This window comes from Streptococcus sp. ELY_125, assembly GCF_058314535.1.
This window is the reverse complement of sequence record NZ_JBZFUM010000019.1, coordinates 1-45,719: the sequence shown is the minus strand read 5'-3', so window position 1 is coordinate 45,719 and position 45,719 is coordinate 1. Positions and strand designations below refer to the sequence as shown.

General features: G+C 41.5%; 35 protein-coding genes and 1 pseudogene. 10 read left to right on the top strand and 26 right to left on the bottom strand.

What is annotated here, in order from left to right; translation table 11 throughout:
- A pseudogene (locus AC4HAL_RS08265) lies at positions 1 to 115 on the top strand (IS982 family transposase); the annotation flags it as partial.
- 192 nt (positions 116 to 307) lie between these two features.
- On the opposite strand, the gene AC4HAL_RS08260 reads toward AC4HAL_RS08265, so the two are convergent.
- Positions 308 to 1,120, bottom strand: coding sequence for a Cof-type HAD-IIB family hydrolase (locus AC4HAL_RS08260; RefSeq protein ID WP_491093770.1), 813 nt, complete (start codon positions 1,118 to 1,120; stop codon positions 308 to 310).
- 348 nt (positions 1,121 to 1,468) lie between these two features.
- The gene (locus AC4HAL_RS08255) at positions 1,469 to 2,128 is read right to left on the bottom strand and encodes a Crp/Fnr family transcriptional regulator (RefSeq protein WP_491093769.1); all 660 of its coding nucleotides are present in this window, start codon (positions 2,126 to 2,128) and stop codon (positions 1,469 to 1,471) included.
- Between the two features lie 88 nt (positions 2,129 to 2,216).
- Here AC4HAL_RS08255 and AC4HAL_RS08250 point away from each other — a divergent pair, with 88 nt between their 5' ends.
- The gene (locus AC4HAL_RS08250; RefSeq protein ID WP_491093768.1) at positions 2,217 to 4,064 is read left to right on the top strand and encodes a subtype A tannase; all 1,848 of its coding nucleotides are present in this window, start codon (positions 2,217 to 2,219) and stop codon (positions 4,062 to 4,064) included.
- Positions 4,065 to 4,124: 60 nt separating this feature from the next.
- Here AC4HAL_RS08250 and AC4HAL_RS08245 read toward each other — a convergent pair whose 3' ends face one another.
- From AC4HAL_RS08245 to AC4HAL_RS08230, 4 genes are all read right to left on the bottom strand, one after another.
- Positions 4,125 to 4,544: an acyl-CoA thioesterase gene (locus tag AC4HAL_RS08245; protein WP_491093767.1), complete on the bottom strand. Its 420-nt coding sequence runs from the start codon at positions 4,542 to 4,544 to the stop codon at positions 4,125 to 4,127.
- A gap of 31 nt (positions 4,545 to 4,575) precedes the next feature.
- On the bottom strand, positions 4,576 to 6,918 hold the full coding sequence (locus AC4HAL_RS08240; RefSeq protein WP_491093766.1) for an endonuclease MutS2: 2,343 nt from the start codon (positions 6,916 to 6,918) through the stop codon (positions 4,576 to 4,578).
- A 326-nt stretch (positions 6,919 to 7,244) separates the two neighbouring features.
- Complete coding sequence (locus AC4HAL_RS08235; protein WP_491093765.1) at positions 7,245 to 7,763, bottom strand: CvpA family protein; 519 nt, start codon at positions 7,761 to 7,763, stop codon at positions 7,245 to 7,247.
- Positions 7,760 to 8,077 (bottom strand): hypothetical protein, encoded by a 318-nt coding sequence (locus AC4HAL_RS08230; protein WP_491093764.1) that lies wholly within the window; start codon positions 8,075 to 8,077, stop codon positions 7,760 to 7,762. Before AC4HAL_RS08230 ends, AC4HAL_RS08235 begins: the two co-directional genes overlap by 4 nt.
- Before the next feature lie 191 nt (positions 8,078 to 8,268).
- On the opposite strand from AC4HAL_RS08230, the gene rnhC reads away from it, so the two are divergent.
- The 4 genes from rnhC (at position 8,269) to AC4HAL_RS08210 (ending at position 12,879) form a co-directional block, all read left to right on the top strand.
- Positions 8,269 to 9,177, top strand: a complete 909-nt coding sequence (gene rnhC, locus AC4HAL_RS08225; RefSeq protein ID WP_491093763.1) for a ribonuclease HIII — start codon at positions 8,269 to 8,271, stop codon at positions 9,175 to 9,177.
- Between the two features lie 8 nt (positions 9,178 to 9,185).
- A complete protein-coding gene (gene lepB / locus AC4HAL_RS08220) occupies positions 9,186 to 9,827 on the top strand; it encodes a signal peptidase I (protein WP_491093762.1) in 642 nt (213 codons plus the stop codon).
- 107 nt (positions 9,828 to 9,934) lie between these two features.
- On the top strand, positions 9,935 to 12,388 hold the full coding sequence (gene recD2, locus AC4HAL_RS08215) for an SF1B family DNA helicase RecD2 (RefSeq protein WP_491093761.1): 2,454 nt from the start codon (positions 9,935 to 9,937) through the stop codon (positions 12,386 to 12,388).
- A 26-nt stretch (positions 12,389 to 12,414) separates the two neighbouring features.
- The gene (locus AC4HAL_RS08210) at positions 12,415 to 12,879 is read left to right on the top strand and encodes a hypothetical protein (protein ID WP_447451863.1); all 465 of its coding nucleotides are present in this window, start codon (positions 12,415 to 12,417) and stop codon (positions 12,877 to 12,879) included.
- Positions 12,880 to 13,081: 202 nt separating this feature from the next.
- On the opposite strand, the gene dinB is transcribed toward AC4HAL_RS08210, so the two are convergent.
- Entirely contained in the window at positions 13,082 to 14,179 is a 1,098-nt protein-coding gene (dinB, locus tag AC4HAL_RS08205) for a DNA polymerase IV (protein ID WP_491093760.1), read from the bottom strand.
- Between the two features lie 223 nt (positions 14,180 to 14,402).
- Here dinB and pflB point away from each other — a divergent pair, with 223 nt between their 5' ends.
- Positions 14,403 to 16,736, top strand: a complete 2,334-nt coding sequence (pflB, locus tag AC4HAL_RS08200; protein WP_491093759.1) for a formate C-acetyltransferase — start codon at positions 14,403 to 14,405, stop codon at positions 16,734 to 16,736.
- Positions 16,737 to 16,798: 62 nt separating this feature from the next.
- Here pflB and AC4HAL_RS08195 read toward each other — a convergent pair whose 3' ends face one another.
- Both AC4HAL_RS08195 and AC4HAL_RS08190 read right to left on the bottom strand, forming a co-directional pair.
- Complete coding sequence (locus AC4HAL_RS08195; protein ID WP_491093758.1) at positions 16,799 to 17,725, bottom strand: serine hydrolase domain-containing protein; 927 nt, start codon at positions 17,723 to 17,725, stop codon at positions 16,799 to 16,801.
- On the bottom strand, positions 17,722 to 18,474 hold the full coding sequence (locus AC4HAL_RS08190) for a CppA N-terminal domain-containing protein (protein WP_491093757.1): 753 nt from the start codon (positions 18,472 to 18,474) through the stop codon (positions 17,722 to 17,724). Before AC4HAL_RS08190 ends, AC4HAL_RS08195 begins: the two co-directional genes overlap by 4 nt.
- 255 nt (positions 18,475 to 18,729) lie before the next feature.
- Here AC4HAL_RS08190 and AC4HAL_RS08185 point away from each other — a divergent pair, with 255 nt between their 5' ends.
- A complete protein-coding gene (locus tag AC4HAL_RS08185; RefSeq protein WP_447451858.1) occupies positions 18,730 to 19,611 on the top strand; it encodes a TSUP family transporter in 882 nt (293 codons plus the stop codon).
- A gap of 248 nt (positions 19,612 to 19,859) precedes the next feature.
- On the opposite strand, the gene gla is transcribed toward AC4HAL_RS08185, so the two are convergent.
- Complete coding sequence (gene gla / locus AC4HAL_RS08180; protein ID WP_447451857.1) at positions 19,860 to 20,741, bottom strand: aquaglyceroporin Gla; 882 nt, start codon at positions 20,739 to 20,741, stop codon at positions 19,860 to 19,862.
- A gap of 122 nt (positions 20,742 to 20,863) precedes the next feature.
- Here gla and AC4HAL_RS08175 point away from each other — a divergent pair, with 122 nt between their 5' ends.
- Both AC4HAL_RS08175 and AC4HAL_RS08170 read left to right on the top strand, forming a co-directional pair.
- On the top strand, positions 20,864 to 23,140 hold the full coding sequence (locus AC4HAL_RS08175) for a Xaa-Pro dipeptidyl-peptidase (RefSeq protein ID WP_491093756.1): 2,277 nt from the start codon (positions 20,864 to 20,866) through the stop codon (positions 23,138 to 23,140).
- A 122-nt stretch (positions 23,141 to 23,262) separates the two neighbouring features.
- A complete protein-coding gene (locus AC4HAL_RS08170; protein WP_491093755.1) occupies positions 23,263 to 24,213 on the top strand; it encodes an IS30 family transposase in 951 nt (316 codons plus the stop codon).
- Between the two features lie 487 nt (positions 24,214 to 24,700).
- Here AC4HAL_RS08170 and AC4HAL_RS08165 read toward each other — a convergent pair whose 3' ends face one another.
- The 16 genes from AC4HAL_RS08165 to AC4HAL_RS08090 form a co-directional block, all read right to left on the bottom strand.
- Positions 24,701 to 25,393 (bottom strand): LexA family transcriptional regulator, encoded by a 693-nt coding sequence (locus AC4HAL_RS08165; protein ID WP_447451855.1) that lies wholly within the window; start codon positions 25,391 to 25,393, stop codon positions 24,701 to 24,703.
- A gap of 544 nt (positions 25,394 to 25,937) precedes the next feature.
- Complete coding sequence (gene nadE / locus AC4HAL_RS08160) at positions 25,938 to 26,759, bottom strand: NAD(+) synthase (RefSeq protein WP_491093754.1); 822 nt, start codon at positions 26,757 to 26,759, stop codon at positions 25,938 to 25,940.
- Positions 26,760 to 26,769: 10 nt separating this feature from the next.
- A complete protein-coding gene (locus tag AC4HAL_RS08155) occupies positions 26,770 to 28,227 on the bottom strand; it encodes a nicotinate phosphoribosyltransferase (protein WP_491093753.1) in 1,458 nt (485 codons plus the stop codon).
- 98 nt (positions 28,228 to 28,325) lie between these two features.
- The gene (gene trxB, locus AC4HAL_RS08150) at positions 28,326 to 29,240 is read right to left on the bottom strand and encodes a thioredoxin-disulfide reductase (RefSeq protein ID WP_491093752.1); all 915 of its coding nucleotides are present in this window, start codon (positions 29,238 to 29,240) and stop codon (positions 28,326 to 28,328) included.
- A 63-nt stretch (positions 29,241 to 29,303) separates the two neighbouring features.
- Positions 29,304 to 29,531, bottom strand: coding sequence for a DUF4059 family protein (locus AC4HAL_RS08145; RefSeq protein ID WP_447451851.1), 228 nt, complete (start codon positions 29,529 to 29,531; stop codon positions 29,304 to 29,306).
- A gap of 164 nt (positions 29,532 to 29,695) precedes the next feature.
- The gene (locus AC4HAL_RS08140; RefSeq protein ID WP_447451850.1) at positions 29,696 to 30,439 is read right to left on the bottom strand and encodes an amino acid ABC transporter ATP-binding protein; all 744 of its coding nucleotides are present in this window, start codon (positions 30,437 to 30,439) and stop codon (positions 29,696 to 29,698) included.
- Positions 30,439 to 31,368, bottom strand: a complete 930-nt coding sequence (locus AC4HAL_RS08135) for an amino acid ABC transporter permease (RefSeq protein ID WP_491093751.1) — start codon at positions 31,366 to 31,368, stop codon at positions 30,439 to 30,441. The genes AC4HAL_RS08140 and AC4HAL_RS08135 overlap by 1 nt, the downstream gene beginning before the upstream one ends.
- Positions 31,369 to 31,976: 608 nt before the next feature.
- Positions 31,977 to 32,807 (bottom strand): transporter substrate-binding domain-containing protein, encoded by an 831-nt coding sequence (locus tag AC4HAL_RS08130; protein WP_491093750.1) that lies wholly within the window; start codon positions 32,805 to 32,807, stop codon positions 31,977 to 31,979.
- Positions 32,808 to 32,944: 137 nt separating this feature from the next.
- Positions 32,945 to 34,288, bottom strand: coding sequence for a DEAD/DEAH box helicase (locus tag AC4HAL_RS08125; RefSeq protein ID WP_491093749.1), 1,344 nt, complete (start codon positions 34,286 to 34,288; stop codon positions 32,945 to 32,947).
- Positions 34,289 to 34,912: 624 nt separating this feature from the next.
- Positions 34,913 to 37,669, bottom strand: coding sequence for a GBS Bsp-like repeat-containing protein (locus AC4HAL_RS08120; RefSeq protein ID WP_491093748.1), 2,757 nt, complete (start codon positions 37,667 to 37,669; stop codon positions 34,913 to 34,915).
- Between the two features lie 287 nt (positions 37,670 to 37,956).
- A complete protein-coding gene (mraY, locus tag AC4HAL_RS08115; protein WP_491093747.1) occupies positions 37,957 to 38,970 on the bottom strand; it encodes a phospho-N-acetylmuramoyl-pentapeptide-transferase in 1,014 nt (337 codons plus the stop codon).
- Between the two features lies 1 nt (position 38,971).
- Complete coding sequence (gene pbp2x / locus AC4HAL_RS08110) at positions 38,972 to 41,230, bottom strand: penicillin-binding protein PBP2X (RefSeq protein ID WP_491093746.1); 2,259 nt, start codon at positions 41,228 to 41,230, stop codon at positions 38,972 to 38,974.
- Between the two features lie 3 nt (positions 41,231 to 41,233).
- Entirely contained in the window at positions 41,234 to 41,569 is a 336-nt protein-coding gene (ftsL, locus tag AC4HAL_RS08105) for a cell division protein FtsL (protein ID WP_447451844.1), read from the bottom strand.
- A 10-nt stretch (positions 41,570 to 41,579) separates the two neighbouring features.
- Positions 41,580 to 42,530 carry a 16S rRNA (cytosine(1402)-N(4))-methyltransferase RsmH gene (rsmH, locus tag AC4HAL_RS08100; RefSeq protein WP_491093745.1) on the bottom strand — a complete coding sequence of 317 codons (951 nt, stop codon included), beginning with the start codon at positions 42,528 to 42,530 and terminating at the stop codon, positions 41,580 to 41,582.
- A gap of 260 nt (positions 42,531 to 42,790) precedes the next feature.
- Complete coding sequence (locus AC4HAL_RS08095) at positions 42,791 to 44,389, bottom strand: hypothetical protein (RefSeq protein ID WP_491093744.1); 1,599 nt, start codon at positions 44,387 to 44,389, stop codon at positions 42,791 to 42,793.
- A gap of 2 nt (positions 44,390 to 44,391) precedes the next feature.
- Entirely contained in the window at positions 44,392 to 45,126 is a 735-nt protein-coding gene (locus AC4HAL_RS08090) for an ABC transporter ATP-binding protein (RefSeq protein ID WP_491093743.1), read from the bottom strand.
- Positions 45,127 to 45,719: the final 593 nt, after the last annotated feature.

Sequence of the window (45,719 nt, the reverse complement as noted above, 5' to 3'; positions counted from 1 at the left end):
TTCAGTTTTATGTTCTGAGTTTGATATCGAAAGACCATTGGTGAGAAGCTTAAAAGGTCTAGAACTATGGTTAGAGCAGGCAATCTTTACCTATAACTTAAGATTTTTTAACTAGCACCACGGGTATATATATATATATATATGATTTGTCAATAGATTACAAAAGTATTTCATTTTAATTTCTTCGTCTAAAATAAAAAGCCTTAAAAATAACTCATACATTCAAGACTTCATATCTTATTTAATCGAATTTAGGTCACAACTATCGCAAATAAAGATTTTCGTTAAGCCAGAGCTTCTTTATATCTTAGTTCAACACATACTCATAAATAGCCTTCGCTACACCTGCATTATCATTGCTTTCTGTCTCATAACGGCAGCGAGCCTTAATCGTATCCGGAGCATTCCCCATTGCCACGCTATGACCGGCAAATTCCAACATTTCCATGTCGTTAGCTGCATCTCCTAAGGCCATAATCTCATTTGTTTGAATATTTAATTGCTGAGCCAGGGCCTTGAGGGCTGAGGCCTTAGTCGTCTCAGGGGGCATGACTTCATAAATATAAGACTGACTTCTCACTGTTGAAAAACGTTGACTGAGTTTATGCTCAACCCGAGATTCAAAACTATTTAAAGCTTCTTCCTCACCCATGTACATCGCTTGAAAGACAATCTGCCCGCTAGCAGCGACATCATCGAGACTAGCCGCCTGCGCTGTATCAAAGACCAGACCCGCATCGTAGGCAACTAAAGCAGGGACACGTTCAGCAACTGCATAGTAGGTCGCTTCGGCTGTCAAAGTTAAATCAATACCCGGTTCATCTTGGCAAAGTTCTTGCAGATAAGCCATTTCTCCAAAATCCAAACTAGCATAATCAACCAGATCCCAATTTTTAGTATTGTAAATGGTAGAACCATTATTTAAAATGACATATTCATCATCAGCCAAATCCAATTCCTTAAGATAGGGTAAAATACCAGAACGGGGTCGGCCTGTGCAAAGAACGATCTTGACCCCTATCGCTGTTGCTTTTTGAATGGCTATAACATTTTCTTTTGGCACTTCTTTTTTACTATTTAGTAGCGTCCCATCAAGGTCTATTGCGATTAATTTAATCATATATTTTTTCCATTTCTAAGCCTATACAATCGACTTACTATGATACTTAACAAAGTGCATTCTAGCGGGCTAATTCTCGCTTGTACGTAAGCGCTTTCCTATATTATATCGAATAATGCCAAGAATTCCAAATCTCTCATTCACTCAAGAAAGTATTAAGATAAGCGATTGCTTTTAATGTAGAAAGGCGACAAAACAGGGTTAGTTTTTCTGAAACACTAAATAGATTACGCTCTTGAGTTCTTGAATTAAACGACAGCATAGTTTTAACAGCCAGTGTCGTTATCGATGTTACGGCAGCTACACCATATATTTGAACTATCTTCATTTCTAGTATGGCAAAAGTATTTAATCTCCCTCACCTATCATTGATTGAAGGGTTTGAAAATCTTTGATCACTAGAGTTTTTCCCTGCCTATCTATAATCTTTCTTGATTTCAACTCTTGAAATAAACGTGCTACACTGGCTTCGTGAATATCTAGATAGGTACTGATTTCGGAATAAGTAAAAAAAGAATCCAGTTGTCTCTGACCATCTGTACCTTCTTTGCTATACTCCACCAAAAAATAGGATAATCGTACTAAAGCTTCATTTTCACTCATATGGCGTGATTTATCCATAGCTAAAATATAATCACGTAAAACGACCTTTAGTATTTCTTCCAAAAAATCTGTCTGAGTCAGTTCCTCAAGAATTTTATCAGCAGAAATTTCATATACAATACAGTCTGTCAAGGCTAAAATGTCAACTGTATGTTTTGGTGAGTACGCAAGGTAGTGATGATTTAAAAAAGGAACAATATTGATAAAATCCCCAGCTGTAAAATATTTGTAGGTTAACCGCTTTCCTTCTGCACTGCTTGAGGTGAGCCCTGCGACACCATCATCCAGTAGATAGATTGTTTTCATGCCATTTTCAGAGCTTGGAGAGTCAATAGTCACTTGCTTTTTTATAACCTTTTTTTGACCTAACTTATAAAAATAGCTTACTTCACTCTTTTCCAACATGTTCACCTCCAACTTAGCCTATGTTATGGTCTGATTTTTCAAAGATTGCTATGATAATAGTCATCAATAAATGAAAGGATACTAGTCTATGAAATTATCACGAAAAGTCATCATTGCTGGGATAGCTTTGCTGCTACCCATCCTACTTCTAGTCGCTTATCTCAACCAAAAACCAGCGACCAAGACAACAAAATCTGCTACATCCAGTCTATCAACTGGAGAAGTTAGTACCACGCTTTCAAAAATAGATAATAGTAAATGGCACTACAATTCTGACGACAATGTTTATTATCAAACTGGTATTTCCTACGCTGCCAATCCAACAGATAGCAAGGAGCAAACGCTCTCCATCTTTGTCCCCGGTGATTACATGACAGCTAAAGATAATGGAGATGATACCTATACTGCCAAGCTGAATACCAAAAAGAAAGTCGGCAACTATACGGCTAAAACAGCACCCATTCTCATACCGATCAATACCCCTGGTTACTCAGCAATGAGTGCTCTAACTGACTATACTAGTCAAGCCAAAGACTATACCGACCAAGGAATGATTTATGTTTCTGCTGGACTCAGAGGTCGCGATAGCGGGGCACCAGCTGGTGTAACAGATGCCAAAGCGGCTATTCGCTACCTACGCTATAGTGCAAGCAAAATTGCCGGAAATACTGACAATATCTTTGCATTTGGTACATCTGGTGGCGGTGCACAGGCTTCTATTTTAGGATCGTCTGGTGATAGCAGCCTCTACGACGATTATCTCAAGAAAATTGGTGCTGTCACAGGCGTGTCAGATAGCGTCGCTGGAGTTATGGCCTGGGTTCCTATCACCAACTTAGATACCGCTAACGAAGCCTACGAATGGAATCTCGGATCTGCACGATCAGGACTCTCCGATACCGAACAGGCACTGTCTGACGGTCTAGCAGAAAAATATGCTCAATATATTAATAAATTAGGCCTAAAAGATGCTGATGGCAATACACTAACTCTTAAAAAATCCAATAACGGTATTTATCAAGCAGGTAGCTACTATGATTATATCAAATCAACTATTGAGGAGTCACTCAATACTTTCTTGAAAAACACTGAATTCCCATATGATGCTTCAAGTTCGTCTTCAAATATGGGAGGCGGAACACCACCGTCAGGTGAGGCACCATCTGGTCAAGCACCACCGTCGGGTGAAGCACCGAGCGACTCGGCAGCAAGTGATACTCCTGCGTCAACTAATGATCAAGCAGCAACCGCTAGTGACGATGTCGAGGCTCAACTTCAAGCCACAGATGGAGTTTCTAGAAATACTTCCACTAGTGGGTTGGATTTATCAGGGACCTATGATTCAGCAAAGGACTACATTGCGGCCTTAAATGCTGAGTCTAAGTGGGTTACTTATGATGAAAAAACAAAGACGGCGACCATCACTAGCGTTGAAGATTTCGTCAAATACCTAAAAAATCCATCTAAATCCGTCGGAGCTTTTGATGCCCTAGATGAATCGCAAGCTGAAAACACCCTATTTGGTACTGATGGATCAGCTACTCACTGGGATAGCACCATGACAAAACTACTGAAAGGCACTAAATATGAAACTTCATACAGTGAAGATATGGATACAACTGACAGCCTAGGAACCGACTTGACTACCCGTATCAATATGTACACACCACTTTATTACCTCTCAGACTACTATGATGGTACCAATAGCTCAAATCTTGCAAAATATTGGCGCATTCGTTCAGGTATTAATCAAGGAGATACCGCCTTATCAACCGAAGTTAACCTGGCTCTAGCTCTTGAGAACGCAGGAGTTAAAAATGTAGACTTTGCAACTGTATGGGGCCAAGGTCACACCAACGCAGAAATTTCGGGAGACTCTACTGAAAACTTTATCAATTGGGTCAATAAAAGTTTAGGATACGATTCTCAATCATAATCTTTTATCTAAAAAACAAGGATAGGTTACAAAAAGACCTATCCTTATATTTATTTTATCTTATAGTTTAACTGATGCTAGCATGTTCTGAACCTTTTTATAAAACTTTGGATAGACACGCTTGATGGCGACAAAACGACCGTCACCATCTAAGAAGGAATGCTCAGAATGAGCCTGACAGACAAGCTGTCCATTCTGATTAGTCATAGTGTAATCAAACCCTAGTTTAGCTCCCTTGAGCATGCTGACGCTAATATCAATAGCAATGTTATCTGCAAACGTTGATGTCGCCTTATAGCGACAATCTACTGCAGTGACCGGTGAAATAATACCATCGGCCTCCAACTTGTCATAAGGAAGGCCTACCTTTTCCAAGAAGTAGACACGCGCTTCCTCCATCCAACGAACATAGTTTGAGTGATGCGTAATCCCCATCCGGTCTGTCTCATAGTATTGAACCTTATGGATGTAACCTTGCATAGGTATGTCCTTTCTAATTTTGCCTCAACTATCAACTAAGATTAGCAATGGTACAGCCTGAGCCACCCGCATTTTGCGGTGCATAGCCAAAGCTCTTGACGTGACGGTGACTTCGTAAATATTTGGTCACACCTTCACGGATAACACCGGTACCTATGCCGTGAATGATGTCGACCTGAGCCATATTGTTGAGCAAAGCCTGATCGATAAAATCGTCCAGCTCCTGCATAGCCTCTTCATAGCGCTTACCACGAAGATCCAAACGGGCACGCGGACCAGTTCCAGTAGACCTTTTGACCACATTAACTTGTTTTTTCTTGCTGACCTTCTTATTTTCTTGATTTTTCACCAAATTAAACTCAGATTCTTTCAGAGTCATCTTGATCAAACCAACTTGAGCTTCCCAACGTCCATCCTTAAGCTGGCTGGTCAGCGTTCCTCGTTGACCATACGCTAACACAACAATATCATCACCAATCTTAGGGGCGCGTGCTGCTTTCTGTCGTTTAGCCTTGCGTAAAACCTTATTTTTAGAGAGATCTTCACCTGGTGTCAGTTTTTTAAGTTGTCCCTTAGCTTCAATCACTTCATGCGGCTTAAGCTGCGAACGTTCATTGAGATTTTTAAGAATTTGATCGCTTTCTGCTAAGGCCCTATCTACCATTTGGCGAACTTGTTCCTGTGCTTTTTCCAACTCCTTATCATAGGCGTGTGAAAATTCATTGTAAAGTTTTTTAACGGCCCGATTAAATTTGAGATTTTCCTGCTCAACTTCTCGGATATGATCCAGACGCTTGCGACTTTCAGCTGTTTGAGCCTCCAGCTGCTCAATGATGGCATTGGTATTGCTGTCTTGATTAGTCATTCGTTCAGCATCATCCACTATAATCTTAGCTAGGCCCAAGCGTCTGGCAATCTCAAAAGCATTGGAGCGCCCCGGAACGCCCTGCATAAAATGATAGGTCGGACTAAGACTGTCCACATCAAATTCCATACTGGCATTCTGAACATGAGCCGTTTCAATACCATAAGCCTTAAGTTCAGGATAATGAGTTGTTGCCATAGTCTTAATATTGCTGAGACGCAAATGCTCTAAGATAGCCATGGCCAGACTGGCACCTTCTTGGGGATCGGTTCCCGCTCCCAACTCATCGAGCAGAACTAGACTCTGCTTATCAGCCTGTCCCAAAATATCGACGATATGCCCCATGTGGCTGGAAAAGGTCGATAAACTCTGCTCAATTGATTGCTCATCACCAATATCAGCAAAGATTTCCTTAAAGATGCCGACCTTACTGCCCTTGTCGGCTAAGATAGGCAAACCAGACTGGGCCATCAACTGGGTCAGACCGAGTGTTTTCAGCATGATGGTCTTACCACCCGTATTAGGTCCCGTGATAAGAATAACTGTCAGATTTTCGGAAAAATGCAAGTCATTAGCAACAGGGGCAGTCAGCAAAGGATGGCGAACATTGAGCAAATGAACAGTCTTGTCCTCCGATAATTCCGGAAGACTAGCCTGATACTCTTGCATAAAAAGGTACTTCGCGCGAACAAAATCAAGATGACCAATCAGCCATGCATTATTGCGAAGCGCTTGCCTATGAGGACGAAGCAGCTGAGATAATTCATGCAAAATACGACGCAACTCATGACGCTCGTCCGCTCTAGCCTGAGTAATCTCTTCATTAACTTGAACAACAGCACGCGGTTCAATATACACCGTTCCTCCCGACGAAGAAATATCATGAACAACCCCCGCTATCCGGTTGCGGTAGGTATTACGAACAGGCAGCACACTTCTGCCATTGCGGCTGGCAATCAGATTTTCGGCTAGTAAATCAGCCTTGTTCTTGAGCATATCTTGTAGAATCTGACGTACTTGGCTCTCCCCTTGATGAATACGGCGACGGATTTTCTCTAAGTCAGAACTAGCAAAATTCTCGATAAATCCACTATCATTCACAGCTTGCAGACTCCCCTGCAACTTAGGAAAGATTTCTAGATTTTCAAAAAGCCGATGCAAAGCTCCTAGCTCGACATTCTCCAAATTTTCATAAAAACGAGCAAGCTCAGCAGAAACTTCTAAAAGACGCTTGATCGCAATGAGTTCATCAACATTAAGATCAGCATCCAACTCTAATCGACCCAGAGGTTCCGCTATAGTACCAACTGTTCCAACAGTAAAGCTATGCTCCTCTATAAAAAGCTGCTCCATATCGCGAATTTCAACGAAGGAGCGCTCAATCTTGCCGCGATTAGTTTCAGGAAGCAGCTGCTGCAACTCCTCTTGACCAGCCTGAGTTTGTAAATAGGGCTCAAATTGATTTTTAACCTTGGCAAATTCCAAAGCTTCTAAAATTTTCATGTTCATAGGGATATTATAACAGATTTATACCTAAATGAGCGGCCTCTAATATATCTTCCTATAGCCACTAAACCCTGTCACTCAAGCGCTTAGCTGTCACCGAGCAAAAAGAATAGTCTTAATCACACAGTAAATCAAAGTAAGCTTGCTTCATCAACCTTAATTCTCATTTTGGCACTCCACTAGATCTATTGTTGCAGCCTACTGTTCAAGTCACAGCTGCGACATTCAAACATTTTGGGGACATTAAGCACTGTGGGAAACTATTATCCTATACAAAGTTTGAGGCTGGAACACAAATGTTCCAGCCTCAGTCATTAATATATCTTGATTTAATTCAGCAAAAATTTCGGGAAAAGCACGACTAATACCTTAATCAGCCAGCTATCTGCTAGCATATTCTGTAGGCCTGTGATCGGAAGAGTAGCTAAAACAGTTAAAAAAGCCCCTAAGCTAAAGAGTGCCACAAAGACTGCTAATCCACCAGCAAGCAACTGCTGATAAGCTAACATTTCAAGACGGGGGCTGCTTACAACATGGGCAAAAATCCCAAAAAATCGCCAGATTAAGTAAACAGTGAGGTAGAGGAGAAGGAAAGCTACTCCAGCATAATAAAGCCGATTTAGACCAAAGATATTCTCTGAGGTGAAAAACTGCATCTCAGCTCCTTCTGTAGGATTAGCATAAGGGACCCAGAGATTAAGAATATCGGCAAGCTTATTTTTAAAAAGGAAAGCTACTACAATCGCGAATAAACTGCCGATAAAGTAAAAGACCTGCAAAAACAGACCTCGCCTGTAGCCAATATAAAACTGCCAAGCAAGAAGCAAGAGAACGATAAGCGAAATCATGCTTCGCCACCACTAGCTGCCTTGTTAGCTTTTCTGCCTTTAATCGCTGTCAGTTCCTTCTTACGAAGTTCCTCTAATTCTACCTCTTTTTTATCAAACTCAATCTCACGGCTGAGCTGGGTTGATAAAGAGTTGATAGCCATCAAAATAGCAACCGTTTCATCATCTGCAGAAGGGAGAGCCTCTTTGATAGCTTCATACTTCTCGTGCGCGACCCTCTCAACTTCCTCCATAAAGAGATTGTCCTTATCAGTCGTCAGCGTCAGCGGTTTCTGGCCAAACGTAAATTTATAGCGATTCTTTGTCTTTGTCATACTCGTACCTCTTTGCCTGCCATTATACCGTAAAATTCCCCTTTCGACAATCCTCACCTTCCACAAAAAGAAGAGGGATTAGCTTCACTGTTATAGGCATTCCCAATCTGGATTTACTCTGGCAAGCAGTCAATAAAATTTCTGTGCCTTCTTTCTGCCACGATAAAGTCTTTTATGATAGAATAGTTTTCATGAATACTCTCGTCATGAAAATGGGGCAGGGAAGAACTGAACAGCTACCGACAGAATTGGCTGCCTATCAGATTAGCAACAAAAACCCCTATGTCAGCTTTGTAGCTAAAGTGCAGGGAACGACCGTGCTTGTTTATACCTCTGGCAAGGTCGTTTTTCAAGGAAGAGAGGCTGAAATACTGGCCCAGCAGTTTGGTTTGTCAACTAGTACTGATAAGGGGGCAGCTGAGGTTGATCAGCAGAATTTGACCCTCATCGGCTCCGACGAAGTTGGCAATGGCTCCTATTTCGGTGGTCTCGCTGTTGTCGCTAGCTTTGTAACACCTAGCAAGCACCCTTTTTTAAAAGAATTGGGAGTAGCTGATTCCAAAGCTCTGACAGACCAAAAGATTCAGCAGATAGCCCCACTCCTCGAGGAAGCCATTCCCCACAAGTGCTTGCTGTTATCGCCGCAAAAATATAATGAGGTCGTTGGGCCAGGCAAGTCTTACAATGCTGTATCCGTCAAGGTAGCCTTACACAATCAAGCTATCTATCTCCTCCTTCAGGAAGTAGACAAACCGGATAAGATTGTAATTGATGCTTTCACGAATTATCAGAATTACCAAAAATACCTCAAGCAGGAGCGCAACCAATTTGACAATCCCTTAACTTTTGAAGAAAAAGCTGAAGGAAAATATCTGGCTGTGGCTGTTAGTTCTATTATTGCCCGCAACCTTTTCTTGGAGAACCTCAAGGTCCTAGGTCAAGAGTTGGGCTATCAGCTCCCCAGCGGTGCAGGAAGTAAGCCTGACAGAGTTGCCAGTCAAATTCTCGAAGCCTATGGCATGCAGGGACTGAACTACTGTGCTAAACTTCATTTTGCCAATACCAAAAAGGCACAAGCCTTATTAAAAAATAAAGGATAACTATTACCATGTCTGCAATTTCATCTAAACAAACCACTAAGACTTTTGACCCCCCTATTGTCACCTTTCTTAAAGAGTGGGGAGTTTTAATTTCTATCATTGTTTTACTTTTACTCAGTCGTATCTTCATCTGGAGTGTAGTGACTGTCGATGGCCACTCCATGGATCCTACTCTTGCCCAAAATCAGCGGCTTATCGTTCTCAAAACAGCTAAGATTGAGCGTTTTGATATTGTTGTTGCCAAGGAGACCGAAAAAGGTAAATCGAAACAGATTGTCAAGCGGGTTATCGGTATGCCTGGTGATACTATCACCTACAATAACGACGTTTTGACTGTCAATGGTAAGAAGGTCAATGAAGAATACCTCCAGTCTTATCAGAAGAAATTTGCCCAAGATAAGTTGCAATCGACTTACTCCTATGATACCTACTTTCAGCAGCTCGCTAGAGCGGCTAAATCTTTTACCGTTGATAGTCAAGGTAATGCTAATTTCACTGTTAAAGTTCCCAAAGGGCAATATTTCCTCCTTGGTGATGACCGTATTGTTTCCAAGGATAGCCGCCTAGTCGGAACCTTTGACAAGGATGCCGTCGTCGGGGAAGTCAAGTTACGTTTCTGGCCTTTAACCAAAGTAGGGGGCGTAGAATAGTCCTATAATAATTATGGAGAGACAGCAGAAGCCACTGGTTAGCATTTTGCCTTACTCTCTTTTTTATTAGCCCAATCAAGTTATAAACATCAAGGAAGCACCAGCTTATGAGTCACGTTTATTTTTCTGGAACTGTCGAACGTATTATCTTTGAAAATGCCAGTAATTTTTTTAAAATTCTTCTCCTTAATATCGAAGATACCAATCATCCCGACTACGAGGATAGCGATATCATCATCACTGGAACCATGGCTGACATCATGGAAGATGAAGACTATACCTTCTGGGGAGAAGTCATCCAGCACCCTAAATACGGGGAACAGCTCAAGGCCGATCGCTATGAACGCGCCCAACTGACTGCTGCTGGTCTTATCAAATATTTTGCCAGCGATAACTTCAAAGGGATTGGTAAAAAAATAGCCCAACGCATTGTTGAGGCTTATGGTGATGGCAATACGATCGATAAGATTTTAGCCAACCCTGATAAACTAAAGCAAATCTCTGGACTTTCAAAAGATAGTCGAAACAGCTTCCTCGCTAAGTTAAAAAATAATTATGGTACTGAGCAAGTTCTTTCCAAATTAGCGGAATACGGTCTCAGCAACCGCCAAGCTCTCGATATTTTTGATACCTATAAGGAAGAAACACTAGATATCCTTCAGGACAATCCCTATCAGTTGGTCGAGGACATTAGAGGGATCGGCTTCAAAATTGCGGACACTCTGGCAGAGCAGCTGGGGATCAAGAGTGATTCTCCCAAACGTTTCCGAGCAGCCTTAGTCCACGCTTTAACAGAACTCTCTATCGAACGCGGGGATACCTATGTAGAAGCCCGCGACTTGTTAGAGTATGCCATCAGCCTTTTGGAGAACGCCCGCCAAATCGAGCTTGATCCTACGCTAGTTGCTAACGAGCTGACGCATTTAATCACCGAAGATAAGGTACAAAATGTCGGTACCTATATTTTTGACAATAGCCTCTTCTATGCCGAAGAAGGGATTAAAAAGCATATTAGTCGTATTCTTGAGACACCGTTGGTGCAGACACCTAAAGCCGAAACGGTATTGACCATTCTCAAAGATATCGAAGAAGAGTTCAATCTCAGCTACGACAGTATCCAAAAAACAGCTATCCAAAAGGCTTTAGCCAGCAAAATTTTTCTTCTAACTGGAGGTCCGGGCACAGGTAAAACAACTGTTATCAACGGCATCATTAGGGCTTATGCTGAACTCTATAACATTGATTTAGATAAGGGTGATATTCCCATCATTTTAGCAGCGCCAACCGGACGAGCTAGCCGCCGAATGAACGAACTCACAGGATTGCCTGCCGCGACTATCCATCGCCACCTCGGCCTAACAACTGATGATAATGATTATCAAGCGCTTGATGACTATCTTGATTGCGACCTGATTATTATCGATGAATTTTCCATGGTTGATACCTGGCTCGCTAATCAGTTGCTTGCTAGCATCTCTTCCCATACGCAAGTTATCATTGTTGGTGACAGCGATCAGCTCCCATCAGTAGGTCCGGGACAGGTTCTGGCGGACTTCCTTAAAATAGAGCAGCTGCCACAAATTAGTCTGACTAAAATTTTTAGACAATCTGAAAATTCCACTATTGTCACCCTAGCCAGTCAGATTCGGCAAGGACAGCTCCCCAGTGATTTCACCGCCAAGAAAGCAGACCGCTCCTATTTTGAAGCACAAGCCAATCACATTCCTGCTATGGTAGAACAAATCGTTACCTCTGCGGTCAAAAACGGCATTGCTCCTTTCGAAATTCAGATTTTAGCCCCCATGTACCGCGGTCAGGCTGGGATTAACAACCTCAATACCCTGATGCAAAACCTTTTAAATCCTTTAACAGGCCAGAATGAATTTCGCTTCAACGACTTAAGCTTTCGCAAAGGAGACAAGGTTCTCCACCTCATTAATGATGCTCAACTCAATGTATTTAACGGAGATATTGGCTATATTACTGACCTTATCCCTGCTAAATACACTGAGAGCAAACAGGATGAAATCTATATGGACTTCGACGGTAGCGAAGTAGTCTATCCACGCAATGAATGGTCAAAGATAACCCTAGCCTACACCATGTCCATCCATAAATCACAGGGAAGTGAGTTTCAGGTCGTTATTTTACCTCTGACACGCCAGAGCGGCCGTATGCTCCAGCGCAACCTGCTCTATACAGCTATTACTCGTTCCAAGAGTAAACTTATCCTGCTGGGAGAAATAACAGCCTTTGATTATGCCGTGAAAAATCAAGGCAGTCAACGCCATACTTATCTGGTTGAGCGCTTCAAAGATCCAGAACAAGCCGAAGTTAAAAACCAGACAGCTGATTTGAAGACTGTTAATAGCAATGAGCGTACTCTAGCTGTTTCTGATGACGAAACAGCTAGTCAAACACAAAAAAAGTTGGACCGTCAGTCTGAGTCTGCCCTAAGTTATCGCCTTACAGACGATAACTTACTGACTATTGACCCTCTTATTGGCTTAGAAGAAGCTGACTTTGCTCATTTCTTTAAGTCCCATCAAGACCAAGTTTAATCCCCTGAACATATAGGAGTTATGCTATGATACCTATCCAAGATTTAAAAAAAATTTTTAAAAAATCAAACCGACCAGTTGCTGTCCTGCATCTTATCAATCTAGTGCTAAACAGTTTGACACTTTTAGCCTATATTCTTTTGATGTACTCCCTCCAAGCAGACCTCTATCCTAAAACTGGTTACCCTTCAGCTGCTGATGCCAGTAATGCCTTGCAAAATTTACCGGGTAATTTTACATTTAACACATTAGTAAATATTATTTTTAATGTTGTTATCATGGTTTTAGCCTTTCGAAATCAAGCCAAACTAAGGAAAAATCAAGGACTATCTGAATGGCCTTATCTACTAGGCTACACTCTCTTTGCTATCAATGTCCTATCCGACTGGATAACAGCGGGAATCACTATCAATCTCTTTTTACAAATTATCTACCTTCCTTTTTATGCTTCCTCCCGCAAGGCTGCCCGCCTTTTAAACAGTTCTTTATAGCTATCACTCACTCTCTTTCCTTGTATTTTTACCTTAATGATGAAATAAATGATAATCCTCCAGTCTGCCATTACCAATTCCTCTGACGACTTTAAAGATTGAAATGAACACACCAATTAAAACTAGGAATTAATACTTTTACTTATTCTAACTAAAACGAATGGATCTGGACAAACCAAGTTACCAGACCCATTCGTTTTTATTAAATATCCAGAGGAATATCTTCTCTATGATCTTCCAATCCTGCTACCGTAACACCCAAAAGCCGTACTCCCAAAGTTGTCCTGTCCTCTAGTTCATCAAAAATAGCGCAGGCTTCCTTTTCAATAGTATCACCATCATGGGTAGCTGACTCTAGGCTATGGCGCTTAGTCAGGGTCGAAAAATCCGAATATCTAACCTTTAGCACAATGATCCGCCCCTGTTTTTGATGCTGCTCTAGACTAGCCGCAACCCGTCTGACATTTTTTGCAATCTCTGCCCTAATATCCTCCTCGCTGTAAAGAAGTTTACCATAAGTACGTTCACTGCCAATAGACTTGCGCTCACGATTGGGCTTAACAGGACTGTTAGAAATTCCCCTTGCCTTGCGGTATAAGTCGTAACCAAAACGGCCAAAATAATCAATTAAAGTCATCTCAGGTACAGCCTGCAAATCGCCTCCCGTATAAATACCTAACTCATGTAGACGCTTGACCGACTGCTTACCGACACCGTGAAATTTTTCTATCGGTAAAGTGCTTAAGAAATCTTCTGCCTCCTCTGGTAAAATCAAAGTCAAACCGTGGGGTTTTTCAAAATCACTAGCTAGCTTGGCCAAAAATTTATTATAGGAGACGCCAGCTGAACAAGTTAAACGCAATTCATGCCAGATATCAAACTGAATCATTTTCGCAACTTTGACAGCTGATTTAAGTCCTTTCTTATTATCTGTAACATCCAGATAAGCCTCATCAATGGACATAGGTTCTACTAAATCCGTATAGCGTCTAAAAATCTCCCGAATACGAGTACCAATACTACGGTATTTCTGATAATTACCAGAAATAAAAATAGCATCTGGACAGCGTTCCAAGGCTTCTTTTGCATTCATAGCTGAATGAATTCCGTATTTTCTAGCTTCATAATTACAAGTAGAAACAACACCGCGCCCGCCAGTCTTTCTTGGATCGGCTCCAATAATAACCGGCTTTCCAACCAGCTCAGGATTATCGCGCTCCTCAACAGCAGCAAAAAAAGCGTCCATGTCAATATGGATAATTTTTCTGCTAGTATCGTTCAAGAGAGGAAAAATGAGCATACACAGGCCTTCTTTTATATTTTTGTTAGTTTATTATACAACATTTTCTGTGAGATTTCCAATCAAGCAATTTATAAGACAGTTAAAAGAATTTTAGAAACTGTATTATAAAAGAAACCCCTATTATCGGATTTTTTTCTTGTGAAAACGGTTACTCTGTGTTACTATTATACTGTAAATTGTAACAGATAAATCTGTTACTAGATTAGGAGAATTTTTTATCATGGCTACTGTCAAAACCAACACTGATGTCTTTGAAAAAGCTTGGGAAGGCTTCAAAGGTACCGACTGGAGAGAAAAAGCAAGTATTGCCCGCTTTGTGCAAGCAAACTATACCCCTTACGATGGTGACGAAAGCTTCTTGGCTGGTCCAACTGAACGGACCTTGCACATCAAAAAGCTCGTAGATGAAACTAAAGCTGGTTACGAAGCGCAAGGACGCTTCCCGATGGATACTCGCCCAACATCAATCGCTGATATCGATGCTGGTTATATCGACAAAGATCAAGAATTGATCTACGGTATTCAAAATGATGAGCTCTTCAAGCTTAACTTTATGCCAAAAGGCGGTATCCGCATGGCCGAAACCGCTTTGAAGGAACACGGATACGAACCAGATCCAGCTGTTCATGAAATCTTTACAAAACATGTGACAACTGTTAATGATGGTATCTTCCGTGCTTACACTTCAAATATTCGTCGTGCTCGTCACGCCCACACTGTAACTGGTTTGCCAGATGCATACTCACGCGGACGTATCATCGGTGTTTATGCTCGTCTTGCCCTTTATGGTGCTGACTACCTTATGCAGGAAAAAGTTAATGATTGGAATGCTTTAACAGAAATTGACGAAGAAACCATTCGTCTCCGTGAAGAAGTTAACCTGCAATATCAAGCTTTACAAGATGTTGTTAAATTAGGTGACCTTTATGGTCTTGATGTCCGCCGTCCTGCTTATGATACAAAAGAAGCTGTTCAATGGACTAATATTGCCTTCATGGCTGTCTGCCGTGTTATCAATGGTGCGGCTACTTCTCTTGGACGTGTTCCAATCGTTCTTGACATCTATGCTGAACGTGACTTGGCTCGCGGTACTTATACTGAAAGTGAAATCCAAGAATTTATTGACGATTTCGTTATGAAACTGCGTACGGTTAAATTTGCCCGCACTAAAGCATACGATGAACTGTATTCAGGTGACCCTACCTTTATCACTACTTCTATGGCTGGTATGGGAGCGGATGGCCGTCACCGTGTTACCAAGATGGATTATCGTTTCTTAAACACCTTGGATAATATTGGTAATTCACCAGAACCAAACCTGACTGTTCTTTGGACAGATAAATTGCCATACGCTTTCCGTCATTACTGCATGCATATGAGTCATAAGCACTCTTCTATCCAGTACGAAGGTGTGACAACAATGGCTAAAGACGGTTACGGTGAAATGAGCTGTATCTCATGCTGTGTATCACCGCTTGACCCTGAAAATGAAGAGCAACGCCACAACATCCAATACTTTGGTGCTCGTGTAAATGTTCTGAAAGCTCTCTTGACTGGTCTTAACGGTGGTTACGATGATGTTCATAAAGACTACAAGGTCTTCGATATCGAGCCTATCCGTGATGATGTCCTAGACTTTGATACTGTTAAGGAAAACTTTGAAAAATCATTAGATTGGTTGACTGATACTTATGTTGACGCCCTTAACATCATCCACTACATGACTGATAAGTACAACTATGAAGCTGTACAAATGGCCTTCTTGCCTACTCATCAACGTGCTAACATGGGATTCGGTATCTGTGGTTTTGCCAACACAGTTGATACGCTTTCAGCTATCAAGTATGCTACTGTTAAACCAATTCGTGATGAAGATGGCTACATCTACGATTACGAAACAACTGGTGATTACCCACGTTGGGGTGAAGACGATCCTCGTTCAAACGAACTAGCAGAATGGTTGATCGAAGCCTACACGACTCGTCTTCGCAGCCACAAGCTTTACAAGAATGCTGAAGCTACTGTATCACTTCTTACAATCACATCTAATGTTGCTTACTCTAAACAAACTGGTAACTCACCAGTCCACAAGGGTGTTTACCTCAACGAAGATGGCACTGTCAACCTATCTAAGTTGGAATTCTTCTCACCAGGTGCTAACCCTTCTAACAAGGCAAAGGGTGGTTGGTTGCAAAACCTTAACTCTCTTGCAAGCCTTGACTTTGGCTATGCAGCAGATGGTATCTCATTGACCACTCAAGTTTCTCCACGTGCTCTTGGTAAGACTCGTGATGAACAAGTAGATAATCTTGTTACTATCCTTGATGGTTACTTTGAAAATGGTGGCCAACACGTCAACCTCAATGTCATGGACCTTAAAGATGTTTACGACAAGATCATGAATGGTGAAGATGTTATCGTTCGTATCTCTGGTTACTGTGTTAACACTAAGTACCTGACTAAGGAACAAAAGACTGAATTGACGCAACGTGTCTTCCACGAAGTTCTTTCAATGGATGATGCAGCTGAAGCCATTTCAGGCCAAGCTAAATAAAATCCATTTATAAAAGGCTTTGCCGCTTAGGCAAAGTCTTTTTTACTTTGAGATTTTCCCCGTCACTGCCCCAAGGCTTCTTTGATGACTGCAATGAGCTCATCACGATCCAAAATCCACTGAGCTCGTTCATCCTTATCGTAAGTGCGGTTAGATAGGAAAATAGCAGCTTGCTGTTCCTTACGATTAAACATAATAAAAGTACCAGTGTAGCCAGTATGGAGGAGCCAGTCCCCTTGCTTGTCCCAAGCAAGACTGCGTTCCTTATGTCCTGAAGGAGCATAATTGTGACGAAGGGATTTTGCAAAATCCTGTATCAAATAAGCCTGACTAAAGAGCTCTAAATCCTTTAAAGTTGAGAAAAGGCCTGCAGAACCCGTATGAACCCCCAGAACCTGCGCTTTGGGATCATGAACTCGACCAGATGGTAAACCTTTTACTGTCGGTACTGCCGCTGCTACAGGCCCAAAACCTGTTTCTGACATTCCAAAAGGTTTAAATACACGTTCAGAAAAAAGTTGAGATAGGGATTGACCAGTCACGCGCTCAAGCATAAAACCAAGTAGGATAAAGTTAATATCAGTATAGTGGAAATCCTTTTTTTCTATCACCTGAATGTTGTTAATAGCCGCTTTCAAACCTGCTGCATCTAAATCATCCCGATTCGGAATAAAGGGCTCAATACCAGAAGTATGGGTCAGGAGCTGACGAATGGTGACCTGCCCATTATCAAAGTCAGGATAATAGAGCTTGAGCGGTTGATCCAGCCGAATAGTTCCTTCATCAATCAATTGAAGTATCACAGTACCAACTCCCACAACCTTGGAAACACTGGCCAAATCATAAACCAAGTCTGGTCCAACCGGTAGGTGCCCATCCTGAGTGCCTAGATAATATTCCTGCCAGTCACCACGATACAGACCTAGACTGGCACCACGATAAATACCAGCCTCAATCTGGGCCCTAATTTTATCTAAAATAACTTTCATTTACTGAACCAAATTTCTACACGGCTAGGATCTGAAAGAACAAGCACAGTCTGAGCCCTATCCAAGTAAACATCCAGCCCTAAAGTTTCAAGATGAGATTTCAGCATTGATAGATCATAGTCGTCTGGAACATGATATTCAAGAAACTCAAGATCCCAAGTGCTATTAGGTTCAGCCTGTAAATCGGATCCTTGAGTTAAACGTAAATCCGGCAGAAAAGATAAGCCAGCAAAATACTGATAAAAATGATTCGATTGCTGTAAATCAGGAACATTTAAAATAAGCTTATCCACTTGATAGTCAGATAGACCCTGAAAATTTTCTATAGTTTGGAAAGACCACTTCTGATTAGAGATATCTTTCAGACTAGACACATCGTCTTCCGCATGTAGCAAGATAGTATCTCCTTCTGGCGACAGAGCTTCAAAAGCATAGCCATTGTCGCCTTTATAAAGGTGTTGATAAGAGGCGCCTTTTGCTAAAAGAGCCTCGATCTCCCCTGCCACTGTTGCTTTTATATAAAGACGATGGAGCTTTTTTGGCCCTTCTACCGCACGAACACGCATCGATGGTGACTCCTCAATCCGAAAACGATTAATTTTCTTAGCATGACCACCGAAAAAAACCTCGGTGTTTTCTTCCTTTAAAACCTTAAATCCCAGCGTCTTACAATAAAACTCTATATTACGTTCGCGATTATTCACCCGCAGAACAGGTGCTGATAAACTAATACCATCAAATATTGTCATAATACTCTCCTTATACAAAGTTCAAAACTCTTAAAAAGTAGCTATCATTTTAGAAAAGCACCGCTGCTCAAGCTAAAACGTGCTGGACTTAACCATTTTGGCTACTTGATTAAGGCCAATGCAATTGTATTTCTAAATCGTGATTTCTCAACCCGATCTCCTCCATTTTAGTCAAAAACTATCCATTTGACAAATAATTATGCGCCCTAAGCAAAAACTATTTACTATTATGTTTTTTTTCTGTAAACTAGCTATATGAACGAAAATATTATCTTACATGTTATCCAAGCAACTTTGGTAATAGCTATGTTGGCGATTATCATCGAACTTTTTCTTCACATTCGCCATAAAAAAATTGATATTTTTAAACGCTTCTTCACGGGTTTTTGGATTGGCCTCATCACAGATATGCTAGATACCTTAGGAATTGGATCTTTTGCGACGACGACAACCCTCTTTAAAATTACTAAACTTAATGATGATGATAGCAAGTTGCCGGGTACTATGAATACAGCCCATGTTATTCCAGTTATGGTGCAAGCTCTTTGCTTTATTCTGGTTGTTAAAGTTGAGCCTTTGACCCTGGTTCTCATGGCAGCAGCTTCCTTCTTTGGCGCCCTCTATGGAACACGAATCACCAAAAATTGGAATGAAAAATTAGTCCAACTGATTCTAGGTAGTCTGTTGATTGTTGCAGCCTTAATCATGCTCTACCGCATGCTTACTAACCCTGGAAATAACCTGTCCAATAGCATCCATGGTCTGCACGGTATCTGGCTCATCGTCGGGGTAATATTCAATTTTATCATTGGAATCCTCATGACAATGGGATTAGGCAACTACGCACCTGAGCTCATCTTCTTCTCACTTATGGGACTCAGCCCAACCATTGCTATGCCGGTTATGATGCTGGATGCGGCCATGATTATGACAGCTTCCAGTACACAATTTATCAAGGCCGACCGTGTTAATTGGACCGGCTATGCTGGTCTTGTTCTTGGAGGTATCATTGGAGTGCTGATTGCTGTTAGATTTTTGACGAGCATCGATCTCAATACTCTCAAAACATTGGTCGTGGGTATCGTTATCTTTACTGGTATTATGCTTATCCGCTCGTCCCTTATCAAAAAAATCTAGCTTAAAGCTAGATTTTTTTGATAAATTATAAAGATAAGCTACCTCAGACGCCAGGCATTTCTAGATATTTTTTAATATAAATACAGGCAGAGTTGCCTACTTGATTTTGAAGTCATGAAAACTCCTCCGCCGAATCTGACTCGCTCTCTCATTTCTAAGCTCGTGAAAAAACGCTCCACTGGAGCTGACTCGCTTTCTCATTCCTAAGCTCGTGAAAAAACGCTCCACTGGAGCGTTTTTTTCATCTATCACAGATACAAGGCTTTGAAGGCTGCAGCGGCGATAATACCTGCTAGAATTGGAGCTACAACCGGTACCCAAGCATACCACCATTTTGAATCTCCCTTGTTTTCTCCAAGAACCGTTTCTGGAAGAAGATGGTGAAGCAATCGAGGACCTAGGTCACGAGCAGGGTTAAGAGCTGGACCAGTCGGACCACCGAGAGAAATAACCAATGCTGCCACAAGGAACCCTAGTCCTAAATGCGCAACAGCAAGAGAACCACTAGTTAACAATGGAATTTGAGGACTTTGTTGGGATAGCACTTCTACTGTCATCCCAGTTTGCTCAGCGGCTTGCTTAAGAATATCTGTACCAAAATAATTTTTTGTCAAGGCAAGCGCCCCAAAAATTAGAACAAAGGTTCCAATAAATTCGTTAATAAAGCCATTGATCGTAGATGGACGTCGAGACTCTTCTGTACCATCATCCAAAGCTGAAATTGTCGAGAAAGAACCTAGGATAGCGTTTGGATCCTCTGTCTTTTGATAGTAAGCTGCATGACCAAGAACAAGCAAGCCTTGCCCAAGCATAGCACCTAAGAACTGAGCAATCAAATACCCTGGTACATAAGTCCATTTGAACAAGCCAGATACAGCTAATCCCAGTGTAAAAGCTGGGTTAATATGATTTCCTGAAACTGTACCAAACATAAGAGCTGGAAGCATTACGGCAAAGCCATACCCAAACCCTATTACCAACCAGCCAGATTTGTTTCCTTTAGTGCCTTTTAATTCAACATTAGCTACAGAACCATTACCAATTAAAACCATCAGCGCCGTTGCAATGACCTCTGTTCCATACTTAAGCAGCCATTCATGCGTCAGGGCCTCTTTAAAAAATTCATTCATTTGTCTAGCTTTCCCTTCTACTTACAAGTTTTAGACAGTTACCATTTTATCAAGTATAATAGATAAAGTAAAGATGTTAACGAAATTAAAACGCTTACTAGCAAGGAAAAGAAGGAAATACTATGCGATACAACCAATTTAGTTACATCCCTAGTTCGCTGGATCAAGCAGAGACAGAACTGCGGGCTTTGGGTTTTGATATTGATCGAAATTACTCTACTAAGCATAATTTAAAAAATTTTCTTGAAAGGTATTTTTTTCAATATCATGATAAAGACTTTCCTATCTCTAATCTCATTGCCGATTTTGATACGGACTTATGGACCTTTTTCCAATCGGGACAGCCGCTCACTGAAGAAATTTTTAATATCGTAGCCCTACAGTTGCTAGATTTTATTCCTCATGTTGATTTTAAAAATATAGAATCCTTTCTGACTGAACTTCACTTTCCTGTGCTTTACCAAGCTGAACAGTTTCCCAAGACTCTACATCAGCTGCTAGCAACACGACAGAAGACCGGCATGACCCTCATTGATAAATTGGTCAGTCAGGGGCTGATTCCCACAGACAATCACTATCATTTTTTCAATGGAAAAAGTTTGGCTACTTTTGATACTAACCGTATTATCCGTGAAGTTGTCTATGTCGAAACAGCAGTTGATAGTGACCACGATGGCCAAAACGATCTTATTCGTGTCCATATCATGCGTCCAGAATCCAACCAGCTCTTACCAGCAAGCATGACAGCCAGTCCCTACCACCAAGGTACCAATCCTGCTGCTAATGATAAAAAGATACACCAAATGGAAGAAAAGCTCAAGCCCAAAAAAGCTGAAACTATCACACTTGTCGATAAACCTATCCCTTCTCCTAACTATCGACTCTCCCAGAAACCAACGAGCCCAGCGCAAGAGACCTTTACACATATCGCCAATTATTCGCTTAATGATTATCTCCTTGCCCGCGGATTCGCTAATATTTATGTATCTGGGATAGGTACCTTAGCCTCCCAAGGATTTATGACCAGCGGGGACTATCAGCAAGTTAACGCTTTTCGAGCGGTTATTGACTGGCTCAATGGTCGTGCTAATGCGTTTACCACCCACAAGCGGCAACTCCAAGTAAAAGCAGACTGGGCCTCAGGCAAGGTGGTCACAACCGGACTCTCTTATCTGGGAACCATGTCAAATGCTCTAGCAACTACAGGAGTAGATGGCTTAGAAGTTATCATTGCTGAGGCGGGAATTTCCTCTTGGTATGACTACTATCGTGAAAATGGCTTAGTGTCCAGTCCTGGCGGCTATCCTGGGGAAGATTTAGACGTTTTGACAGAATACACCTACTCCAGAAATCTTCTAGCCGGAGAATATTTACGCAGCAATAACAACTATCAAGGCTTTCTCAAACAGCAAAGCCAGGCACTTGAGCGCGATAGCGGGAATTACAACCAATACTGGCACGATCGTAACTACCTTATTCATACCGATAAGATCAAAGCTGAAATCGTTATGACCCACGGCAGTCAGGATTGGAATGTCAAACCCATACATACCTACCAATTTTTCAGAGCTTTGCCCAGTCATGTTAAAAAGCATCTCTTTTTCCACAATGGTATGCATGTTTATATGAACAATTGGCAGTCTATTGATTTTCGAGAATGTATGAATGCCCTCTTAACCAAAAAACTGCTGGGGGTAGATAACCAATTTGAACTACCTGAGCTTATCTGGCAGGATAACCACCAGGAACAAAGTTGGCAAATTCTGGAGCAATTCGATAGCCAATATCAGCAGACTTTCAACTTAGGGAATAATGTGCCTATCATTCAAAATCATTACCAACAAGAGGTTTTTGATAGCTATTGCAAAGACTTTAATCATTTCAAGACTCAGCTTTTTAACAATAAAGCCCAGCAAGTGACAGTTGATTTGAACCTGACGAAAGACTTACTGATGAATGGTCGACCACGCTTAAAACTTAGGATTAAATCCTCTGCAAACAAGGGACTCTTGTCCGCTCAATTATTGGATTACGGCAAGAAAAAACGCCATAAGGATGTCCCAGCTGTTAAAGAAGCCCGAGGTATTGATAACGGTCGCCTTTATGCTAGAGAACACTGTATGGAACTGCCCTTTGCTGAAACACCCTACAGAGTGATTAGTAAAGCCAGTATCAATCTCCAAAATAGAAGCAGTCTTTTGAGGGTACAGGATATTGAGCCGGATCAATGGATGACTCTAATATTGGACTTACAGCCTAGCATCTATCAATTATCCAAAGGAGACACCCTCCGCCTCATTCTCTATACAACTGATTTTGAACATACCCTGCGCGATAACAGTGATTATTCCCTAAACCTTGATTTAGAGAAATCCCAGCTTATCATGCCAGTCAGTTAATAAACCCTCTCGCGATCCAATAGTTATAAATATCCCAATTTGTAAAATTAAGCTAGACAGAAAAAAGCCATTTATGTTAGGCTCAGATAAACACCACATTTGTCTGAGAGGAACTACCATAAATGACCTACACCCATCTTACCACAAACGAACTCGTAATGATAGAGGCTTACTACCAAGAAAACAAGAAAGTTGGTGATATTGCAAAATCTCTAGGGAGATCTAAGCAAACCATTTACAAGGTCATCCACTTTCTAAAAGAAGGTTACTCAGCCTATGAATACTATGAACAGTACAAAACGAATAAAAAGCGCTGTGGCCGTCGACAAACACAATTATCAAAGCCTGAGAAAAAGCTCATTGATGATCATCTGAAACGTGATTGGAGCTTAGATGTCATCAAGGGCGTTTACGCTGATGTTATTGCTTGTTCGATGCGGACTCTCTATCGTTTAGCTGATCGAGGGATCTTTGACAAACAAGAGCTCCCTTGGAAGGGAAAACGCAAACCCAATGGGAAAAAAGAAACACGAGGGAAGCAAGCCTTTCGTAGAGACATCCGTGAAAGGTCGACAGTTTATCCAGACTTTGACACTGAGTTTGGTCATCTTGAGGGTGATACCATCGTTGGTAAGAATCACAAGAGTGCGGTGATTACTCTAGTTGAGAAACAATCCAAAGCTATTATCACGCTTCAAACCGCAGGAAGAAAGGCTAGTGATATTGAATGCTCAATCAATCGCTGGCTCTCCCGATTTCCCAAACATCTGTTCAGGTCCATCACATTTGACTGTGGAAAAGAATTTTCTAACTGGAAATCCATTTCAAATCAACATGATATTGATATCTTCTTTGCGGATCCTGGTTGTCCTGGGCAACGAGGCCTTAATGAGCATTCTAACGGTCTTTTAAGAAGACACGGACTACCTAAGCAAATGGATTTCAACGGTATATCACAAACCATTTTATCAGCTATAGCTGATAGGAGAAACAAGATTCCTAGAAAATCTCTAAATTATCAAACCCCTTGTCATGTTTTTCTGAGTCAGGTGAAACTGTCCAACTTAATTTGACAATTTAAGTATAATAAAAAAGAAGGACTCCCGCACTATAAGGTAAGAGAGTCTTTTTTCTATAAATTCTAAATTAATCCGTCTTCTTCTAGTCTTTAGGTACCTTCCTGACATAGATAAAGCATGAAATCAGAAAGATAGTTTTGGTAAGTTTCTTTTATCTCCTTAAAATTAACTGAGAAAACTCTGGCAAGCTTCAACCATACAACTAAGCTCAATACCAGACTCTAAGAGCTCACAAGAAATTCAAAAATCATAAGTAGGTTGGCAGACAAAAAGAAAATTGGGATAGGCTTCCAAATCCTTGACCATATAGTCACAAGCAGAGGCTTGATAAACTTGGCCTGCCTGACGATGAATCCGAGCTAATTAGTTCCAAGCTTCTGCTCGCTTAGGATTAATCATAATAGCTCTCTCCCCAGCAAGTTTGGGCTTGGCTAGGTATTTGTTTTCTTCATAAATTCTAGCGGCCTGCTTCAAACCCTAACTATCCTTGAGCTTCTATTGGCATAAAATTGCCTACGATCTTTCCTACGATCCGCGGTTCCTCATCATAAGGAGCAAACTTGTCGGCATACTGCTGGTTAATCGATACTAAACGTAGACCACCTTCTTCACGATAGACTCGTTTGATATAGGTTTGACCGTCCCAATCCACCGCATAAACAGCTCCGTCATAATCAAATCCTGTTTGTTTAATCAATACAACTTCACCATTGAGATAGGTAGGTTCCATAGAATTTCCAAAAACCCAAGAAGCAAAATCATGGTCTAATTCCTCATCGTAAAAAACTTCATCATAATTGCCATCATTAAAATAAGTATAGCCAGTACCAGCAGATAGCCGTTCATAAACTTTGTAAGGATATAGCTGCTTACCAGCTTCCGATATCATTTTACCTTGACTGATTAAAAGGTGATTGGCAAAATCTAAAGTTTTTTTCTTATTCGTCTGGTTAAGCTGAACATAGGTCTCAACTATCTCATGCTCAGATAAAAAGTAGGATGGACTTACTTGTAAAATCTGACTGAGTTTATCCCAATTTTTTTGATTAGGTCTAGTGTGACCATTTTCCCAGTTAAAATACGATGGTCTGGAAATTCCTAGCTGACGAGCGAGATCAGCCTGAGATAGACCCAATTTCTGACGACGTTTCTTTAATTTTTCTGCCGAAAACATCTCATCCTCCAATACAAACACATTCGGCTCATCAGTTCTGTCTCTAGCAAGTTGAGCTGATCAGCATTGCTTTATCAAAAAAAATTAGTTTTTTAACTTACTATTAGTATACCATGTAACAAAGGAAGAAGCAAGAACCAAATTTACTAAAATAAATCCAAAAATAGCCTAAGGATATTCGAATGGGAGTGGGAAAGAACTCAAAACTTGAAAATTTTGGTTCTCACCACTCCCTGATTTTAAGGTGGTAATCTGAAACGGTCTCTCCCCAGACCTTTTTAATTGAGAAATAAAGCTTGTAAAACAAGTGTCAAAATGCTCCGCAGTCTGGGAATAGACTGCCAAAGCCTGCCACCTAAAAACAGGAAAGCGGAAGAGACCTGAGCCTTAAAATAAGAGAGTGACGAAAATCAAAATCATGATTTTATCACGATTTACTGATTGAGTCCCACTCTAAAATTTAAAAAATGGAAAACCGATAATCACTGGACCAGCCTCGCTTTTTGATTTTTGGGCTCGGGATAAAAAGGTCCACTGGACCTTTTTATTTCCAAAAGTCGTCAAAAACTGTAATAGGCAGATGGCGTTTATGCTGGCCCTTCTTCCACCAATTCTCAATCGTTTGCTGAGCTTGGGGACCGACGTTCTTACCTTCCAAATAATCGTCTATATCCTGATAGGTGACACCTAAGGCAAGCTCATCAGCAATCCCCGGTTTATCTTCCTCTAGATCAGCTGTCGGTACTTTTTCGTAGAGAGCCTTATTTGCCCCTAGCTCCGCCAGCAGCTGTTTACCTTGACGTTTATTCAGACGATAGAGCGGTAAAATATCAGCTCCACCATCGCCAAATTTAGTAAAAAATCCTGTGACATTCTCGGCAGCGTGGTCTGTTCCAATAACTGCCCCATCATTTTCACCCGCAACAGCATACTGAGTAATCATGCGTTGCCGAGCCTTAATATTCCCTTTATTGAAATCTGATACATTTACACCTGCCTTGGCTAATTCAGCAACCTGCCCATCAACAGCTTTCTTAATATTGATAGAAAGCGAAAGATCAGGCTGAATAAATTCCAAGGCAAGCTGGGCATCTGCCTCATCAGTTTGAATACCATAGGGAAGACGGATGGCGATAAAGCGATAATCCTTACCTGTCTCTTCACGTAATTCCTCAAGGGCCAGTTGAGCCAAGCGGCCTGCTAGGGTTGAATCCTGGCCTCCTGAAATTCCTAATACGTATGATTTCAAGAAGGGGTGTTTTTTCATATAATCTTTGAGAAAGTCAATAGAACGGCGAATCTCTTCTTGAGCATGAATAACCGGTTTTACTCCTAATTCTTGAATAATGGTATCTTGTAAGGTCATACTCTCCTCCTTAGAAATTCTCAGTTTGTTTAGCTTTATCACGCAGCTGATCGATTAAATCCATCTTATCCTGCCAAACATCTGGTGCTAAATCAACTGGATAATCCTGCGGATTGAGAACTCGTTTATATTCATCCCAGAGATCATCCAATTCTGCCTTGGCATAAGCCTTTATCTCCTCAAGAGTCGGCTGCTTATAGACCAAGCGCCCTTGCTCAAAAATATCAACCAAAAGGGGAACAGCACCAAAATTTTTCACTGTTTTATTGATATAGGTGTAAGTCGGGTGGAACATATGCAGCTCTTCTACTTCATTGACGTCGACATCATAATAGGTGATGTAATCCCCTTCCGACTTGCCTTTTTCACGACTCGTAATACGCCACACCTGCTTCTTGCCGGGTGTGGAAACTTTCTCAGCATTGTTGGAGAGTTTGATCGTGTTTTGCATTACGCCTCTATCATCTTCTAGGGCAACAATTTTATAAACTGCACCAAGAGCTGGCTGATCATAAGCTGTAATGAGCTTTGTGCCAACGCCCCAGACATCAATCTTAGCCTTTTGCATCTTAAGGTTTAAAATGGTATTTTCATCCAAATCATTAGAAGCGTAAATATGGGCATCCGTAAATCCAGCCTCATCTAGTTGCTTACGAACTTTCTTAGATAGATAAGCTAAGTCCCCTGAATCTAAACGCACACCCAGAAAATTAATCTTATTCCCCAATTCTTTGGCAACACGGATAGCAGCCGGAACCCCTAAGCGAAGAGTATCATAGGTGTCAACAAGAAAAACACAGTCCCTGTGGGTTTTAGCATAAGCCATAAAAGCATCGTAGTCATTGCCATAAGTCTGTACGAGAGCGTGGGCATGGGTGCCAGAGACGGGAATGCCAAACATTTTACCCGCCCGTACATTAGAAGTGGCATTAGCGCCACCGATGACTGCTGCTCGTGTTCCCCAGATGGCAGCATCCATTTCTTGAGCTCGGCGTGTCCCAAACTCTAAGAGAGGCTCATCTTCAATAACTGAACGAATACGAGCTGCCTTGGTTGCAATCAATGTTTGATAATTGACAATATTTAAAATGGCTGTTTCAACTAACTGACACTGAGCCAGAGGGCCTTCGATTTGAACAATGGGCTCATTAGCAAAAACTAAATCTCCTTCTCTTGCTGACTTAACGGTTAAAGTCATTTCCAGATTTTTTAGATAGGCTAAAAAATCTGCTGGATAACCCAAATCTTTTAAATAGGCTAAATCTGTCTCCGAAAAATGCAGCTGCTCTAGGTATTGAATAATTCTTTCTAAACCTGCAAAAATTGCATAGCCATTCGCAAAAGGCTCCTTGCGGAAAAAAACCTCAAACACGGCTCTTTTATTATGAATGCCCTGTTCAAAATAAACCTGCATCATATTGATTTGGTATAAATCTGTATGTAATGTTAAACTGTCATCTTGGTACATGAAGGTCTCCTTCTGATGCTAAAAGCGTATAAAGTTGTGACTATTATAACATAATTTAAAAAGTTGGGATTTCCTCCCAACTTCGATTTAAAAGATCACTAAGCATGTTCAGTGAGATATTTATAGACTTCCTGGCCAGCAACCGCACCATCTCCAACGGAAGTCGTAATTTGGCGTAAGTCTTTCTGGCGGACATCTCCGATAGCAAATACACCGTCAACACTCGTCTTCATATCTGTATCGGTGATCACCCAGCCTGCTTCATCAGTGACTCCCAAATCAGCAGCCATACTAGAAACAGGATCAAGGCCAACATAGACAAAGACGCCACCAAAATCATGATTCGTTACTTGGCCGGTCTTTACATTTTTGATATCAACCGAACGGACCTTGACGTCATCACCCTTGATCTCTTCGACAACAGAATCCCAGATAAAATCAATCTTATCATTGGCAAAGGCACGGTCCTGCAAAATCTTTTGTGCCCGCAGCTCATCGCGACGATGCACAATAGTCACCTTGTTAGCAAACTGTGTCAAATAAAGTCCTTCTTCAACAGCAGAATCGCCGCCGCCAACAACTAAGAGATCCTGACCGCGGAAAAAAGCACCGTCACAAACCGCACAGTAAGAAACACCCCGGCTATTAAATTCCCGCTCACCCTTGACACCAATCAGGCGGTGCTTAGCACCGGTAGCTAGAATGATCGTCTTAGCATCAAAATGGTCATCACTGGTCAATACGCGTTTAAAATTACCATGGTCTTCAATCTTGTCAACAATACCATAAATGTTTTCAACACCGAACTTCTCCAGTGGTTCATACATCTTCATTGACAAATCCGGACCTGAAATAGTTTCAAATCCTGGATAGTTCTCTATATCTGAAGTATTATTCATCTGACCGCCTGGGGCCCCTTGTTCAATAACACCAACCTTTAAATTGCTGCGTCCTGCATAAAGAGCCGCTGTCATCCCTGCTGGACCAGAGCCAATAATCAATGTATCATACATAGTTTTTACTCCCCTCACTTCAGTATGTGCTCCTAGTTTACTCTAAAAGTCAACAATGGTCAATTATGACGACTTAATCATGAGAATAATCGCCATAAAAGCAAAAGACAAAATTGGGATAGAGACCAAGGCCATCATTATCCCATCATAAAGGGCGTTCTGACGCTCCCTGATAGTCTTATCCTTAAGCTTAAGTGCTCGGTAACTTAACCAATAAATAACAGCAATAATAACGAACACAACAGCCAATAAAAGCCCCTGTAGATAAAATTTAAAAATGTCTGTTAGCATAATAAGCGTGCTTTCCTTTTACCCAAAATAAGAGACTGGCACACTTCCAGCCTCTGCTTTATTCCTTAATAATAAAGGTGTACTGCGATACACCACCAATAAGTTATCCATCACCAGAGGGCAGTACATAATATTGCAGCCCACCCAAAGGTAATCATATTATATCAAACATAAGATTTTTTGTAACTAGCAAAAAATTCCTTGGTCCGCTCCTCTTTAGGATGATTGAAAAGCTGATCAGGTGTTCCCTGCTCCAGGATATGGCCTTTTTCAAGGAAAAGAACCCTGTCAGCAACCTGAGCAACAAAATTCATATCATGACTGACCAGCACCATGGTTTGACCAGATTTAGCCGCATCAGCAATAGATTTTTCTACTTCGCCAACCAACTCAGGATCCAGAGCTGAAGTTGGTTCATCAAGCAAGAGTACATCCGGTTTCATAGCCAAAGCCCGTGCAAGAGCAACCCGCTGTTTTTGTCCGCCTGAAAGATGTCGCGGATAGTGATTTTCACGATCAGACAAGCCAACCTTACGCAGTTCCTCCTTAGCTAGAGCTGTTGCTTCACTATCCGGCATTTTTTTAACAATTTTCAGCCCTTCTTTGACATTGTCCAAAGCTGTCCGACGCTCAAAAAGATTGAACTGTTGAAAGACCATAGCTAATTTCCGCCGCAGCGTTAAAATTTCTTCTTTGGTGATGGTCTCGAAATTGACCTTAAAATCATCGATTTCAATAGTTCCAGAATCTGCTTCTTCTAGGTAGTTCATACTGCGCAGAAAAGTAGACTTCCCAGCACCAGAAGCACCAACGAGGGCAATAACATCGCCTTTTTGAATCTCCAAATTGAGACCGTCCAGAACTTTTTGGCCCGAAAATTCTTTACTCAAGTTAGTAATCTTAATCATTAGCGCAGTTCCCCTTCCTTATCAGCAAGTTTATCCGGCGACTTAATCTCCATACTCTTTTCAATGTAACGGCCAATATTTTCAATCACAATACTGACAATCCAATAAATAATTGCTACAGAAATATAACGCTCAAAATAACGGTAGTCACGGCCGCCAATAATCTTAGCCTGAGCAAACATTTCAATAATACCTGCACTGAAAGCCAAAGATGTTCCCTTAGTCAGACTAATCAAGGTATTGATCAGCGTTGGTGTCGCAATAACGGCCGCATTAGGAATAATTACCCGGCGGTAGATTTGCAGATTAGTCATTCCCAAGCTTTTAGCTGCTTCAATTTCTCCAGAATCAACTGCCTGAATAGCCGCCCGGATAGTTTCACTGGTGTAAGCTGCCTCATTGAAGGCAAAAGCTACAACCGCAAAAATGATTGGCGGTACATCATTGACATTCCAATTAAGATGGTATTCCATCTTGAGATAACGCAGCAAAAGCGGAATACCATAGTAGGTCAGCATCAGCTGAACCAAAATAGGGGTTCCCCGTAAAAAGCTTACAAAGAAGGCCTGAATCTGATAAATGACCGGTATACGGTTGATTTTTACAACGGCAAATAAGAGCGCTAAAGCGAGGCCAAAAACAGAACCCCAGAATGTTAGGCCTAATGTCATCGGCATATGCTTTAAAATATCAGGAATCGCGCTAAAAACTGAACGCACACTGAAAAGCATACCATCAGGAAGCGACTTAACAAATTTATCATAGACCCCCGAATCTAGTAAAAAACGCCAAATCTGAGTCAGCACTAGAATCACTAGGAAAACGAGTACAAAGAAGCCTAGCATCTTCCCCTTTGCTGTTTTAAAGAAAGCTTGAACCTCTTTCTTAGTCTCAGCCACTTCCTGTGGTTTTGTATTTTTTTCTACCATATTTACTCCTATTATTCTCCTAACTTAAAAGATCTTATAGTATCAATGTGTCCTATCTATCGGAATGGAAAATAAGAAAATTAGAATTATCTTGACTATAAATAATCATTTCCATTAGTGGGGATCATTTTGATTTTCACAGAAAATAGTAATTATTTTCCCATTTTACCACCCGAACCGGCTTATGTAAAATAGTTAATTTTAAAAACTCAAGAAAAAGAGTGGAAAGGAACTCAAAAACTGTTAATTCTGGTTCTCTCCACTCCCTAGTTTCTGGGCGGCGACCAGAAACGTCTAGCCTCTCTCCAAACTGACTGCTTACCTTCTTGTTTTAGGGCTCGCATCTCAAACAGCAGACCTCGACTGGCTGAGCCCAGCACAGTTAGCTGCTCGTTTCCTTGTTTCAAGCCTCCTGACTTTAACCTTGCATAAAGGGAGCTCAACTGTTTAGTAGACAGTTGAACCTTGTTGATCAAGGCAGCGAGGTTGGTCGCTATCAATTACTGTCTTAAGACTTTATTTAAAAACAGGGAGACTGGACGAGTTTTGCCCAGCCTCTTACTCTAAATCTTCTACTTCATTAAAGATCACCTCAACTGTAATCTTTATCATTTCAGGCTAGAAACATAATCTCCGCCAAAATATTTCTTACTAAGCTTAACTAGGGTTCCATCTTTTTGAAGTTCCTTCAGGCGCTTGTTCACAAATGATTGCAGCTCCTTACCCTGATCAGTCTTAGCAAACAGGAAGTATTCCAAACCATCTTTGCTGGAGCCAACCTTATCTTTCAAAGAAGTCACCTCAAAATCGTACCCCTGATCCTTAGCAGCATAGGAGGAAGAAATCTGATCATAGAAAATAAAATCAATCTTGCCTTGATCCAAATCCTGCAAACGTGATGTAAACCCGGTTTGACCCGAAACATAATTAATGGTGATCGGCTCCTTGTCAGGATTCTTCTTATTCCAATCTTCTAGGGTTTGAGCATAATTAGAACCAGCTAGAGCTTCTGTTGATTTTCCAGATAGCTGATCCAACCGGTCATATTTAGTTCCAGATTTTGTAACAATCGCATAGTTAGAGACAGAGACAGGATCAGAAAAATGATACTTTTTAGCACGATCCTCATTATAATTGAAGTCATTAGCCGCAATTTGATAGCGATCCGAATCAATTCCCGGTAAAATAGAATCAAACTCAGTCGTTTCAAATTTTAAATTGTATTTATCCGAATTCTTGAAGACAGTCTGTAAAACTTCAATATCGTAGCCTGTCTGCTTATTATCATCCCCAGTAAAGGTAAAAGGCGCTGTATCCGAATCGGTCGCCACAATAATATCCTGCTTAGTGGAGCTTGACTTAGATGATGAGCAAGCTGCTAACGTCAGAACACTAGCTCCCACAATCAGACTGGCTAGCAATATTTTTTTAAACTTCATAGAATGTTTCCCCGTCTCATTATTAATATAATACCAGTCTACCATTCCAGCAACTATTTGAATAATAGCAAATTTTTATCGGGTGATAGGCAGGGCATATCATCAGAAAAAGCGACCACTTTTTTCTGACCCTTTCACTAAAAATCTTGCTTCTTAGCCTTGCGATGGGCACGTCCCTTAGCCCTTGCGGCTGCTCGGCGCTCGCGTTTACGCTTTTCATCAACCTTCCACTGAATTTTTTTCTTATAGCCTGGCTTAACTTTCTTTTTCTTCTTCTTAACCAGGCCAATCATCTCTGTATCAAGTTTTTGATAGCCCTTCTCGCGGTTGACACGGCGGTCACGATCATAAGTATCCTGAAATTCACCATTTTTAAGCACCTTCGGTAGAAAAACAATTCCTGTCTTTTCCAATTCTCTTATGTCCGAATCGTCACTAGGCTGATAGAGAGTTATAGCTGTTCCAGATAGACCGTTGCGACCAGTTCGGCCCACCCGGTGAACAAAGAAAGATAAGTCTTGCGGTATAGCATCATTGATAACATGGCTGACCCCCTCAATATCAATGCCGCGAGCCGCTAAATCCGTTGCAACGATATATTCATATTCCAATCGCCTAACTTGATTCATAATACGCTTGCGTTCTCTTGGTGGGATACCGCCATGAATTTTAGCCACTTTCAGACCGTTCGCAACTAGATAGGCATGAAGTTCATCCGCACGTTCTTTCGTATTGACAAAGATCATAGCTAAGTAGGGACGAATGGCATTCAGGACAGCCAAAACTTGGCTATTCCTATCACGCCCCTTAGTAGAAATTAGCCAATTCTCAATACTGTCAGCGATAACCGTTTGGCTTTTGATTTTTTCAATAACAGGGTTAGCCAAATATTTCTTTAGAAAAGGCTGTAATTTTTGCGGAATCGTTGCCGAAAAGACAAGAAATTGGACATCCTTTGACAGACTGGCAGCAATCTTATCAACCGTATCCAAAAAGCCCAAATCCATAGTCATATCAGCCTCATCAACGACAAAAGTCTTAGTTCTATGAACATCCAAATGTCCAGATTTAATCAGATCATAGATCCGTCCTGGAGTCCCGATTACGATATGGGGTTGAACTGTCGTCAACCTATCAATCTGGCGCAGTTTATCTGTACCACCCACATAATTAGCCAGACGAATATCTTGTTGAGCCGCTTGAGCAAGCTGCTTAGCTGCTTCATAAATCTGAGTTGCTAGCTCTCGACTAGGCGCTGTAATCACTGCTTGAACGTTACTGGCAGTCTCTTCCAATTTGTCAAAAATCGGCAGGAGAAAAGTATGGGTCTTTCCGGACCCTGTCTTTGATTCACCGACCAAATCCCGACCCGAACGAACTACAGGAATCAACTTGGTTTGAACCTCTGTCGGCTCTTTGAATCCTATTTCTTCCAAAGCCTGATTGATGTAGGACTTGAAATTATAATCTTTAAAACTCATGTTTACCTCATTAACTCTGCCCGAGCTTTTTTATACCTTACTTTTGCTTATTTGCTTAACCCATTATACCAGAAGAAAAGCCTAAGTACTGTAACAAAGTATCTAGAATATAGCTCATAATATAATTGAGTGAATTTATTTTGAAGTAATTACTTTCTACCAAAGAGAAATTTAAAATTCTTTATTACTCCATATTTGAATGATTTAGGATGATAAGACTGGAAAATTTATGTATAACATCACCATTAAAATTCTGTTCAAACTCTAGTACTTCGTCTGTCCATCAAAGTTACCTATCACTCCTAACATAATATTATAGGATGAGATTCCTCTTTTAATTGCTTTAGTCATAGCATATTCCTATCACAAGGCAGGTGTGTAAGATTTATTGAACTCAGCATAAGAACCTGAATATAGATAGACTCCCAGCTCAGACCACATCTTCGCCTCCATATTTTCCTAATAATTTTTTGCATCTTCTTTTCTAATAAAAATGCTCGTATCTTTTTCACAAGACGAGCATTTCTTATCTCTCAACTAGCAAAGAATCCTGTTTCTGATATCTTTCAAAAGACTGGGCAGCAAAGCTCTTTGCTGTTGATGAATATCGTTTAGCCTGACAATCTAGGCATCTGTAATCTTGATAAACGGGGCACCGATACCAGTAGTATCAATCGGATCATGACTTTGTTCATTCCAAAGCTGACTTACTGAATACCAACCAGAAAGCCCAGAAGTATAAGGATCAGATACATGGGTACTGCCATTGTTGTAGCCCTTGAGGACCAACTCATGACTACCATTGCTGACAAAGACATTACTCTGCACAGCAGCCAGAACATGATAGCCTTGCGATAGAGCTGTTTGAACCTGACCTAAGCTTCCCAGAGGTGTCGCAACCAGACCCCAATGGCTAGCAGCTTGTAGGATCCCCTGACCACTGGTTCCGTCAAAATTCTTGTTGAATTCATTGGTACTGCTGTAAAGGTAGTCAGCCACTTGGTTCGGGGTAATCTCTTGGCCCTTGAGTGAGCTGATGACCATTGCTAAGTCGGTTGGAACGCAGCCTGTTGGGCCAAGATAACCGCGGCCATATTTCAGACCAGACCAGCGGCCATCTCTTTGATTGTAATAAGGTGTATCATAGTTGGACTTATCAACTTGGAAATCATAACCGACCAAAACAGTCATCTTATCTCCAAGCCGTTGATAAACATGGGCATGATAGGTGCCGGTACCACTGTGGTTTTGAGTATTGACTTGCAAGGAAGCCTCTAGGTTGGAACGGTTCATCTCATACCAAATGATATCATCCTGATCATGGGTATCCGACCAAATAGCCACTAGTATATCACCATCACTGGGAACATTGTGAGCCGTGATCAGGTAATTTCCAGTTCCCTTATAGGTACTGGTTACCATTACCTGCTCCTTATTCTCACTAGCTGGCACCTCATACGTTGTTCCGGTGACACCGACCAATTGATTATTACTGTCAACATAGTATAGATGAATCATATAGGTACCTGTCTCATACTGATGTTCTGACAATTTTACAGTCACCTTATAACTATTGTCGGCCTGTTTATCTGCTGTATACCAGACAATATCATCCTGGTCTCGATTACTGGTCCAAACAGGAACCTTGACCGCTAAAATACCCTTGCTGTTCGACACATCGGTAATCAGGACATCAAAACCATCGGGAGTCTGATTTTGAATAGCAAGGGTCCCAGTCACTTGTTTGTCCATATTCTTAGCTTCTGGCTGATGTTGCTGACCTGTTATGCCGACCAGCTTGCCATCATTTTCTAGGTAATAGAGATGGATATTGTAGAGCCCGGTCTCATTTTTATGGTCGGACACTCTGACGGTGATCTTGTAGGTCCCATCTGCTTGTTTAACGCCATCATACCAGATGATATCATCTTGGTCGTTCCTATCTGTCCAGACGGGAAGCTTAATCGCCTTAAGCCCTTGGCTGTCGAAAACATTTGAAACGATGACATCGAAGTCCCCGTTAGCCTTGTTACTAAAGGAGAGAGTACCAGTTCTGGTAACTTGGGGTTCAGCCACTTTGAGTTGTTGAGCAGCGACTCCTTTCATAGCTCCGTCAGTTTCAACATAATACAGGTGGATATTGTAGATGCCGGTTTCATTCTTATGGTCGGACAGTTTGACCGCTACCTTGTAAGTGCCATCTCCCTGTTTAACACCGTCATACCAGATGATATCATCTTGGTCATTTTGATCCGTCCAGATAGGCACCTTGACGGCTAGGATACCCTTGCTGTCTGAAACTTTGGAAATCCTGACATCAAAGCCTTGGTTAGTTTGGTTCTCAACACTGATTTGTCCGGTCAGTTTGGATTCTGATGGCTGAGAATTAGACAGCTTGTCCAGCATGACATAGCGGCGGATACCGCTGTAGGAGACATAGGAAATCCACTTGTAGCCATCGGCCTTGAGTTCCTTATCATAGTTAACCCCTTCTCCTTTGGTAAAGGTGAACTCTGTCTTAGCGGCTGCCCTGGCTTCGTTTTTAACCGCGACTTCCCGATCGAAGGTGTAGCGCTGCAGGGTTGAAAAAGTAGTTTCGCTGTCTCCTGCTGACTGATTGTCTGTCTTAGGTGCCGGAACTTCCTTAACCTCTAGCTTAGCAATATTGGCATAACGGCGAATGCCGCTGTAAGACTTGTAGCTCAGCCATTGATAGCCATCTTGAGTGAGCACTTGGTCATAGTAAACACGGTCACCGGCATTGGCGTAAAAGGCGATGGGTGCGCTGGCAGACGGACTATTCTTGACTTCTGTACGCTCTGGATAGGTATAATAACCCGAACTTGGGATATCCTTGCTAACTGCTTGAACCGTTGTTACCACAGATGCCCTACTCACTACTGAACTTGCTTGAGCCGGTGCTGGACTTTCACTCTGTTGAGGGGTGACACTAACCATTTGAACCGTCGATTGTGTTTCAACTTTATCGAGTGCGGCATCCGTCTGAGTAGCAGTGTCAACCATAGCTGAAGCCACAGCAGCACTTGTCCTAGCATCTGTTGGGGTCACATCAGATGTTTCTGCCGTAGCCTGAGCTGAATCCTGACCGGCTTGCTGAGACACAGGGGCCTTGTCCGAAAGGACTGCAGTGCCACCGACTGCTTCCGGAGAGAGTGCGTTATTCCCATTTTGAACCGGCTGATCAGTAGCAAGCGTTTGAACCGTTTGGTCTTGTGGCTGGCCCGCTGGCACTGCTTGTTCATCGGCCAGTACTTGGCCGCCGAAGAATAAACTGATACCGATTAGGACCGAGGCCGTACCAAAGGAATATTTACGAATGGAAAAGCGCTGTCTTTCATTCCAAATTGAATTCCTTTTCATGGATTAATCTCCTTTCTTACTAAGATATGCCTCCATTAGTATTCTAGGTCAATATCTAGGTTTATTATAACAATAAGGGAAAACGTTTTCAATATATAATTGTAATTTTGTCATTTTTTTGTAATATTTTATCTATCCTCCATCTTAAAAATAAAATTCATAGCAAAAAAATAGCATGAAATCAATAATTGCAAGCAAGGATTTCATACTATCTAAAACAAAAATTTGATTTTAGCTCAGCAACTCACTCCAGTAATAAACTGCAGTTATATAACAAATCTCTGATATCATTTAATCACCAGCCAGATCAAAAGGGCTGCTAGACTGAAGCAGGCACCAACACTCCATAAGAAGGCATCAACCTTCCATTCACTCCACTGACCTGACTTGCCAGAAAGACCGCCAAGCTCTAGATGATGATGGAACGGAGTCATACGAAAAATTCGGCGGCCTTCACCGTATTTCTTCTTAGTGTATTTGAAATAAGCTACTTGCAACATCACAGAGGCGGTTTCAAATACATAAACAAAACCGATCAACAACAGGGTCCACTCTTGACGCAAAGCGATAGAAATAGATGCCAGCATAGCGCCGAGGGCCAAACTGCCTACATCTCCCATAAAGACCTTGGCCGGCTTATGATTGAAAACGAAGAAACCAATTAAGGCTCCAATCATAACCACAATTAGGAGAAGAATATCCGGCTGTCTTTGGACATAAGCAACTACACCATACGCTGCTAAACTGATAGCAACCGATACGGAAGCTAAACCATCAATACCGTCAGTGAGGTTGACTGCATTAGAGAAGCCAACAACCCAAAAGAGAACAAAAGCTAAGTAGAGGATACCAACATGGAGGTGATAACCAAAAATATTGATAGCATTCGTACCGCTCGGACGGACATGAACGAAATAGAAAATCAAACCAGCAATAATTTGTAAGGCCATCTTTTGCCAAGGAGTTAGTCCCTCATTAATTTTTTTAAAGATCTTCAAAAAATCGTCTAAAAAACCGATAATACCATAGATAACAACTACTGATAGAATACCAACTGTCGCCCCAAAGGGAGCTTCCTTAAAGGGACTGATACTTGAAAAACACAGGGTGACCAGTGTCGCTGTCACGATAAAAACCGTTCCACCCATAGTCGGGGTTCCAGCCTTAGCTAAATGCTGCTTAACATCCTCATGCATCTGCTGACCGGCAATCTTCTTGGCTTGATAAAATTTAATAAAGAAGGGCATGGCAATCACTGTCAAGACAAAAGCGATAAGGCCTGCTAATAAAATGGTTAACATATTAGTCTCCTAGTGTAATGGTTAATTTTTTAACTTTTTTTAGCTTAGTTCCAGTATCAATGTTCTGCTGAGTCACTGTGCCCGAATCTGAGCCTTTAAAGGACACCTTGATCCCCATCCAGTCGGCAAAGGTTTTTACATTTTCTTTAGTCCAACCATACATATCGGGCAGTTCCTTAATCTTATCAGTCAAAATAAGCACCTGACTGCCGGCATCAAGGCTGGCGCCAGTACTTGCCGAGGTCTTCTTGACCTTGCTGCCCGTTCCTAATGACACAACATGGACAAGGTTCTGCCTCAGGGTCACTGCTGCATCACCAGCATTTTTGCCGTTGAAATTGGGAATTTTATAACCCGTTTCTTTAGGGGCTTGAGAAGTCATTGATGGAGAAGCTAATTCGTCCTGCATAAGCATGGCCTGTTCTAATACTGGATTCACCACATCTGCCCAGTAAACTGCGCTAAATCTTTCTGGCTTTTTCAGGGTAACATACATGATAAATTTAGGATTATCCGATGGCACCATGGCTACAACGGAGTAAATATAACTAAATTCCCCTTGTTCATAACCACCGTTTTCAGCAGCATATTGAGCGGTACCTGATTTCACAGCTACAGGATAATCACCGACCTTAATCACCGGTCCGCCAGTTGTAGCTGAATAAAGCGTACCATAGTCTGGATCCGTTCCAACATTAACCATATAATCACGTGTTTGACTAGCAGCCTCAGCGGATACAGGATTCCCAACAACTTCAGTTGAACCAACTCGACTAGTATTGTTATCCGAATTATAAATTTGACTGATAAAACGCGGCTCTAACATGACCCCATCATTAGCCACTGCCGAAAAAGCCCGTAGCATCTGGGTTTCAGTTACCGAAACCCCTTGACCAAAGGCCGACATAGCTGCTGTCACCTCATTATTCAATGAAACAGAACCTGACTCCTCATCAGCCATTCCAAACCGTGTCGGTAGACCAAAACGGAACTTAGAAAGATAACTTCCCCAGGTTGAATTTCCTAATTGCTGCTCCAAAATTGTCATACCAACGTTAGAGGAGTAAGAAAAGCCTTGTGCTAAGGTCATGGTCTGACCAGCTGATGTTCCATTATTGACAGCCCAGTCATTAATAGTTGTATCAGCGATAGTAATTCCATCACCATTATAATAGGTTTGATTAGGATTGAATGCTCCTTCATTGAGCGCCGAAGCCAATAGCATAACCTTCATCGTCGAGCCTGGCTCATAGTTAGTACCATAGAGCAAGTTAAGCCAATTATACCCCTCATCTTTACTCATTCCCTGTAGAGTATCTGCATTATAAGTGGGGCGCTGAGTAGTCGCTAAGATCTCACCAGTCTCAGCATTGACCAAAGTCGCACCGGCATCAGTCGCATGTCCAACCTCATCCATAAAGGTATTCATCTGGGTTTCTAGATAGTTTTGCAAGGTAGCGTCCAGCGTTGTATAAACATCACGCCCATCGACTGTCTTTTTAACATTTTTACCAGTTCCAAACAAGATATTACCATTCTCGTCCTTTTCATAGGTAACCTTGCCATCTGTCCCTGACAAAATATCATTCATCGAAGCTTCCAGACCAGTGGTTCCTACCAAGGTCGCGTCACCTTTATTACCATTATGGCCCTGTGCAATTCCAATGAACTCCGAAGCGAAAGTTCCATTCGGGTAAAGGCGACTGGCACTAGAATCAAAATCAATTCCTTTAATACCTGCTTTTTTAGCCTCATCTTGGATAGCTTTCATAGTACTGTAGGAAAGATTACTTCCCTTGGAACCAAAATAGACCTGAGTAAGATCTTTCTGATTCAGTTGCTTTTCAACATAGTCTTTATCAATGCCAATCTGCTGATTCAATATGTCAGCCAAAGCATCAAATTTATCGTCTTGGACATAAAGCTTTTCATCAGAAGCCGAGACATATTTCTTATCAATAATAGCATAGACCGTATAGGTCGTCGAATTTTCGGCAATGACATTGCCATTACGGTCATAGATAGTCCCGCGTTTAGCTGCCTTCGTCACTGTCATCTGGTAGACATCCCTAGCCTTTTTGGACAGGTCGACACCAAACTTTCGATCCGTTCCAATAATAATGGCAAAATTAATAATAAAGACAAAAAAGATGAAAACTGTCGTAATCATCAAATTTTGACCGACACGCTCACGATTAGCCCTAGGGCCACGGCGATCCCTGGTTACAAAAGACAGAAATCGATTGATCAGATTTTTCATGTCCTATTCGTTACTCCCAACATTCCCAAGATTAGAATTATCAATAGTCAGACCTGCCTTTTGTGCAATCTCTGAAATCCGCTCTGAACGGGTCAATTCATTAACTTCCTGTTTGGCATTATTTAAATCAGTTTCAGCATCACTAATCTGACTGTTGATTTCAGTGATCTGCTGTTTGACTTGGAGATTGCGGCTTTGCAAATAAATAATCCCCACTGCCATCAAAACAGCTGTCAAAATGATAGAGCCGTAAAAAGCAACCTCTAGACGGGAAAATTTACGAAAACGCCGCTGAAAAGCCTCTTTGACAGCCCTTTCTTCCTGATTGTTATTAGCCATATTTATCTCTCTACTTTCGAATTTTTTGAGCAACTCGTAGCTTAGCCGAATGCGCACGATTATTATCAGTCATCTCTGCCTTTGACGGTAAAATAGGCTTGCGATTAACCAACTCGACAGTGGGCTGCAAGTCATCCGGAATAAAGGGCAGTCCCTTAGGGACGTCTACCGTCGCCGCCTCTTTAAAAAGCTGCTTAGTCAGACGATCTTCTAAAGAATGGAAAGTAATCACTGAAATTCTTCCACCAACACTCAAGAGTTCTAGTGCCGCTTGAAGTGACTCTTCAGCCGCCCCCAGCTCATCATTGACCTCAATGCGAATGGCCTGAAAAATTTGCTTGGCCGGATGTCCCTTTTTTTTCAGTTCCTTAGCTGGTTTGGCTGATCTAATCACCTCAGCCAGCTCAGTCGTGGTCTCTACGGGCTTGATTGCACGCGCTTGTTCAATCTTACGGGCAACTTGTTTAGAGAATTTATCTTCACCATATCGAAAAAAGATTCGCACCAGCTCTCGATAATCATAGGTATTAACCACATCATAAGCTGTGAGACTGGCTTCCTGATTCATCCGCATGTCCAGAGGCGCTGCCTTCTTATAGGAAAAGCCACGCTCACGCTCGTCAAGTTGAGGACTGGAAACCCCTAGGTCATATAAAATTCCGTCAATTTCTTCCACCCCTTGCTGATTTAAGCGAGTTTTTAAATGACGGAAATTATCTTTGATGAAAGTCACCATGCCCTTCTCAGTGTACTCTTTCAGACTGGTTTTAGCATGATTAATTGCCTTTTGGTCCTGATCAAAACAGTAGAGATGTCCCTTGGAGCTTAACTTTGACAGCAAGTAAGAACTGTGTCCAGCGCCACCCAAGGTTGCATCGACATAAATCCCGTCAGGTTTAATATCTAACATATCTACGGCTTCATGAAGGAGTACCGTCACATGATGAAATTCATTTGTCATAACTTTTATTTTACCATAAATTACACAGATGTGCCCCAATAATCTTTTGTTGTCTGACATAGTGGCTTCAGTCCATTCATCCACAAATCTCACATATCGAGCACGCCACCCCCTCTCATACACCAAGAAAATCAAAGCCTTCCTCTAAATTAATAGTTACCTTAGAAAATATTTTTTGAAAAAGATTGGTAGTCTCGACAAGTGATAGAAAAAGCCAAAAAGAAGCCCTGAACCAAGGCTTCTCTTTATTTTTTAATAAACTAAGTTAAGTTTTTCCAAAATCTATGATTCATAATCAACTGTACAATTCCCAGCAGGCCTAAACCAATAATAACCAATATCAGACTAACGATGGCTGGATTGGTGTACTGTGCTAGGATATAAGCTATAATTACCAAAGGAATACCTAGCAGTATAGCACCAAAAATCAAGGCAGCAACCAAAATCTGTCCGCCTCCACGCTGAAAAAGCTGGGTGATGTCTTGCCAGTTCAAGACCAGTAACCTGTAATCCCTGCTGTAAAAAATTTGTCCCGCAACAAAAGCTGTCAGGAGGTAAGCCGCAAGAAAACTGAGCAATAGCCCTGGAGAAAGACCAGCTAACAAACTAACAACAAGGAGGACGAAAGCTGGCAGGCAGACTTGCACGGCTGCCAGAACCAAATACTTTTGCCTAGCAAAAGCCTTGAAATTTAAAGGCAGAGCCCTAAACATAAAATAATCTTCCTTTTCCAAAGACAGAGCAACTCCTATAAAACTTGTGGGATTGACTGACATCAAGCCCATAATCATTCCAGCCAGCCAAACAACGCCAAAAAAAGTCAGAGGGATATGACGCAGAGGCCCCTTGCCACTAATCAGCATCGGAACTAGTAGCATAAGAGGATAGAGCAGGGGCAAAAGATAAGTCTGGATAATTAAAGGACCATTTTGCAAGGTAGCTAAATGATGCCTCACAAGCAGTTTGGTCAGACTACGATCCTGATAAGCTTTTTTCTTGCGACTGGAAGCCTGAATAGCACCGCTATAGAGAGTTTCCTGATAAAAGCGCGGAACCATTACCTTGACAAGACCTAAGAGCAAAAGCAAGACCAACACGATTGGCAGATAAAAATTTAAAAGGCTCTCCAAACTGAATGGCCGGACAGCAATATCATAAAATCCCCGAAAATATGGCCACAAGGAACTGTCCGATCGACTAGAGCCTACCTCGTAATGAGTTGAGCTAAAGTTTAGAAAAATCCAGATGGCCAGCCAACCAACCGTTGTAATAACCATTAGTAGGCTCGAAAAGAGTTTGCGGCGAGCACTTCGAACAGCTAAACGTCCTATCAAATGATTGATAACAAGAGAAAGAGTGATACAGCTAGCAAATAAAAGTAAAAAATTACATAAGGCTAAAATAATCCCCAAGGGACCTATTATTTCCCAATAGGCAATGCCAAACAAGGCCAGCATAGGCACCAAAAACATACCTCCCATGCCCAATGACGAGATAACCTTGGCAACATAAATCTCGGATTGTCTGATAGGCAACGGCGCATAGAGCACCAAATCCTTGCTGTCATAAAAGATGGAATACATAGCTGAAAAGCCATAGAAAACAGCCATGACAAAAAAGGAAGCTACATATTGGCTAAAAAGGCCCGGATAGCCCTTGAAATTGACCGTCGCAAAATTGAGAAGAAAAATAAAAGTAAAAACTACTATCAAAAGCAACTGCTGGCGAATTACCGTTTTGTAAGAAGAGTAAGTTTTATTTGGATTTTTCTCCCGCTTCTTTTTAATCTGGGTCATAGATTGCGGATTAGAATAAAGAATATTGATTTTTATCAGTTCCCATATTGTTGACCAAGACATCCCTATTCCTCCTCTTCTGTATGACGGCCAGCCATCTCTAAATAAATCGTCTCCAAATTCTTATCGGGATGGTTAGCTTTGAGTTCATCCAAGGTTCCAACAAAGATAAGCTTACCCTGCTTAAGAATGCCGATACGATCGCACAGCTGTTCAGCTACCTGCAAGACATGGGTTGAAAAGAGGACTGTCTTCCCATCAGTCGCATGCTTTTTCATCATCTCTTTAAGATCAAAAGATGCCTGCGGATCGAGACCTGTCAGAGGCTCATCTAAAATCCAAATCTCCGGACGAACAACCAGAGCCCCTATAACAATGACCTTCTGACGCATACCGTGTGAAAAGCTATCAATAATATCATTTTGCTGCTCAGTCAAGTCAAATAACTGCGCTAATTCAGCAATTCTCTCTTCTACCTGAGCATACTCCAATCCATAGACTTTACCTAAAAAATGCCAGTATTCCTTGGCCGAGAGGTTGAGAAAGATATCCGGTGAATCTGGAACATAGGCAATCTTACGCTTGATAGCATCACGGTTTGCCGACAAAAGCTGCCCATCTACTAGGACATCACCATAACTTGCTTCAATAATAGAGGTTAAAATACTGATTGTCGTTGTTTTTCCCGCTCCATTATGGCCGATTAGACCAAAAATTTCGCCATTATTGATGGTCAAGTTCAAGTCACCCAATGCTTCTTTATCACCATATACTTTTGATACATGCTGGAATTCAATCATAACAGTCTCCTTTTGATGCTAAATCTATAACAATACAAGGGCAATCCATTTGCAGATAAAACAGTGTCTACTGCAGATCAATCACCCCTATAGTCTCATTAAAGCCAGTCAACATAGTCATAGTTTTTCCCTCAGACTTTTAAGAATTTGACCAAGTTAATTTTACACTTCAAATATTGTACTATAGAAATATTACAAGCTCTATTATAATTCGTTACAGATTTTTGTCAACCAAAAAAGAGGTTGAGACAAAAGTTCTCAGCCTTATTTATTTGGTCAATTTTATTTGCTAGGCGCAGTGGTTGGTTGGATAGCCAATTCTATGAACGTTAGGTCATCTTATTTCCAACCTCCAAAGGTCTCCCAGACCTTATGTGATGAACGCGGTTCATCTTATCTCCAACCTCCAAAGGTCTCCCAGACCTTTGGAGCTGTGCGGAGGTAGGTTAAACAGGTCTAGTAGACCTGTTCAGACCGAAGACAAACTTCTTTTTGGGAGTTTGTCTTTTTTTAAAAATTCTCTAGAAAAATATGGCCTGAGGTGACAATAACTAAGGTATTTACTTGAATTTGGTCAAAATAAAAAGGCCTTC

Bases quoted from the DNA above. Each gene is read 5' to 3' on its own strand.
- AC4HAL_RS08250 (WP_491093768.1), top strand. From the start codon at position 2,217: ATGAAATTATCACGAAAAGTCATCATTGCTGGGATAGCTTTGCTGCTA.
- rsmH (WP_491093745.1), bottom strand. From the start codon at position 42,530: ATGACAAATGAATTTCATCATGTGACGGTACTCCTTCATGAAGCCGTA.
- AC4HAL_RS08095 (WP_491093744.1), bottom strand. From the start codon at position 44,389: ATGTCTTGGTCAACAATATGGGAACTGATAAAAATCAATATTCTTTAT.
- AC4HAL_RS08170 (WP_491093755.1), top strand. From the start codon at position 23,263: ATGACCTACACCCATCTTACCACAAACGAACTCGTAATGATAGAGGCT.
- lepB (WP_491093762.1), top strand. From the start codon at position 9,186: ATGTCTGCAATTTCATCTAAACAAACCACTAAGACTTTTGACCCCCCT.
- AC4HAL_RS08175 (WP_491093756.1), top strand. From the start codon at position 20,864: ATGCGATACAACCAATTTAGTTACATCCCTAGTTCGCTGGATCAAGCA.
- AC4HAL_RS08125 (WP_491093749.1), bottom strand. From the start codon at position 34,288: ATGAGTTTTAAAGATTATAATTTCAAGTCCTACATCAATCAGGCTTTG.
- dinB (WP_491093760.1), bottom strand. From the start codon at position 14,179: ATGCTCATTTTTCCTCTCTTGAACGATACTAGCAGAAAAATTATCCAT.
- pbp2x (WP_491093746.1), bottom strand. From the start codon at position 41,230: ATGAAAAATCTGATCAATCGATTTCTGTCTTTTGTAACCAGGGATCGC.
- AC4HAL_RS08245 (WP_491093767.1), bottom strand. From the start codon at position 4,544: ATGCAAGGTTACATCCATAAGGTTCAATACTATGAGACAGACCGGATG.
- AC4HAL_RS08135 (WP_491093751.1), bottom strand. From the start codon at position 31,368: ATGGTAGAAAAAAATACAAAACCACAGGAAGTGGCTGAGACTAAGAAA.
- AC4HAL_RS08090 (WP_491093743.1), bottom strand. From the start codon at position 45,126: ATGATTGAATTCCAGCATGTATCAAAAGTATATGGTGATAAAGAAGCA.
- gla (WP_447451857.1), bottom strand. From the start codon at position 20,741: ATGAATGAATTTTTTAAAGAGGCCCTGACGCATGAATGGCTGCTTAAG.
- AC4HAL_RS08240 (WP_491093766.1), bottom strand. From the start codon at position 6,918: ATGAACATGAAAATTTTAGAAGCTTTGGAATTTGCCAAGGTTAAAAAT.
- AC4HAL_RS08235 (WP_491093765.1), bottom strand. From the start codon at position 7,763: ATGATTTCGCTTATCGTTCTCTTGCTTCTTGCTTGGCAGTTTTATATT.
- AC4HAL_RS08165 (WP_447451855.1), bottom strand. From the start codon at position 25,393: ATGTTTTCGGCAGAAAAATTAAAGAAACGTCGTCAGAAATTGGGTCTA.
- AC4HAL_RS08145 (WP_447451851.1), bottom strand. From the start codon at position 29,531: ATGCTAACAGACATTTTTAAATTTTATCTACAGGGGCTTTTATTGGCT.
- mraY (WP_491093747.1), bottom strand. From the start codon at position 38,970: ATGTTAACCATTTTATTAGCAGGCCTTATCGCTTTTGTCTTGACAGTG.
- AC4HAL_RS08155 (WP_491093753.1), bottom strand. From the start codon at position 28,227: ATGTACCAAGATGACAGTTTAACATTACATACAGATTTATACCAAATC.
- nadE (WP_491093754.1), bottom strand. From the start codon at position 26,759: ATGACCTTACAAGATACCATTATTCAAGAATTAGGAGTAAAACCGGTT.
- AC4HAL_RS08130 (WP_491093750.1), bottom strand. From the start codon at position 32,807: ATGAAGTTTAAAAAAATATTGCTAGCCAGTCTGATTGTGGGAGCTAGT.
- AC4HAL_RS08185 (WP_447451858.1), top strand. From the start codon at position 18,730: ATGAACGAAAATATTATCTTACATGTTATCCAAGCAACTTTGGTAATA.
- AC4HAL_RS08120 (WP_491093748.1), bottom strand. From the start codon at position 37,669: ATGAAAAGGAATTCAATTTGGAATGAAAGACAGCGCTTTTCCATTCGT.
- pflB (WP_491093759.1), top strand. From the start codon at position 14,403: ATGGCTACTGTCAAAACCAACACTGATGTCTTTGAAAAAGCTTGGGAA.
- AC4HAL_RS08140 (WP_447451850.1), bottom strand. From the start codon at position 30,439: ATGATTAAGATTACTAACTTGAGTAAAGAATTTTCGGGCCAAAAAGTT.
- recD2 (WP_491093761.1), top strand. From the start codon at position 9,935: ATGAGTCACGTTTATTTTTCTGGAACTGTCGAACGTATTATCTTTGAA.
- rnhC (WP_491093763.1), top strand. From the start codon at position 8,269: ATGAATACTCTCGTCATGAAAATGGGGCAGGGAAGAACTGAACAGCTA.
- AC4HAL_RS08195 (WP_491093758.1), bottom strand. From the start codon at position 17,725: ATGAAAGTTATTTTAGATAAAATTAGGGCCCAGATTGAGGCTGGTATT.
- AC4HAL_RS08255 (WP_491093769.1), bottom strand. From the start codon at position 2,128: ATGTTGGAAAAGAGTGAAGTAAGCTATTTTTATAAGTTAGGTCAAAAA.
- AC4HAL_RS08260 (WP_491093770.1), bottom strand. From the start codon at position 1,120: ATGATTAAATTAATCGCAATAGACCTTGATGGGACGCTACTAAATAGT.
- AC4HAL_RS08190 (WP_491093757.1), bottom strand. From the start codon at position 18,474: ATGACAATATTTGATGGTATTAGTTTATCAGCACCTGTTCTGCGGGTG.
- ftsL (WP_447451844.1), bottom strand. From the start codon at position 41,569: ATGGCTAATAACAATCAGGAAGAAAGGGCTGTCAAAGAGGCTTTTCAG.
- AC4HAL_RS08210 (WP_447451863.1), top strand. From the start codon at position 12,415: ATGATACCTATCCAAGATTTAAAAAAAATTTTTAAAAAATCAAACCGA.
- trxB (WP_491093752.1), bottom strand. From the start codon at position 29,240: ATGTATGATACATTGATTATTGGCTCTGGTCCAGCAGGGATGACAGCG.
- AC4HAL_RS08230 (WP_491093764.1), bottom strand. From the start codon at position 8,077: ATGACAAAGACAAAGAATCGCTATAAATTTACGTTTGGCCAGAAACCG.